Source organism: Streptomyces sp. NPDC051320, assembly GCF_040682175.1.
Classification (GTDB): domain Bacteria; phylum Actinomycetota; class Actinomycetes; order Streptomycetales; family Streptomycetaceae; genus Streptomyces.
The window spans coordinates 228,834-285,425 of sequence record NZ_JBFBAL010000010.1 but is presented as its reverse complement, the minus strand read 5'-3'; the positions used below and the strand labels follow the sequence as shown (position 1 = coordinate 285,425).

The 56,592-nt window shown below is 71.2% G+C and carries 52 protein-coding genes, 4 pseudogenes and 1 riboswitch (2 of these 57 running past the window's edge); of the genes and pseudogenes, 37 read left to right on the top strand and 19 right to left on the bottom strand.

Going from position 1 to position 56,592, the window contains the following annotated elements:
- A protein-coding gene (locus AB0M87_RS23295) for a sterol desaturase family protein (RefSeq protein ID WP_365855885.1) crosses the window boundary here: on the bottom strand, window positions 1-699 show its 5' portion. 189 nt of this gene lie to the left of the window's left edge; the window shows 699 of its 888 coding nt (coding positions 1-699); its start codon is at window positions 697-699; its stop codon lies beyond the left edge, outside the window.
- A 141-nt stretch (window positions 700-840) separates the two neighbouring features.
- The gene (locus AB0M87_RS23290; RefSeq protein WP_365855883.1) at window positions 841-1,566 is read right to left on the bottom strand and encodes a VIT family protein; all 726 of its coding nucleotides are present in this window, start codon (window positions 1,564-1,566) and stop codon (window positions 841-843) included.
- An 85-nt stretch (window positions 1,567-1,651) separates the two neighbouring features.
- Between AB0M87_RS23290 and AB0M87_RS23285 the strand changes: the two genes are divergently transcribed.
- The 5 genes from AB0M87_RS23285 to AB0M87_RS23265 all read left to right on the top strand — a co-directional run bounded on the left by AB0M87_RS23285 (window position 1,652) and on the right by AB0M87_RS23265 (window position 6,402).
- Window positions 1,652-2,635, top strand: coding sequence for a DEDDh family exonuclease (locus AB0M87_RS23285; protein ID WP_365855881.1), 984 nt, complete (start codon window positions 1,652-1,654; stop codon window positions 2,633-2,635).
- 64 nt (window positions 2,636-2,699) lie between these two features.
- The gene (locus AB0M87_RS23280; RefSeq protein WP_365855879.1) at window positions 2,700-2,936 is read left to right on the top strand and encodes a hypothetical protein; all 237 of its coding nucleotides are present in this window, start codon (window positions 2,700-2,702) and stop codon (window positions 2,934-2,936) included.
- A gap of 72 nt (window positions 2,937-3,008) precedes the next feature.
- On the top strand, window positions 3,009-3,797 hold the full coding sequence (locus tag AB0M87_RS23275) for an SURF1 family protein (protein WP_365855877.1): 789 nt from the start codon (window positions 3,009-3,011) through the stop codon (window positions 3,795-3,797).
- A 45-nt stretch (window positions 3,798-3,842) separates the two neighbouring features.
- Window positions 3,843-5,642, top strand: a complete 1,800-nt coding sequence (locus AB0M87_RS23270) for a glycoside hydrolase family 15 protein (protein WP_365855875.1) — start codon at window positions 3,843-3,845, stop codon at window positions 5,640-5,642.
- Between the two features lie 4 nt (window positions 5,643-5,646).
- Complete coding sequence (locus tag AB0M87_RS23265) at window positions 5,647-6,402, top strand: SDR family oxidoreductase (protein WP_365855873.1); 756 nt, start codon at window positions 5,647-5,649, stop codon at window positions 6,400-6,402.
- A 138-nt stretch (window positions 6,403-6,540) separates the two neighbouring features.
- Here the strand turns inward: AB0M87_RS23265 and AB0M87_RS23260 are convergent, their stop codons facing one another.
- Window positions 6,541-7,260 (bottom strand): hypothetical protein, encoded by a 720-nt coding sequence (locus tag AB0M87_RS23260; RefSeq protein WP_365855871.1) that lies wholly within the window; start codon window positions 7,258-7,260, stop codon window positions 6,541-6,543.
- Between the two features lie 95 nt (window positions 7,261-7,355).
- Between AB0M87_RS23260 and AB0M87_RS23255 the strand changes: the two genes are divergently transcribed.
- Genes AB0M87_RS23255 through amaP form a run of 5 tightly spaced genes read left to right on the top strand, consistent with a single transcriptional unit; the run spans window position 7,356 to window position 9,613 of the window.
- Window positions 7,356-7,802 (top strand): Asp23/Gls24 family envelope stress response protein, encoded by a 447-nt coding sequence (locus AB0M87_RS23255; protein WP_365855869.1) that lies wholly within the window; start codon window positions 7,356-7,358, stop codon window positions 7,800-7,802.
- Window positions 7,803-7,835: 33 nt separating this feature from the next.
- A complete protein-coding gene (locus tag AB0M87_RS23250; protein WP_365855867.1) occupies window positions 7,836-8,027 on the top strand; it encodes a hypothetical protein in 192 nt (63 codons plus the stop codon).
- The gene (locus AB0M87_RS23245) at window positions 8,024-8,368 is read left to right on the top strand and encodes a hypothetical protein (RefSeq protein WP_365855865.1); all 345 of its coding nucleotides are present in this window, start codon (window positions 8,024-8,026) and stop codon (window positions 8,366-8,368) included. Before AB0M87_RS23250 ends, AB0M87_RS23245 begins: the two co-directional genes overlap by 4 nt.
- Window positions 8,365-9,027 carry a DUF6286 domain-containing protein gene (locus AB0M87_RS23240; RefSeq protein WP_365855863.1) on the top strand — a complete coding sequence of 221 codons (663 nt, stop codon included), beginning with the start codon at window positions 8,365-8,367 and terminating at the stop codon, window positions 9,025-9,027. Before AB0M87_RS23245 ends, AB0M87_RS23240 begins: the two co-directional genes overlap by 4 nt.
- 7 nt (window positions 9,028-9,034) lie before the next feature.
- A complete protein-coding gene (amaP, locus tag AB0M87_RS23235) occupies window positions 9,035-9,613 on the top strand; it encodes an alkaline shock response membrane anchor protein AmaP (protein ID WP_365855861.1) in 579 nt (192 codons plus the stop codon).
- A gap of 73 nt (window positions 9,614-9,686) precedes the next feature.
- Here the strand turns inward: amaP and AB0M87_RS23230 are convergent, their stop codons facing one another.
- From AB0M87_RS23230 to AB0M87_RS23220, 3 genes are all read right to left on the bottom strand, one after another.
- The gene (locus tag AB0M87_RS23230; RefSeq protein ID WP_365855859.1) at window positions 9,687-10,478 is read right to left on the bottom strand and encodes an enoyl-CoA hydratase/isomerase family protein; all 792 of its coding nucleotides are present in this window, start codon (window positions 10,476-10,478) and stop codon (window positions 9,687-9,689) included.
- Window positions 10,479-10,608: 130 nt separating this feature from the next.
- Window positions 10,609-10,830 carry a helix-turn-helix domain-containing protein gene (locus AB0M87_RS23225; RefSeq protein ID WP_006123601.1) on the bottom strand — a complete coding sequence of 74 codons (222 nt, stop codon included), beginning with the start codon at window positions 10,828-10,830 and terminating at the stop codon, window positions 10,609-10,611.
- Between the two features lie 348 nt (window positions 10,831-11,178).
- Complete coding sequence (locus tag AB0M87_RS23220; protein ID WP_365855856.1) at window positions 11,179-12,777, bottom strand: ABC-F family ATP-binding cassette domain-containing protein; 1,599 nt, start codon at window positions 12,775-12,777, stop codon at window positions 11,179-11,181.
- A gap of 255 nt (window positions 12,778-13,032) precedes the next feature.
- Between AB0M87_RS23220 and AB0M87_RS23215 the strand changes: the two genes are divergently transcribed.
- Entirely contained in the window at window positions 13,033-13,434 is a 402-nt protein-coding gene (locus AB0M87_RS23215) for a VOC family protein (protein WP_365855854.1), read from the top strand.
- Window positions 13,435-13,491: 57 nt separating this feature from the next.
- Here the strand turns inward: AB0M87_RS23215 and AB0M87_RS23210 are convergent, their stop codons facing one another.
- The 3 genes from AB0M87_RS23210 to AB0M87_RS23200 all read right to left on the bottom strand — a co-directional run bounded on the left by AB0M87_RS23210 (window position 13,492) and on the right by AB0M87_RS23200 (window position 16,891).
- The gene (locus AB0M87_RS23210; RefSeq protein WP_365855852.1) at window positions 13,492-14,859 is read right to left on the bottom strand and encodes a hypothetical protein; all 1,368 of its coding nucleotides are present in this window, start codon (window positions 14,857-14,859) and stop codon (window positions 13,492-13,494) included.
- 151 nt (window positions 14,860-15,010) lie between these two features.
- Window positions 15,011-16,135, bottom strand: coding sequence for a hypothetical protein (locus AB0M87_RS23205; protein ID WP_365855850.1), 1,125 nt, complete (start codon window positions 16,133-16,135; stop codon window positions 15,011-15,013).
- A gap of 75 nt (window positions 16,136-16,210) precedes the next feature.
- On the bottom strand, window positions 16,211-16,891 hold the full coding sequence (locus AB0M87_RS23200; protein ID WP_365855848.1) for a class II aldolase/adducin family protein: 681 nt from the start codon (window positions 16,889-16,891) through the stop codon (window positions 16,211-16,213).
- 186 nt (window positions 16,892-17,077) lie between these two features.
- Here AB0M87_RS23200 and AB0M87_RS23195 point away from each other — a divergent pair, with 186 nt between their 5' ends.
- From AB0M87_RS23195 to AB0M87_RS23165, 7 genes are all read left to right on the top strand, one after another.
- Entirely contained in the window at window positions 17,078-18,319 is a 1,242-nt protein-coding gene (locus AB0M87_RS23195; protein ID WP_365855846.1) for an inorganic phosphate transporter, read from the top strand.
- Window positions 18,320-18,338: 19 nt separating this feature from the next.
- Window positions 18,339-18,566 (top strand): hypothetical protein, encoded by a 228-nt coding sequence (locus AB0M87_RS23190; protein WP_365855844.1) that lies wholly within the window; start codon window positions 18,339-18,341, stop codon window positions 18,564-18,566.
- 94 nt (window positions 18,567-18,660) lie between these two features.
- Window positions 18,661-18,734, top strand: a riboswitch (cobalamin riboswitch).
- A gap of 147 nt (window positions 18,735-18,881) precedes the next feature.
- Window positions 18,882-19,844 (top strand): cobalamin biosynthesis protein, encoded by a 963-nt coding sequence (locus AB0M87_RS23185; protein WP_365855842.1) that lies wholly within the window; start codon window positions 18,882-18,884, stop codon window positions 19,842-19,844.
- Window positions 19,841-21,385 carry a cobyric acid synthase gene (locus AB0M87_RS23180; RefSeq protein WP_365855840.1) on the top strand — a complete coding sequence of 515 codons (1,545 nt, stop codon included), beginning with the start codon at window positions 19,841-19,843 and terminating at the stop codon, window positions 21,383-21,385. The genes AB0M87_RS23185 and AB0M87_RS23180 overlap by 4 nt, the downstream gene beginning before the upstream one ends.
- A gap of 55 nt (window positions 21,386-21,440) precedes the next feature.
- Window positions 21,441-23,495: a putative cobaltochelatase gene (locus AB0M87_RS23175; RefSeq protein WP_365855838.1), complete on the top strand. Its 2,055-nt coding sequence runs from the start codon at window positions 21,441-21,443 to the stop codon at window positions 23,493-23,495.
- Entirely contained in the window at window positions 23,495-24,091 is a 597-nt protein-coding gene (gene cobO, locus AB0M87_RS23170) for a cob(I)yrinic acid a,c-diamide adenosyltransferase (protein WP_365855836.1), read from the top strand. The genes AB0M87_RS23175 and cobO overlap by 1 nt, the downstream gene beginning before the upstream one ends.
- On the top strand, window positions 24,085-25,455 hold the full coding sequence (locus AB0M87_RS23165) for a cobyrinate a,c-diamide synthase (RefSeq protein ID WP_365855835.1): 1,371 nt from the start codon (window positions 24,085-24,087) through the stop codon (window positions 25,453-25,455). Before cobO ends, AB0M87_RS23165 begins: the two co-directional genes overlap by 7 nt.
- Window positions 25,456-25,466: 11 nt before the next feature.
- On the opposite strand, the gene AB0M87_RS23160 is transcribed toward AB0M87_RS23165, so the two are convergent.
- Entirely contained in the window at window positions 25,467-26,258 is a 792-nt protein-coding gene (locus tag AB0M87_RS23160) for a ZIP family metal transporter (protein ID WP_365855834.1), read from the bottom strand.
- Window positions 26,259-26,405: 147 nt separating this feature from the next.
- Here AB0M87_RS23160 and AB0M87_RS23155 point away from each other — a divergent pair.
- Window positions 26,406-26,777: pseudogene (locus AB0M87_RS23155) on the top strand (cobalamin biosynthesis protein); the annotation flags it as partial.
- A gap of 103 nt (window positions 26,778-26,880) precedes the next feature.
- Window positions 26,881-27,945 (top strand): Rv2231c family pyridoxal phosphate-dependent protein CobC, encoded by a 1,065-nt coding sequence (gene cobC / locus AB0M87_RS23150; RefSeq protein WP_365855833.1) that lies wholly within the window; start codon window positions 26,881-26,883, stop codon window positions 27,943-27,945.
- A 74-nt stretch (window positions 27,946-28,019) separates the two neighbouring features.
- Here cobC and AB0M87_RS23145 read toward each other — a convergent pair whose 3' ends face one another.
- Complete coding sequence (locus AB0M87_RS23145; RefSeq protein WP_365855956.1) at window positions 28,020-28,976, bottom strand: SCO1860 family LAETG-anchored protein; 957 nt, start codon at window positions 28,974-28,976, stop codon at window positions 28,020-28,022.
- A 334-nt stretch (window positions 28,977-29,310) separates the two neighbouring features.
- Complete coding sequence (locus AB0M87_RS23140) at window positions 29,311-30,396, bottom strand: amidohydrolase family protein (RefSeq protein WP_365855832.1); 1,086 nt, start codon at window positions 30,394-30,396, stop codon at window positions 29,311-29,313.
- A gap of 80 nt (window positions 30,397-30,476) precedes the next feature.
- On the opposite strand from AB0M87_RS23140, the gene AB0M87_RS23135 reads away from it, so the two are divergent.
- The 5 genes from AB0M87_RS23135 (at window position 30,477) to thpD (ending at window position 35,192) form a co-directional block, all read left to right on the top strand.
- Window positions 30,477-31,583: an aminotransferase class V-fold PLP-dependent enzyme gene (locus tag AB0M87_RS23135; protein WP_365855830.1), complete on the top strand. Its 1,107-nt coding sequence runs from the start codon at window positions 30,477-30,479 to the stop codon at window positions 31,581-31,583.
- Window positions 31,584-32,016: 433 nt separating this feature from the next.
- Window positions 32,017-32,547, top strand: coding sequence for a diaminobutyrate acetyltransferase (gene ectA, locus AB0M87_RS23130; protein ID WP_365855828.1), 531 nt, complete (start codon window positions 32,017-32,019; stop codon window positions 32,545-32,547).
- Window positions 32,548-32,577: 30 nt separating this feature from the next.
- Window positions 32,578-33,846 carry a diaminobutyrate--2-oxoglutarate transaminase gene (gene ectB / locus AB0M87_RS23125; protein WP_365855826.1) on the top strand — a complete coding sequence of 423 codons (1,269 nt, stop codon included), beginning with the start codon at window positions 32,578-32,580 and terminating at the stop codon, window positions 33,844-33,846.
- Window positions 33,847-33,885: 39 nt separating this feature from the next.
- Window positions 33,886-34,284 (top strand): ectoine synthase, encoded by a 399-nt coding sequence (locus tag AB0M87_RS23120; protein WP_365855824.1) that lies wholly within the window; start codon window positions 33,886-33,888, stop codon window positions 34,282-34,284.
- A 5-nt stretch (window positions 34,285-34,289) separates the two neighbouring features.
- Window positions 34,290-35,192: an ectoine hydroxylase gene (gene thpD, locus AB0M87_RS23115; protein WP_365855822.1), complete on the top strand. Its 903-nt coding sequence runs from the start codon at window positions 34,290-34,292 to the stop codon at window positions 35,190-35,192.
- Window positions 35,193-35,277: 85 nt separating this feature from the next.
- Here thpD and AB0M87_RS23110 read toward each other — a convergent pair whose 3' ends face one another.
- From AB0M87_RS23110 to AB0M87_RS23095, 4 genes are all read right to left on the bottom strand, one after another.
- Window positions 35,278-36,342, bottom strand: a complete 1,065-nt coding sequence (locus tag AB0M87_RS23110) for an aminotransferase class V-fold PLP-dependent enzyme (RefSeq protein ID WP_365855820.1) — start codon at window positions 36,340-36,342, stop codon at window positions 35,278-35,280.
- A 69-nt stretch (window positions 36,343-36,411) separates the two neighbouring features.
- On the bottom strand, window positions 36,412-36,930 hold the full coding sequence (locus AB0M87_RS23105) for a GNAT family N-acetyltransferase (protein ID WP_365855818.1): 519 nt from the start codon (window positions 36,928-36,930) through the stop codon (window positions 36,412-36,414).
- 79 nt (window positions 36,931-37,009) lie between these two features.
- Window positions 37,010-37,621 carry a DUF1349 domain-containing protein gene (locus AB0M87_RS23100; protein WP_365855816.1) on the bottom strand — a complete coding sequence of 204 codons (612 nt, stop codon included), beginning with the start codon at window positions 37,619-37,621 and terminating at the stop codon, window positions 37,010-37,012.
- Window positions 37,618-39,144 (bottom strand): aldehyde dehydrogenase (NADP(+)), encoded by a 1,527-nt coding sequence (locus AB0M87_RS23095; RefSeq protein ID WP_365855814.1) that lies wholly within the window; start codon window positions 39,142-39,144, stop codon window positions 37,618-37,620. The genes AB0M87_RS23100 and AB0M87_RS23095 overlap by 4 nt, the downstream gene beginning before the upstream one ends.
- 130 nt (window positions 39,145-39,274) lie before the next feature.
- Between AB0M87_RS23095 and AB0M87_RS23090 the strand changes: the two genes are divergently transcribed.
- From AB0M87_RS23090 to AB0M87_RS23055, 8 genes are all read left to right on the top strand, one after another.
- A complete protein-coding gene (locus tag AB0M87_RS23090; RefSeq protein WP_365855812.1) occupies window positions 39,275-40,048 on the top strand; it encodes an IclR family transcriptional regulator in 774 nt (257 codons plus the stop codon).
- 3 nt (window positions 40,049-40,051) lie between these two features.
- On the top strand, window positions 40,052-40,522 hold the full coding sequence (locus tag AB0M87_RS23085) for a GNAT family N-acetyltransferase (RefSeq protein WP_365855954.1): 471 nt from the start codon (window positions 40,052-40,054) through the stop codon (window positions 40,520-40,522).
- 80 nt (window positions 40,523-40,602) lie between these two features.
- Window positions 40,603-41,586 (top strand): hypothetical protein, encoded by a 984-nt coding sequence (locus AB0M87_RS23080; protein WP_365855810.1) that lies wholly within the window; start codon window positions 40,603-40,605, stop codon window positions 41,584-41,586.
- Window positions 41,583-42,812, top strand: coding sequence for a histidine kinase (locus AB0M87_RS23075; RefSeq protein ID WP_365855808.1), 1,230 nt, complete (start codon window positions 41,583-41,585; stop codon window positions 42,810-42,812). Before AB0M87_RS23080 ends, AB0M87_RS23075 begins: the two co-directional genes overlap by 4 nt.
- On the top strand, window positions 42,812-43,459 hold the full coding sequence (locus tag AB0M87_RS23070) for a response regulator transcription factor (protein ID WP_365855952.1): 648 nt from the start codon (window positions 42,812-42,814) through the stop codon (window positions 43,457-43,459). Before AB0M87_RS23075 ends, AB0M87_RS23070 begins: the two co-directional genes overlap by 1 nt.
- Window positions 43,460-43,649: 190 nt before the next feature.
- The gene (locus AB0M87_RS23065) at window positions 43,650-45,098 is read left to right on the top strand and encodes a penicillin-binding transpeptidase domain-containing protein (RefSeq protein ID WP_365855806.1); all 1,449 of its coding nucleotides are present in this window, start codon (window positions 43,650-43,652) and stop codon (window positions 45,096-45,098) included.
- Between the two features lie 134 nt (window positions 45,099-45,232).
- Window positions 45,233-45,793 carry a SigE family RNA polymerase sigma factor gene (locus AB0M87_RS23060; protein WP_365855804.1) on the top strand — a complete coding sequence of 187 codons (561 nt, stop codon included), beginning with the start codon at window positions 45,233-45,235 and terminating at the stop codon, window positions 45,791-45,793.
- Window positions 45,793-46,506: a hypothetical protein gene (locus AB0M87_RS23055; protein WP_365855802.1), complete on the top strand. Its 714-nt coding sequence runs from the start codon at window positions 45,793-45,795 to the stop codon at window positions 46,504-46,506. Before AB0M87_RS23060 ends, AB0M87_RS23055 begins: the two co-directional genes overlap by 1 nt.
- A gap of 227 nt (window positions 46,507-46,733) precedes the next feature.
- On the opposite strand, the pseudogene AB0M87_RS23050 reads toward AB0M87_RS23055, so the two are convergent.
- Window positions 46,734-47,090: pseudogene (locus tag AB0M87_RS23050) on the bottom strand (IS200/IS605 family accessory protein TnpB-related protein); the annotation flags it as partial.
- A gap of 227 nt (window positions 47,091-47,317) precedes the next feature.
- Here AB0M87_RS23050 and AB0M87_RS23045 point away from each other — a divergent pair.
- The 4 genes and pseudogenes from AB0M87_RS23045 to AB0M87_RS23030 form a co-directional block, all read left to right on the top strand.
- Window positions 47,318-47,434 (top strand): annotated as a pseudogene (locus AB0M87_RS23045) (pectate lyase); the annotation flags it as partial.
- 189 nt (window positions 47,435-47,623) lie between these two features.
- Window positions 47,624-50,557, top strand: coding sequence for a beta-galactosidase (locus AB0M87_RS23040; protein WP_365855800.1), 2,934 nt, complete (start codon window positions 47,624-47,626; stop codon window positions 50,555-50,557).
- A 38-nt stretch (window positions 50,558-50,595) separates the two neighbouring features.
- Window positions 50,596-53,982, top strand: coding sequence for a family 43 glycosylhydrolase (locus tag AB0M87_RS23035; RefSeq protein WP_365855798.1), 3,387 nt, complete (start codon window positions 50,596-50,598; stop codon window positions 53,980-53,982).
- A gap of 46 nt (window positions 53,983-54,028) precedes the next feature.
- A complete protein-coding gene (locus AB0M87_RS23030; protein ID WP_365855796.1) occupies window positions 54,029-54,829 on the top strand; it encodes a GNAT family N-acetyltransferase in 801 nt (266 codons plus the stop codon).
- Here the strand turns inward: AB0M87_RS23030 and AB0M87_RS23025 are convergent.
- Complete coding sequence (locus AB0M87_RS23025; RefSeq protein WP_365855950.1) at window positions 54,822-55,520, bottom strand: rhamnogalacturonan acetylesterase; 699 nt, start codon at window positions 55,518-55,520, stop codon at window positions 54,822-54,824. The two genes, AB0M87_RS23030 and AB0M87_RS23025, sit on opposite strands and share 8 nt — an antisense overlap.
- Before the next feature lie 75 nt (window positions 55,521-55,595).
- A pseudogene (locus AB0M87_RS23020) lies at window positions 55,596-56,592 on the bottom strand (pectinesterase family protein) (its annotated part continues 68 nt past the right edge of the window); the annotation flags it as partial.

Here is a 56,592-nt window from a genome sequence, read left to right as displayed (position 1 = left end):
GTTCTTGGTCAGCCCGAAGACCGGCCGCTCCGTCTCGCCGGTGAAGGACCGGAAGATCCGGTCCCAGACGATCAGGATTCCGCCGAAGTTGCGGTCCAGGTAGCCGCCTTGGGACGCGTGGTGCACCCGGTGGTGGGAGGGCGTGTTGAGCAGGTACTCGAAGGGCCGGGGCAGCCTGTCGATCCGCTCGGTGTGCACCCAGAACTGGTAGACGAGGTTGGCCGACGAGCAGAAGGCGAGTGCGGCCGGATGCACGCCGAGGGCGATCAGCGGGAGGTAGAAGGGCCAGACCGTCAGTGTGGTCCACGGCTGGCGCAGCGCGGTCGTGAGGTTGAACTTGCGGCTGGAGTGGTGGACCACGTGGCAGGCCCAGAGGATCCGGATGACGTGGTGGCCCCGGTGCGACCAGTAGTAGAAGAAGTCCTGTCCCAGCAGCATCAGCGGCACCGTCCACCACAGCACCGGGATGCGCAGGGGGGTCAGTTCGTACACCGCGGTGTAGATCGCGACGATCGGGATCTTCCAGAAGAAGTCGAAGACCAGGCTGCCGAGGCCCATGCCGATGCTGGTCGCCGCGTCCTTCGTCTCGTAGCCGGCGGCGTCCTCGTCGGGATGGAACCGGTAGCTCACCATCTCCACGACGGTGAGCAGGACGAACGCCGGTATGGACCACAGCACTACATCGGGCAGGTTCGGCATGCCAGCACGGTAAGGGTCAGGGGTTGGCTACCGCTAGACGTTGTTACCCACAAGTATGCGAGACATCGTGTCAGCAGCCTTTGGCGGGTCCCCCAACGGCGGCGGCCCGAGTCGGCGCCGTGGGCGCCGGACTCGGACGCGTCAGGCACCCACGGCGCCGAGCAGCGCGCCGGCCGCATAGGTCACTGCCATCGCCAGGGCGCCGCCGATCACGTTCCGCCACACCGCGACGGCGGCCGGCGCGAAGCCGAGACGGGCGCTCCCCCAGCCGGTCAGTGCCAGGGCGACCAGGACCGAGACGACCGTGACGTACAGCCGGACCGAGGGCGGTGGCAGCACGATCGCCAGCAACGGCAGCAGCGCACCGACCGTGAAGGCGAAGAAGCTCGCGCCGGCCGCATGCCAGGGATCGGTGAGGTCGTCGGGGTCGATGCCCAGTTCCACCTCGGCATGCGCGCGCAGCGCGTCGCGCGCGGTGAGCTGCTCGGCGGCCTCGGCCGCCAGCTCCCTGGTGAGGCCCTTGCCCTCCAACAGCACGGTGAGTTCCTCGAGTTCGGCCTGCGGCTCCTCGCGCAGCTCGCGTCTCTCGGTGGCCAGGGCCGCCTTCTCCGAGTCCCGCTGGGTCGACACCGAGACGTACTCGCCCGCCGCCATCGACATGGATCCCGCCAGCAGTCCGGCGAGGCCGGCGGTGAGCAGTGCGGAGCGCGAGCCGGTGGCGCCCGCGACACCGACGACCAGGCCGGCGGTCGAGACGATGCCGTCATTGGCGCCGAGCACCGCGGCCCGCAGCCAGTTGAGGCGTGCCCCGAGGCCGCCCCGGTGGGGTTCGTGGTGCGTGTCGAGGTGCGCCGGCTCTTCAGTCACTACGGGAGGGTCTCACCTCGGGCACCGCGGACGGGCGTCCATCGCACCGCGGTTCATGTGCTGTCAGTCGCTGCCCGTATTCTCTGTGACCATGCTCGACGACCGCCAGACAGCAGCGACACCGTGGCCGGCCGCATACCCGCAGGGGTACGCGGTCGTCGATGTGGAGACGACCGGGCTCGCCCGTGACGACCGGATAATCTCCGCTGCCGTGTACCGGCTGGACATCCGGGGGAACGTCGAGGACCACTGGTACACGCTCGTCAATCCGGAACGGGACCCGGGGCCCGTCTGGATCCATGGCCTGACCAGCGATGTCCTGGAGGGCGCTCCGCTCTTCCCGGAGATCGCGGCCGAGTTCGCCCGCAGGCTCGACGGGCGGGTGCTGGTCGCGCACAACGCGATCTTCGACTGGCAGATGATCGCCAGGGAGTACGCCCGCGCCCGGAGCACCGCACCGGTCCGCCAGCGGTTGTGCACCATCGCGCTCTCCAAGGAGCTGGCGCTTCCGCTGCCGAACCACAAACTGGAGTCGCTCGCCGCGCACTTCGGTGTCGTACAGCAGCGCGCGCATCACGCCCTGGACGACGCGCGGGTGCTCGCGGAGGCGTTCCGGCCGAGTCTGCACGCCGCGGCGCGGGACGGGGTGCGGCTGCCGCTGCTGGAGTGTCTGCCGCTCACCGAGTGGTCGGACGCACCGGCGACGCCACGGGTCGGCTACCAGGCGTCGTACCGGCAGAGCGGCTGGCGTGCCTCCCGGAAGCGGCCGGCCTGTCCGTATCCGAACCCGGGGCGGTACGAGCCGGGCCGGCCGTTGCTGCGGGGCATGCGGGTGGCCTTCTCGGGCGACACCTCGGTGGACCGCGAACTGCTGGAGGACCGCGCGGTCGAGGCCGGGCTCCATGTGGCGACCAGCCTCTCCCGGCTGACCAGCCTGCTCGTCACCAACGACCCCGATTCGGCGACCTCCAAGACCCTCAAGGCCAAGTCCTTCGGCACGCCCGTCATCGACGAGGCCGCGTTCACCCAGCTGCTCCGCGATGTCGCGGCCGTCCCGGCAGACGGGTGATTGACCGGCGACGCGCCCGCCCCCCGCTCGCCCACCACCGTGTCATGCGTCCACTCTGTGACGCATGGCACGGTGCGAAGTATGCGGTAACGACTACGACCTGGCGTTCTACGTGGAGACGCAGGACGGCTCCCGGCACGTCTTCGATTCGTTTTCCTGTGCGATCCACCGGATGGCGCCGATCTGCGAACACTGCCGGGTGCAGATCATCGGCCCCGGCGTCGAGGCCGGCGGCCACTGGTACTGCGGCGCGCACTGCGCCCGCGCGGAAGGGCGGGTCGGCGTCGTCGACCGGGTGTGACCGGCCAGACGAACGCCGACACGGTGTGACCCCGCGTCCGACGGCCATTTCATGCCAGGTACCGTCAAAGGCGTGTACCGCTTCCTGCTGACCCGGCAATGGGTGATCCTCACCCTGATCTCACTCGTCCTGATGCCGACGATGGTCAAGCTGGGCTTCTGGCAGTTGCACCGCCATCAGCACAAGGTCGCGCAGAACGCGTTGATCGCCAGGAATCTCGAGGCCGAGCCGGTCCCGGTCGACACGCTCACCTCACCGGGACACACGGTCCCGCACGCGCAGTACTGGCGTCAGGTGACCGCCACCGGCACCTTCGACACCGCGGACCAGGTCGTCGTGCGGCGCAGGACCTCCGCCGACGGCACGGTCGGCTACCACGTCCTCACCCCCTTCGTCCTGGACAACGGCAAGGTGGTGCTGGTCAACCGCGGCTGGATCCCCGACAACGGCAGTCAGATCACGCTGCCCAGGATCCCGGCGGCGCCCAAGGGCCGGCTGACGGTGACCGGGCGGCTGATGGCCGATCAGACGACGGCGGACAGCGGGATCAAGGACGTACGCGGGCTGCCGGCGCACCAGGTGATGCTGATCAACAGCGCCCAGCAGGCGAAGTCGCTGGGCAAGCCGGTGCTCGGCGGCTACATCGAACAGACCGCGCCCAAGCCCAAGGGCGATACTCCGGAACTGATCCCGACGCCCGAGCACACCGACATCGGCCCCCACATGGCGTACGCGGTCCAGTGGTGGCTGTTCACCGCCGGGGTGCCCATCGGCTGGGTCGTTCTGGTGCGCCGGGAGAAGCGCGAACGCACCACGGGCGGGTCGAGGACGACGTCGGAGCCGACGACGGTGGCCGCTTAGCCGTTCGGTCTTTAACTCGTTCCACTCCCGGGAAGGCGCCACAGCGTGACTCAACGTATCGAGGACTACGCCCTCATCGGCGATCTGCAGAGCGCGGCGCTGGTCGCCAGGAACGGCTCCATCGACTGGCTGTGCCTGCCCCGCTTCGACTCTCCTGCCTGCTTCGCCGCGCTGCTCGGGGACGAGGAGAACGGCCACTGGCGCCTCGCGCCCGAAGGGGCCGGCAACTGCACCAGCCGGCGGTATGTGGGCGAGTCACTGGTGTTGGAATCGGTCTGGGAAACACCGACCGGCACGGTCAAAATCACCGACTTCATGCCGCAGCGCGACACCGCGCCCGACATCATGCGCATGGTGGAGGGTGTCTCCGGCGAGGTGGCCATGGCAGGCACCCTGCGGCTGCGCTTCGACTACGGCTCGGTGGTGCCGTGGATGCGCCGCACGGACGGTCACCGCATCGCCGTGGCCGGCCCCGACTCGGTATGGCTGCGCAGCGAACCGCAGGTGAAGACGTGGGGCCAGGAGTTCTCCACCCGCTCCTCCTTCACGGTAGCGGCGGGCGAGAAGGTGGCGTTCGTGCTCACCTGGCACCCGTCGCACGAACCGCGGCCCAAGCTGATAGATCCGCACGAGGCGCTGGAGAATTCGCTGGCCGACTGGCACGAGTGGTCGGTGCGCTGCCGGTACGACGGGCCGCACCGGGAGGCCGTGGTCCGCTCGCTGATCACCCTCAAGGCGCTCACCTTCGCCCCGACCGGCGGCATCGTCGCCGCCCCGACCACGTCCCTCCCGGAGGAGATCGGCGGCGTACGCAACTGGGACTACCGGTTCTGCTGGCTGCGCGACTCCACCCTCACCCTCGGAGCGCTCCTCGCCTGCGGCTATCTCGAGGAGGCGTCGGACTGGCGGGACTGGCTGCTGCGCGCGGTGGCCGGCAACCCCAGTGACCTGCAGATCATGTACGGGTTGTCGGGTGAACGCCGGTTGCCCGAGACCGAGCTGGACTGGCTGCGCGGCCACGAGGGCTCCGCCCCGGTGCGCACCGGCAACGGGGCCGTCGATCAACTGCAACTCGATGTGTACGGCGAGGTGATCGACTCGCTGCACCTGGCGCGCACCTCGGGCCTTTCGGGCAAGCCGCACGCCTGGAGCCTGCAGCTGAGCATGCTCGGCTTCCTGGAATCCCGCTGGCGGGAACCGGACGAGGGGCTCTGGGAGATCCGCGGCCCCCGCCGCCACTTCGTGCACTCCAAGGTGATGGCCTGGGTCGCCGCGGACCGGGCGGTGCGCACCCTGGAGAGCGAGCCGACGCTGCACGGGGACGTGGAGCGCTGGCGCCGGATGCGCGACGAGGTGCACCGGGAGGTGTGCGAGAAGGGGTACGACCCGGTGCGCAACACCTTCACCCAGTCGTACGGCTCCCAGGAGCTCGACGCCGCGACGCTGCTCATCCCCCAGGTCGGTTTTCTGCCGCCGGACGACCCGCGGGTCGTCGGAACGGTGGACGCGGTACGGAACGAGCTCAGCCACGACGGACTGGTGCGCCGGTACAGCACCGAGGGCGCCGCGATCGACGGGTTGCCCGGCGGCGAGGGCACCTTCCTGGTCTGCTCGTTCTGGCTGGCCGACTCGTTGCGGATGACCGGCCGGGTCGAGGAGGCCGAGGCTCTCTTCGGCAAGCTGCTGGACCTCCGTAACGACGTGGGGCTGCTCGCCGAGGAGTACGACCCGGTGGCCGGGCGGCAGCTCGGGAACTTCCCGCAGGCCTTCAGCCACATCGGTCTGGTGAACACCGCGCTGGCCCTGGCCCGGGCGACGGAGCCGCAGCCGGAGCAGGCAGGATAGAGCCATGGATCTTGGACTGAAGGACCGCGTCTACATCGTCACCGGAGCCACCAGGGGGCTCGGCCTCGCCGCCGCGCGGGAGCTGGCGTCCGACGGCGCGAAGGTCGTCGTCACCGGACGCGACACGAAGGGCGCGGAGGCTGCGGCCGCCGCCCTCGGCCCTAACGCGCTGGGTGTCGCCGCCGACAACGCGGACCCCGGGTCCGCCGCGCGGCTGACCGCCACCGCGCTCGAGCACTTCGGGCGTCTCGACGGCATCCTCATCAGCGTCGGCGGGCCGGCCGCGGGCTCGGCGGACACCACCACCGACGAACAGTGGCGGACCGCGTTCGAATCGGTCTTCCTCGGCGCGGTGCGGCTGGCCCGCACGGCGGCGGCAGAGCTCGCCGACGGCGGCGTCATCGGATTCGTGCTCTCCGGCTCGGTCCATGAACCGATCCCCGGCCTGACGATCTCGAACGGGCTGCGCCCCGGCCTGGCCGGCTTCGCGAAGTCGCTGGCCAACGAGCTGGCGCCGCGCGGTATCCGGGTGGTCGGCCTGCTCCCCGGCCGTATCGACACCGACCGGGTACGGGAGCTGGACGCGCTCGGCGGCGACCCGGAGGCGGCGCGGGCGCGGAGCGCGGCCCGGGTGCCACTGGGGCGTTACGGCGCGCCGGACGAGTTCGGCAGGGTCGCCGCGTTTCTGCTGTCCCCCGCGGCGTCGTATGTCACGGGCGTGATGCTGCCGGTCGACGGCGGGTTCCGGCACGGCTTCTGAGCTGCCCGGCACGGCTTCTGAGAGCTGCCGGTACGGCTCTGAGCTGCCCGGCACGGCTTCTGGGCTGCCGGTACGGCTCTGAGCTGCCCGGCACGCTCTGAGCTGTCCGCAACGGCTGCCGGGCCGAGCGGCGACGGGTCAGGGCAACTCGACCTCGGTGACCAGCACCCCCACCTTCGGCGCCCCCACCGTCGGTGCCCCCGCCGTCACCGCGGCGACGGCCCGTCGCACCGCCGACGCCACATCGACCGGCCGATACCCGGGGGCCACCGCCAGCTCGATCTGCACGTGGCCATCGGTGACCTGGACGGGTGATCCCAGTACTCCGGTCAGCCGGGCGACCCCGGGCACCGCGACCGCCGCATTCGCCGCGGGTCCCCGCGCCACCGTGTGCCCCCGCTGTGCGGCGGCCGGGCCGTCGGGCACGATCGGGACCCGGCGCGGCGGCGGTGCGTCGAGCAGCCCGGTCACCCGTACGTCCACCGCGGTGACCGCCAGACCCAGCCGTTCGACGCAGGCAGCGAGGAGCACGTCACGCCACCGGTCCACCAGAGCGGGCAGGGGTTCCGCGGCGGCGATGACATCGACCTCCGCGTCGATCCGCAGGGGTCCCGGCGGCAGCGCGCCCGGGGGGGCCGGAATGGCAGGCCCCGCCTCCGGCCCGGGCCCGGCGGCGGCGATCCTCAGCTGCCCGAAGCAGAGCCCGCCGACTTCGTCCGCCACCCGCAGCAGCACCGCGGCCGCCGCTCGCTCGGCGATCCACGCACCGTCCGCCACGCCGCCGAGCGGCAACAGGCGGCCGAGGCCGATGCGACTGCGTACCGTCTGTGTCCATCCGTCGTTCGCTTCACCCGTCACCTCACCCACCTTGCCGTATCCCCGGCGCGGAACGCGGCATGCGCACTTATCGTGGGCAACGGAATCCCCCAGCACTCGGGAAGGGACGTACGGCGATGAGCGACACCGCACCGCAGCACCAGCCGGATGTGATCAAGCGCGGCGGCGGCAATCCCGCGACCCGTGGACGCACCACCATCGCGGACGGCGTGGTGGAGAAGATCGCCGGCCTCGCGGCGCGCGACGTCCTCGGTGTCCATGCGATGGGCAGTGGCATCTCGCGGACCTTCGGCGCGGTCCGTGACCGGGTCCCCGGCGGCACCAAGTCCGTTTCGCGCGGCGTGAAGGCGGAGGTCGGCGAGGTCCAGACGGCGCTCGACCTGGAGATCGTCGTCGACTACGGGGTTTCCATCGCGGATGTCGCCCGCGATGTGCGGGAGAACGTCATCTCGGCGGTGGAGCGGATGACGGGGCTCGAGGTGGTCGAGGTCAACATCGCGGTCAGTGATGTGAAACTGCCCGAGGAGCAGGACGATGAAGTGCTGGAGTCCCGCCTGCAGTAGACCCGCACCTTCGCTTCGGACTGGGAGCTCACGATGAGTATGGCTGTGGTAGGCCTGATGGCCGGTATGGCGCTCGGTTTCGCCGGCTACTTCGGCGGTTTCGCAGCCTTTCTTCTGGTGGCCGCGCTCGGCGCGGTCGGCTTCATCGGTGGCAAGTTTCTCGACGGTGACCTGGAGGCCGGCGACTTCTTCCGCGGCCGCGACCACGGCGACCGGCGGCGATGACCACGCAGGTGGCGCCCGGTGAGCGCGGGTCGACCCGGATCGCCGACCGGGTGGTGTCCAAGATCGCCGCTCAGGCGGCCCGTGAGGCGATCGGCACGGTCCCCGAGGGCGGCTCGCCGCCGCATGCCGCGGCGACGGTGGACGAGGCGCGAGCGTGGGTACACATCAGTCTGGAACTCGGCTATCCGTCCGACATCGGCGGCCAGTGCGCCGCGGTACGCCGTCAGGTCACCCATCGGCTCCGGACGTTGGCGGACATGGAGGTGCCGGAGGTGGCCCTCCAGGTCGAGCGGCTGCACTCCGTGCACACCACCGGCACCGATCTGGGGAGGACCCGATGAGCGAACCCGAGGACCGTACGCAGCGCCTCCCGATCGTCGAGCAGTCGGCGTCGGCGGGGCCCGGCCGGTCCGCGACCGCCTACCGTCCGGTACCGGAACCCAAGGCCGTCCGGCCCCGCGCCGGGCGCTTCTGGTCGTCCCGCCGCACGCCGGCCGCACTGGTCGCCCTGGTGGTGCTCGGGGCGGCCGGCCTGCTGCTCTATGACGTCGCGTCGGTGCGCGCCGGACGGCCCGCGATGCACTGGCGGCACGTACTGGCCGACAATCTGGCGACGCGCCCGCTGGGCGACATCCGGTTCGAGGTCGGCGCGGCCGTCGCGATGGCCCTCGGCCTGTGGCTGATCCTTCTCGCGCTCACGCCCGGTCTGCGCTCGGTGCTGCCGATGACCACGGGCGGTCACCGGGTGCGGGCCGGTCTGGAGCGGGACGCCGCGGCCCTCGTCCTGCGTGACCGGGCGATGGAGGTGTCCGGCGTGCAGTCGGTGCGTATCCGGGTGAAGCGTTCCCGGGTGGTGGCCCGGGCCCGCTCGCACTTCCGGGAACTCGAGGACGTACGGACGGACCTGAACACAGCGCTGGGAGCGGGCATCGCGGAACTGGGACTGGCCTCGCCGCCCCGGCTCTCGGTGCATGTCGGCCGGCCGGCCGGGAAGGGGTGACGCCGCGATGCGGAGGTCGGTCAACCGGGTGCTGGTGTGCGTCGCCGGCCTGGCCCTGCTCGCGCTCGGAGGCGCGGTACTGGCAGCGGGGCTCGGTCTCTCCACTGCGTCATGGTGGCCCTTCAGCGGACCGCACGCCGTCCTGCTGAGCGCGCCGAACCGGCAGCGGTACCGCGACGAGAGCTGGTGGTGGCCGACGGTCATCGCGGGGCTCGCGGTCATCGTCCTGCTCGCTCTGTGGTGGCTGTTCGCCCAGCTGCGCGGCTCGCGCCTCTCGGAGGTCCTGGTGGACAGCGGAGACGGTGAGGGAGCGCGGCTCCGTGGACGTGCGCTGGAGGACGTGCTGTCGAGCGAGGCGGAGGCGCTGCACGGAGTCGATCGCGCCAAGGTCGCGCTGCGGGGGCGGCGGACGGCGCCCGAGGCCCGGGTGGTACTGGTCCTCGAGGCGCACGCCCAGCCGACCGCCGCGCTGTCCGGTCTCTCCACAGGAGCGCTGGCTCACGCCCGGGATTCGGCGGGGCTGGCGCAGTTCCCCGCCGAAATCCGGCTGCGCGCGGCGAAGCACCGGGCGCAGCGGGTGTCGTGACCGCAGCGGGTGTCGTGACCGCAGCGGGTGTCGTGACCGGAGGCCGGCGCCCGTGTCCGCCGCCGGGGACGGGTCAGTCCGAGAGCCCCGCCAGGTCCCGCAGCCTGCGGGCCTGTCCGGCCCGCTCCGCGGCCCGCTGGTCCTCGTAGGTACGCTCCGAGGCACCGCGAAGCAAGGCCTTGGTCTCGATCACCGCGTCCCGCGGGGCGGCGAGCAGCGCGCCGACCAGGTCCGTCACGGCGCTGTCCAGCTCCTCGACCGGCACGGCGAGGTTGGCCAGGCCGGTACGGACCGCCTCGTCGGCATGGATGTAACGGCCGGTGACGCAGATTTCCAGCGCGCGGGCATATCCGACGAGCCCGACCAGCGGATGGGTCCCGGTGAGATCGGGGACGAGTCCGAGACTGGTCTCGCGCATGGCGAACTGCACGTCCTCGGTGACGACCCGCAGGTCGCAGGCGAGGGCGAGCTGGAAACCGGCGCCGATCGCATGGCCCTGGACGGCGGCGACGGTGATCAGGTCGGGCCTGCGCCACCAGGTGAAGCCTTCCTGGTATTCGGCGATGACCGCGGCGAGTTCGGCGTCGCCACCGCGTGCCAGATCGAGGAAGGACGGCTCGCCGTCGAAACCCTCGGGCGTGAACGCCTGTCGGTCCAGGCCGGCGGAGAAGGACTTGCCCTCACCGCGGAGCACCACGACACGGACGTTGCCCGGCAGTGACCGCCCTGCTTCCGTCAACGCCCGCCACAGAGCGGGAGACTGAGCGTTGCGCTTCGCAGGATTGGCCAGCGTCACCGTGGCAACGGCGTCCTCGACGGTGAGCCGTACGCCGTCCTTGTCGAGCACATGGGCCATCGAGGTCATGGGAGCCTCCGGTTCGGATGCAGACAGATAAGTGACTGCACAGTAACCACCCTGCCGACCTCTCGGTCGACCGGGTGGTCACCGCCAAGAACCGGTGATCCCGGACCGCGGTTGCCGCACCGCGGACCCGTCAGGCCGATGCGGCCTTCTTACCTCGTGTCGCTCCGCCGCGTCCCCGCAGGGTCACGCCGGACTCGCTGAGCATCCGGTGGACGAATCCGTAGGAGCGGCCGGTCTCTTCGGCCAGCGCCCGGATGCTTGCACCGGAGTCGTACTTCTTCTTCAGGTCTGCCGCGAGCTTGTCGCGCGCGGCGCCGGTTACCCGGCTGCCCTTCTTCAGAGTCTCGGCCACCCGTGCCTCCTCAAGGAAGTGCGCTCTGGACTCTCATGATCACCCCTACCCGCCGTCCTGGCCACCCATTCGGCAAGGTCTGTTAGGACGGGGATGAGTGTGGCCCGCGTCACGAGCACAAACGGATTCTGATATTCCGCTTCCTCCAGCCTCCGACAGGGACCCTGTGCACACCGAAAAGTACAGGTCAGAGGCATCATGGCAACCCCGGCGCGGCGTCCGGCCGTCCGGTCGTCACGGGACGACGGAGCCGGTGCATGACACGCCGGGGTACGAGAGCGACTCACTCAGATGATGGATCACCCATGGGCCGAATGATCCATCCGGAGTGGATCAGGCCGAAGTGGATCAGGCAAGCGCGACGAGATCCGCGTAGTCCGGGCCCCAGAGGTCCTCGACTCCGTCCGGCAGCAGGATGATCCGCTCCGGCTCCAGCGCGTGGACCGCCCCCTCGTCGTGGGTGACCAGGATGACCGCCCCCTTGTAGGTGCGCAGCGCGCCGAGGATCTCCTCCCGGCTCGCCGGGTCGAGGTTGTTGGTGGGCTCGTCGAGGAGCAGCACATTGGCCGATGAGACCACCAGGGTGGCCAGCGCGAGGCGGGTCTTCTCACCGCCGGAGAGCACGCCCGCGGGCTTGTCGACGTCGTCGCCCGAGAAGAGGAACGAGCCGAGCGTCTTGCGCACCTGGACCAGATCGAGGTCGGGGGCCGAGGAGCGCATGTTCTCCAGCACCGTGCGCTCGGGATCGAGCGTCTCGTGCTCCTGGGCGTAGTAGCCCATCTTCAGCCCGTGCCCCTCGACGACCGAACCGGTGTCCGGCTTCTCGGCGCCGGCCAGCAGGCGCAGCAGGGTGGTCTTGCCCGCTCCGTTGAGGCCGAGAATGACGACGCGCGAGCCCTTGTCGATCGCGAGGTCCACGTCGGTGAAGATCTCGAGCGAGCCGTACGACTTGGACAGCCCCTCGGCCATCAGCGGGGTCTTGCCGCACGGCGCGGGGTCGGGGAAGCGCAGCTTGGCCACCTTGTCGGCGACCCGGACCGCTTCCAGGCCCGCGAGCAGCCGGTCGGCGCGCTTAGCCATGTTCTGGGCAGCGACGGTCTTCGTCGCCTTGGCGCGCATCTTGTCGGCCTGCGAGTTGAGGGACGCGGCCTTCTTCTCGGCGTTCTGCCGCTCACGCTTGCGACGCTTCTCATCGGCCTCGCGCTGCTGCTGGTAGAGCTTCCACCCCATGTTGTAGACGTCGATCTGCGTGCGGTTGGCGTCCAGGTAGAAGACCTTGTTGACGACCGTCTCGACCAGGTCGGCATCGTGGGAGATCACGAGGAACCCGCCACGGTAGGTCTTCAGGTAATCGCGCAGCCAGGCGATCGAGTCGGCGTCGAGGTGGTTGGTGGGCTCGTCGAGGAGCAGAGTGTCGGCGTCCGAGAAGAGGATCCTGGCGAGTTCGACCCGGCGCCGCTGACCGCCGGAGAGTGTGTGCAGCGGCTGGCCGAGCACCCGGTCGGGCAGTCCGAGAGCGGCGGCGATGGTGGCCGCCTCGGCCTCGGCCGCGTACCCCCCCTTGGTGAGGAACTCCGTCTCCAGGCGCTCGTACTTCTTCATCGCCTTCTCGCGGGTGGCGCCCTGCCCGTTGGCCATCCGCTCCTCGTTCTCCCGCATCTTGCGCAGCACGGAGTCGAGATCGCGGGCGGAGAGGATGCGGTCGCCGGCCAGCACGTCCAGGTCGCCGGTGCGTGGGTCCTGCGGGAGGTAACCGACCTCACCGGTACGGGTGATGGTGCCTCCGGCAGGGACGCCTTCACCTGCGAGGCACTTGGTGAGGGTGGTCTTGCCCGCGCCGTTGCGGCCGACCAGGCCGATGCGGTCGCCCTTGGCGATACGGAAGGAAGCGGACTCGATGAGGATGCGGGCGCCGGCGCGCAGCTCGATGCCGGAAGCGGTGATCACGGAAAGACTCCAGGGCGGTATGGACGGCGGAAGGGCAGGCGGAGGGGATGCTTCGACGCCGGCTAATGCACAAGGAGAAATGCCATGGGGCCCAGTCTAACGGTGTCGCGCAAGCGCTCTGCCGCCGCGGCGGCTCCGTCCGGGGTGGTCCATGTCACGCCGGGACGTTGTCGGTGCCCGGTGCCAGACTGGGTCCCGCAGGCGTACCGGTTCCGATCCAGTGCGATCAACAGTCGAGTGGGAAGGGTGAGCGGCATGGCCGTCACCATCAGTCCGACGATTCTGTACGACGACGCGAAGGCAGCGATCCGGCTGCTCAAAGAAGCCTTCGGCTTCAGCGAACAGGCCGTCTACGAGGACGAGCAGGGCCGGGTGCTGCACGCCGAGCTGGCATACGGCGACGGCTTGGTGATGCTGGGTTCCAAGGGCCGCGAAGGCGTGTTCGCCAAGGCCATGGCGGGCGGCGGCCCGGTCGGGGTCTACGTGGTGGTCCAGGACACCGACGCACACCACCGGCAGGCCGTCGAGCACGGGGTGGAGATCCTGATGCCACCGACCGACCAGGATTACGGCTCCCGCGACTACATGGCCCGTGACCCGGAGGGAAACGTCTGGAGCTTCGGGACCTACGTACCGGGGGCCCCGGCCCAGGACTGACCGAGGGGGCCGGCCGGTGCCCGGGGTGTGCCGGATCAGCTGCTCGCGCCGGACCGGTCAGACTCCCCCGGTGTGCACCTGGAAGGCCGCCCGGCGCACGGCCTTGGCCAGTGCCGGGTCCGGGTGCGCCGCGGCGAGGGCCACCAGCACCTGCACGGTGCGTGGATGACCCACCGCCTGTACCTCTTCGAGCAGCGCCGGGACGGTGCCCTGCACGGCCGATTCGAGGTGGCGGACCAGCAACGGGGTCTCGCCGTGATCGGCGACGGCCGCAGCTGTGTCCACCCAGAGCCAGGTCGCTTCCGCACGGGTCAGGGCGTCGTGGGCGTCGTCGGGGTCGGCCCCCTCGTATTCCGCCAGCCAGAGGAGCGCGTACGGGCGCAGCGAGATCTCGTCTGCGGCGGCCCGGACGGCGGCCTCCGCAGGGCCGCCGACGACCCGCAGAGCCTCGAAGGCGAGGCCGCGCAGCAGAGCGTCCTCGCCGCGGGCGACGCCGAGAAGTTCGGCGACGGCGCTGCCGACCGGCCGCGCGGCCAGCCAGGCACGGTACTCGGCGCGCGCGGGGCCGGGGGTCAGCCCGGCGCAGCCGCGCAGCATGTCGTCGGCCGGCTGCTCGATGTTCCCTGCCGGGCTCTGCGCAGCGACGCAGATCTGCTCCAGCTTGACCCAGACGGCCCAGTTGCCCAGCGGGGTCAGGGTCGCGAGGCCGGGCCCGAGGGTCAGCGCACCGACCGCGGCCAGCCCGCGCAGCGCCCAGTCCAGCAGCTCCGGGAGCGGCGCGGGGGCGGCGGGCTGCTGCCGGGGCCCGTAGGGCACCTCGCAGCGCTCCTCGTGCAGTTCGGCGACGCGCTGCTCGAGCAGATCGAGCAGGGCGGGCACGGTCACCGGGCCCGCGGAGAGCTGGAGCAGCGAAAGCACCTGCGGGACGGCCTCGACGACCTCGGCGACCGCGGAGGCCGCGACATCCTCGGAGGCCGGGTGGACGATCGACCATGCGTCGAAGAGCGCCACCCAGCCGCGCAGCACCGCGGAGTCGTCGCCGTCCCAGGCGCGCAGCCGCCAGCCGGGCCGTGCGGTGCCGCCGTGCAGCTCGACCAGCCCGGCGAGCCGGGCGCGGTCCCAGCCCGCGCGCACCTCATCCGGCGTCAAGTCGAGTTCCCGCACGGCCCGTTCCGCCGGCTGCGCGAGAAGCTCGCCGGCCTGCCCCACCGGAGTCCGTGCCGCGCGTTCGGAGCGGGAATCCGCGGCGCGGCGAACTGCGGAGCGGGAACCTGCGGAGCCGGGAGCCGCGGGGAGCGTCTCCGCGGCCCAGCGGGCGACCCGGACGGCGTCGGCGAGGACCGCTCGCGCCTGACGGGCCAGCTCCGCGGCGGGCGGGGTGCCCTCCGGTGGCCGCGGGGTGGGGCGGGCTGGCCGGCTGGTCACGACACGGCGAGCCGTGAGGAGAGGTCGAGGACGGACGAGTCTGAGCCTGGAGTCGCGCGGAGTACGGGACGTCACGGGGAGCAGTCTCGCCTCTGACGGGCCGAAAGCCCAAACGGAACCCCGCCTTTCAGGTTGACGGAGCCGGTCGGCTTCACATCAACGGCGTGAGGAAGCGTCGCAGGGTCTCCTCGTAGTGAGCCGGGTCCGCGTTCCACATGGCCGCGTGCGGGGCGTTGTCGACGGCCTCCAGGATGACCAACTCGGGCCGTCTCCGGGCAAGTTCGCGCGACCGGCGCCAGGACGACAACCGGTCGCCGGGGCCGTGGAAGATCAGGGTGGGGACGCACATCGCGTCGGGCGCCGACACGACGCGCAGCCGGTCGCCGTCCAGGCCGGTACGCCCCTGGGCCGCCCTGACCGCGAGGGGCAGCAGCGCAGCCGGCGTGCGGCGTGCCGAGGCCAGAGCGCGCACGGTGGCCTCCCAGTCGAGAACCGGGGAGTCCAGCACCAGTCCGCTGATGCGGTCGCTCAGCGCGGACCCGGCGGCCGCGTGCAGGGCCATGGAGGCGCCGGTGGACCAGCCGTGCAGGACGACGCGCTCCGCGCCGTGGTCGACCGCGTAACGGATGGCGGCGTCCAGATCCTGCCACTCCTCCGCGCCGAAACGTCCGAGGCCGTCGGGGGAGGCGGGTGCGCCGGGATCCCCGCGATAGGCGATGTCGAGCACCGGGAACTGCAGCTGGTGCAGCAGGCTCATCACGTTCATCGGGTGTTCCCTGGTGGTGCCGATGCCGTGCACCGTGATGACCCAGATGGAGCGGGGTCCGGGCACGAACCAGGCCGGGCAGGAGCCGAGCTCACCGGGAATGTCGACATCGGTGAAATCGAGGCCCAGCGCGGACCGGGGATCGCCGACGTACACCTGCGGGGTGAGCCGCACCTTGTCGCCGGGGGCGAGCACGCCGTGCGAGACCCGTTCGAGACGCCGTACGACGGTGTCGGCCGTACGCGGCACCAGGTCGAGCACGGGTCCGGCGACGGCGTGCGATCCGGTGCCCGTCAGGCCGTACGTACCGGGGCGCAGCGACGCCAGGCAGCGGGTCAGGGTGATACGGCCGGGGTCCGTGGCGTGCACGGAGATCCGGGGTTCGGTGGGCAGCGGGCGTCGCGACGCCTTGAGAGCGGCGTTGCCGGTGTACCGGCCGGCGGCGACCGAGGCCACGCCGACGCCTATCAGGGAGGTGACGGCCAATGCCGTCGCTGTAGCCGGGCGCATCTCTCCAGTGTCCGTACGCACCCGCCGGACGGCCAGTGGGCCGCAGCAAACGGCGTCGGGCCCAGGGTCCGGCGTTTATCGGCCCGGCTGGCCGTATCCCCGGAGCTTCTCGCCCACCTCGGCCAGTTCGGCGGGGGAGAGCAGCGAGGGTGTCCGGCCCGGAAGCGCACTGGCGGTGAGCCAGAGCCTGCACATCCATTCCAGCTGCGCGGTGCGGTCGTAGGCCAGCTCGAGGGAGCTGCCATGGGTGACCGTGCCGTGGTTCTGCAGCAGACAGCCGGTGCGGTGCTCCAGGGCGCGGAGCATGTGCTCGGCCAGCTCGTCCGTGCCGTAGAGCGCGTACGGGGCGACCCGCACCGGGCCGCCGAGTGCCGCGGTCATGTAGTGGATGACGGGCAGTTCGGGCACGAGGGTGGAGACGGCGGTCGCGTGCACCGCGTGGGTGTGGACGACGGCGGACGCCTCGGTGTTCCGGTACACCGCGAGATGTAGCGGCAGCTCACTGGTCGGCTTGAGCCGGCCGATGACCTGGCGGCCCGTCGGGTCCACCGCGACGGTGTCCTCCGGGCCGAGCCTGTCGTAGGGGACGCCGCTGGGCGTCACCAGGATCAGGTCGCCGGTCCGTACCGAGACATTGCCCGATGTGCCCACGACCAGACCTTCGGCCGCCGATCTGCGGGCGGTGGCCACCAGGTCGCGCCAGGCCTCTGCGACTGCGTTCGGTTCTGTATACGGGTCTGTATGCGGGGCGGTCATCCGGCGATGATGTCAGGCGGGCGGGATCACGTCCCGTGCCCCCTCGCGTTCGCGCGATCACGCAGGGACAAAGCGGAAACTCCCCGACCGGACAGAGTCACCACAGCGCCCGTCCCAGTTCATCTTCCGTTCATTCAGGTTGCCTACGTTCGTCGCGTCAATGACCTCAAGCGATTGCCCAGGTAAATGGAACACTTGACCCTGCTCCTTGGGATCGTGATCATTACCGCTCTCGTGTTCGATTTCACGAACGGTTTCCACGACACCGCCAACGCGATGGCGACGACCATCTCGACCGGCGCTCTCAAACCCAGGACCGCGGTGGCCATGTCCGCCGCGCTCAACCTTGTCGGGGCTTTCCTGTCCGTCGAGGTCGCCAAGACGATCTCCGGCGGGATCATCAATGAACAGGGCATCACCACAGAGGTGATCTTCGCGGCGCTCGTCGGCGCCATCCTCTGGAACCTGCTGACCTGGCTCCTCGGCCTGCCGTCCAGTTCCTCCCACGCACTCTTCGGCGGTCTCATCGGCGCCACCCTGATGTCGGTCGGCTCCTCCGGGGTCAACGGCGACGTGGTCGTCACCAAGGTGCTGCTGCCCGCGGTCGCGGCGCCGGTCGTCGCCGGACTCGCCGCGCTGCTCGCCACCCGGCTGACGTACCGGATCGGCCGCCACGCGGACGAGAAGTCCACCGCCAAGGGGTACCGGGCCGGGCAGATCGCGTCCGCCGGCCTGGTCTCGCTCGCGCACGGCACCAACGACGCGCAGAAGACCATGGGCGTCATCACCCTGGCCCTGGTCACCGGCAACGTGATCGCCCCCGGATCGAACCCACCGCTGTGGGTCATCGTCTCCGCGGGCACCGCCATCGCGCTGGGCACCTACCTGGGCGGCTGGCGCATCATCCGCACCATGGGCAAGGGGCTCACCGAGCTCCGGCCGCAGCAGGGCTTCGCGGCCCAGACCGGCGCGGCGACCGTGATCCTCGCGTCCTCGCACCTCGGCTTCTCGCTCTCCACCACGCAGGTCTGCTCCGGCTCCGTGATGGGCGCCGGCGTCGGACGCAAGGGCGGCGTGGTCCGCTGGTCCACCGCGAGCCGCATGTGCATCGCCTGGGTTCTGACCCTGCCCGCCGCCGCCCTGGTCGGCGCCGGTGCGGAGTATCTGACCGGCCACGGCCCCTGGGGCGTCGGCGCCGTGGCGGTCCTGCTGGTCGCCGGTTCCGGCGTCATCTGGTCGCTGTCCCGCCGCAAGCCCGTCGACCGGCACAGCGTCACCCCCGACGAGCCCGTCGAGCCCGTGGACGTCGTCACCGCCGCCATCGCGGCGGTCAGCCCGCCACCGGCCGGGCTGACGGCCGAGGCTCTCCGGGCCACCATCCCCGCCCCGGACAGCGCACCGGAACCCACCCGACCGGCCGCGGTCTGAAGAAGAGGACACCGCAATCATGAACATCGACTGGGCAGCTCTCGGCACCGTTTTCGGCGTCAGTCTGGTGGCCACCGTCGGGCTGGTGGGCCTGTTCACCCTCGGCATCGTGAGCCTGGCCCGGAGGTCGGCACCGGACGGGGCCGGCAGTACCGCGCCGGCGCCCGCCGCACGCGCCGGCGCGTACGCCTGCTTCGCTCTCTGCGCGGCCGCCGTCGCGTACGGGATCCACCTCATCGTCGGCTGACCGCCGTTCGACCACGTCGCCTCCTCGCAGGTCAAGGCGAGTTGACGGGTGTTCGCGGCACGTGGTGGACTGCCGGGGCCAGTACGGCGGCAGGAGAGGAAGCCCGGTGTGAATCCGGCGCGGTCCCGCCACTGTCACCGGGGGTCACCCCCCGGGAGCCAGGAACTCTCACCGCCGGACCCGTCGAACCAGGGCGCGGACACCCTGAGTGAGGACCTATCGCCATGCGCGGCTGCCTGCTGCCCGATGCTGTGACCCGTACGAGAAGTACCCCCCGCACGAGAGCCCGTCGAGGCGCAACGGCCTGCTGACCCGATGCGTGCCGAGCAGGTATTCGTATACGGCGCCACCACCGGCATCGCCGCGGACCTGGTCCTCGGAGATCCCCGGCGCGGACATCCGGTGGCCGCTTTCGGACGGGCCGCGGCCGCCGTCGAGCGGCGCCTGTGGCGTGACCACCGGGCCTGGGGCGCCCTGCACACCGCTGTCTGCGTCGGCAGCGCGGTGGGCACCGCGGCGCTGGCCCGGCGTGCCGTGCGCGGCCGCCCGGGGGCCGGGATCGCGCTGACCGCCGTCGCCACCTGGGCGGTCGTCGGCGGTACTTCGCTGGGCCGGGAGGCGCGTACGGTCGGTGCCGCGCTGGCGGCGAACGACATCGAAGCGGCCAGGGAACGGCTACCGCACCTGTGCGGCCGGGACCCGCACACACTGGACTCTCAGCAACTGGCACGCGCCGTGGTGGAATCCGTCGCCGAGAACACGTCGGACGCCGTGGTGGGCGCGCTGATCTGGGGCGCCCTGTGCGGAGTGCCCGGCCTGGTGGGTTTCCGCGCGGTGAACACCCTCGACGCGATGGTCGGCCACCGCTCGCCCCGGTATCTGCGGTACGGCTGGGCAGCGGCCCGGCTCGACGATCTGGCCGGCTGGCCGGGCGCCCGGCTGACTGCCGTACTGGCGGTGCTGGCCGGCGGGAACCCGCGCGGCGCTGCCCGCGCCTGGCGCGAGGACGCGGGCGGTCATCCCAGCCCGAACGCCGGTCCGGTGGAGGCGGCGTTCGCCGGAGCGCTGGGCGTGCGGCTCGGCGGGACTCTCGCGTACGGCGGCCGGGTCGAGCACCGGGCCGTACTCAACGGTGGCGGCAGGCCGGCCGGGGTGGGAGACATCGAGCGCGCGGTGCGCCTGTCTCGCCGGGTGGGTCTGCTCGCACTCGCGACAGCCCTGGTGGTTCGGAAGTCCCTCGTGCGGAAGACCCGTGCGGTGAGAAAGGTGCGCGGATGAGTGGCGGACTGTTGATCGCCGGAACCACCTCGGACGCCGGGAAGAGCGTGGTGACGGCCGGCATCTGCCGGTGGCTGGTGCGCCGTGGCGTCAAGGTCGCGCCCTTCAAGGCACAGAACATGTCGCTGAATTCCTTTGTCACCCGCGAAGGTGCGGAGATCGGCCGCGCGCAGGCGATGCAGGCCCAGGCGGCCAGGGTGGAGCCATCGGCGCTGATGAACCCGGTGCTGCTGAAGCCGGGCAGCGACCGGTCGAGCCAGGTGGTCCTGATGGGCAAGCCGGTCGGCGAGATGAGCGCCCGCGGGTTCTTCGGGGACGCCGGAGCTCCGACCAACGGCGACAGCGCCCAAGTGGGACACAGGGAAGCTCTGTTGGGGACGGTCACGGACTGTCTGGACCAACTTCGGGGCACGTATGACGCTGTGATCTGTGAGGGGGCCGGCAGCCCGGCCGAGATCAATCTGCGGCGGACGGACATCGTCAACATGGGCATCGCCCGGGCCGCCCGCTTCCCGGTGGTGGTGGTGGGCGACATCGACCGCGGTGGTGTCTTCGCCTCGTTCTTCGGTACGACCGCGCTGCTCAGCGCCGAGGACCAGGCGCTGGTCGCCGGTTACCTGGTCAACAAGTTCCGCGGCGACGTGTCGTTGCTGGAGCCCGGCCTCGACATGCTGCACGGGCTGACGGGGCGCCGCACCTACGGCGTCCTGCCGTTCGCGCACGGCCTCGGCATCGACGAGGAGGACGGGCTGCGGATCTCGATGCGGGGCACCGTGCGTGAGTCGTCCGTCGCCCCGCCGCACGGTGCGGAGGTGCTGCGGGTCGCCGTCTGCGCTGTGCCGCTGATGTCCAACTTCACCGACGTGGACGCACTGGCGGCCGAACCCGGCGTGCTGGTGCGGTTCGTGGACCGGGCGGACGAGCTCGCCGACGCGGACCTGGTGATCGTGCCGGGCACCCGGGGCACCGTCCGCGCTCTGGAGTGGCTGCGTCGGCGTGGACTCGCCGACGCGCTGGCCCGCCGGGCCGCGGAGGGCCGCCCGGTGCTGGGCATCTGCGGCGGCTTCCAGCTGCTGGGCGAGCACATCGACGACGAGATCGAGTCGCGGGCCGGCGCCGTGGACGGCCTGGGGCTGCTGCCCGTACGAGTCACGTTCGCCGCCGCGAAGACGCTGGGCCGGCCGACCGGTGAGGCGCTGGGTGAACGCGTCGAGGGGTACGAGATCCACCACGGGGTGGCCGAAGTGCTGGGCGGCGAGGCCTTCCTTGACGGCTGCCGCTCCGGTGCCGTCTGGGGCACCCACTGGCACGGCTCGCTGGAGAGCGACGGCTTCCGGCGCGCCTTCCTCCGGGAGGTCGCGCGGGCGGCGGGGCGGCGTTTCGTACCGGCTCCCGACACCGGCTTCGGCACGCTCCGCGAGGAACAGCTCGACCGGCTCGGTGACCTCATCGAGGAGCACGCGGACACCGACCGGCTGCTCGCGCTCATCGAATCGGGCGCTCCGGCCGGACTGCCCTTCATCCCGCCCGGGGCCCCGTGAACACCGCGCTGCCTTGTCCCGTCCGTACCCGTGTACCCGAAGGAGTGATCCCCTCATGACCACCCCCTATCCGTTCACCGCGATAGTCGGGATGGACGACCTGCGGCTCGGGCTGCTGCTCAACGCGGTCTCCCCCGCCGTGGGCGGTGTACTGGTCCGGGGGGAGAAGGGAACCGCCAAGTCGACGGCGGTGCGCGCGCTTTCGGCGTTGCTGCCGGAGGTTCCGGTGGTTGCCGGGTGCCGCTTCTCCTGCGACCCCGCGGCCCCCGACCCGGCGTGTCCCGACGGGCCGCACCGCCCGGCCGGCGCGTCGGGAGGGGCAGCGGCCGGCGCGTCGCGGCCTGCGCGCATGGTCGAACTGCCGGTCGGGGCCTCCGAGGACCGGCTGGTCGGCGCCCTGGACATCGAGCGGGCGCTGGCCGAGGGCGTGAAGGCCTTCGAGCCCGGACTGCTCGCCGACGCGCACCGCGGGATCCTCTACGTCGACGAGGTCAACCTGCTCCACGATCACCTGGTCGACCTGCTGCTGGACGCCGCCGCGATGGGCGCCTCGTACGTCGAGCGCGAGGGCGTGTCGGTACGGCACGCCGCCCGCTTCCTGCTCGTCGGGACGATGAACCCCGAGGAGGGCGAACTGCGGCCGCAGTTGCTGGACCGCTTCGGGCTGACCGTCGAGGTCGCCGCATCGCGCGAACCGGAGCAGCGGGTCGAGGTGGTGCGGCGCCGGCTGGCCTACGACGACGATCCGGCCGCCTTCGCAGCCAAGTGGGCCGACGAGGAACGGACGTTGCGCGAGCGGGTGGTCGCTGCCCGTAACCTGCTGCCCGACGTCCGTCTCGGCGACCCCGCGCTGCTGCAGATCGCGGCGACCTGTGCGGCCTTCGAGGTGGACGGGATGCGCGCGGACATCGTGATGGCCCGCACCGCGAGCGCGCTGGCCGCCTGGGCCGGTCGCACCGAGGTGACCGCGGACGACGTACGTCAGGCGGCCCTGCTCGCGCTGCCGCACCGCCGCCGGCGCAATCCGTTCGACGCGCCGGGACTCGACGAGGAGAAACTGGACGACACGCTCAAGGAGTTCGGCGGCGACGAGGACGACGACCCCGGCCCCGACGGGCCCGGCGGCGGAGGCCGGCCGCCCGGCGACGACCCCGGCACACCGCCGCAGGACGACGCGAGCCGCAGCGACATGCCGACGCCGTCCGACGCCGGGGAGCCCGGCGGCGACCGCGAGGGCGCCGCGGCGGGTGCCGCACCGTCCGGCGGCGGCGAGCAGCCGGCCGCCCGGGCCGCCGAACCGTTCCGTACCAAGATGCTGAGCGTGCCCGGACTCGGGGAAGGCGCGGCAGGCCGTCGCTCCAGGGCCCGCACCGAGCACGGCAGGACCACCGGGGCCCAGCGGCCCCGAGGAGCGCTCACCAAGCTGCACTTGGCGGCGACCGTGCAGGCCGCGGCGCCGCATCAGCGGGCCCGCGGCCGGTCGGGCCCCGGCCTGGTGGTGCGCAGGGACGACCTGCGGCAGGCCACCAGGGAGGGGCGCGAGGGCAATCTGGTGCTGTTCGTGGTGGACGCGTCCGGGTCGATGGCCGCCCGGCAGCGGATGAGCGCCGTCAAGGGCGCGGTCCTCTCGCTCCTGCTCGACGCCTACCAACGCCGGGACAAGGTCGGCCTGGTGACGTTCCGCGGGAAGGACGCTGACGTGGCGCTGCCGCCCACCTCGTCCGTCGACGCGGCGGCCGCCCGGCTGGAGCAGCTGCCCACCGGGGGCCGGACGCCGGTGGCCGCAGGGCTGTTGAAGGCCCATGACGTGCTGCGGATCGAGCGGCTGCGGGATCCCTCGCGCCGCCCGCTGCTGGTGGTCGTCACCGACGGCCGTGCGACCGGCGGCCCCGAGCCGGTGGCGCTGGCCGCCCGTGCGGCCCGGCTGCACGAGGCCGACGGCACCGCGTCGGTCGTCGTGGACTGCGAGTCGGGCCCGGTGCGGCTCGGACTCGCCGGGGAACTCGCAGCCCAACTGGGCGGCACCGCAGTGACGTTGGACGAGCTGCGGGCGGAGAGCATCGCCGGACTTGTGAAGGACGTACAGACCACTTCGAGGAGGGCCGCCTGATGCCGCAGGGACAACCGACCACCGTGCCCGATGACGGGCTCACCACCCGCCAGCGCCGCAACCGGCCACTGACCCTGGTGCACACCGGCCCGGGGAAGGGCAAGTCGACGGCAGCCTTCGGGCTCGCGCTGCGCGGCTGGAACCAGGGGTGGCCCATCGGGGTGTTCCAGTTCGTCAAGTCCGCGAAGTGGAAGGTCGGCGAGGAACGGGCGCTGCGGGTGCTCGGCGAGAGCGGTGAGGGCGGGACCGTCGCCTGGCACAAGATGGGCGAGGGCTGGTCCTGGGTCCAGCGGGACATCGAGTCCAGCGAGGAGGCCGCGAAGGAGGGCTGGGAGCAGGTCAAGCGCGACCTCGCCACCGAGGCCTACCGGCTCTACGTACTGGACGAGTTCGCCTACCCGATGCACTGGGGCTGGGTGGACACCGACGAGGTGATCTCCGTCCTGCGGGAGCGCCCCGGCAGCCAGCACGTCGTGATCACCGGCCGCAACGCGCCGGAGAAACTGCTCGGCTTCGCGGATCTGGTGACCGAGATGACCAAGGTCAAGCATCCGATGGACGTGGGTCAGAAGGGCCAGAGGGGAATCGAGTGGTAGCTCGGCTCGTCGTCGCCGCGCCGGCTTCGGGGAGCGGCAAGACCACCGTGGTCACCGGGCTGATGGCCGCCTTCGCCGAGCGCGGGCTCGCGGTGTCGCCGCACAAGGTGGGGCCGGACTACATCGACCCGGGCTACCACGCCCTCGCCACCGGGCGCCGCGGCCGCAACCTCGACGCGTACCTGTGCGGGACGGAGCTCATCGCGCCGCTTTTCGAGCATGGCGCCGCGGGCTGCGATCTGGCCGTGGTCGAGGGTGTCATGGGATTGTTCGACGGGGCGGCCGGTCAGGGGGAGCTGGCCTCCACCGCGCAGATCGCGAAACTCCTGCGGGCGCCGGTGGTGCTGGTCGTCGACGCCTCGTCCCAGTCGCGCTCGGTGGCCGCGCTGGTGCACGGCTTCGCGTCCTGGGATCCGGAGGTACGGATCGGCGGGGTGATCCTCAACAAGGTGGCGTCGGACCGGCACGAGACCATGCTGCGGGAGGCGCTGGACGAATCCGGGGTGCCGGTCCTCGGCGTGCTGCGACGGGTTCCGCAGGCGCGGACACCCTCCCGGCATCTGGGCCTGGTGCCGGTGGCCGAACGGCAACCCGAGGCGGTGGATTCCGTACGGGCACTGGCCGCGCAGGTGCGGGCCGGATGTGATCTGGAAGGGCTGCTGGCCCTGGCGCGGAGTGCGCCCGGGCCGGCCGCGGAGGCCTGGGACCCGGGTGTCGCCTGCGGTTCGGCGGGGCAGGCGCATCCGCCGTACGCCGGGCACCGGCGCCCCCGGATAGCCGTGGCCGGCGGCCCCGCGTTCACCTTCTCGTACGCCGAGCACGCCGAACTGCTCACCGCCGCCGGCGCCGAGGTCGTCGCCTTCGACCCACTGCGCGACGAGGAGCTGCCCGAGGGCACCCGCGGACTCGTCATCGGCGGCGGCTTCCCGGAGGTGTACGCCCCGGAGCTGTCCGCCAACGAGCCGCTCCGCAAAGCCGTCGCCGAACTCGCCTTCTCCGGCGCGCCGATCGCCGCCGAATGCGCCGGGCTGCTGTATCTGTCCCGCTCGCTCGACGGGCAGCCGATGTGCGGCGTGCTGGCTGCCGAAGGCCGGATGTCCGAGCGGCTGACGCTCGGCTACCGGGACGCGGTGGCCGTCTGCGACAGTTCGTTCGCACAGGCCGGGACCCGGATGCGCGGACACGAGTTCCACCGCACGGTGCTGGAGCCGGGCGCGGGGCCATCGGCCGCCTGGGGCATGCGTCAGCCGGCCCGCCGGCTCGAGGGTTTCGTGCAGCAGGGCGTGCACGCGAGCTATCTGCACACCCACTGGGCGGGCCGCCCGGACGTCGCCCGGCGCTTCGTGGACGGGTGCGCGCGGTGACCCGGTCCGGCTCAGCCGGCCACGCCCACCACCAGCCAGATGAAGGCCACTCCCCCGATGGTGAACAGCAGCGTGGAGCGCGCCGGGTGCTCGTGATGCGCCTCGGGGAGGATCTCGGCGGCGGCAAGATAGAGCAGTACGCCGCCGAAGAAACCGAGATAGGCGCCGAGCGGTTGCTCCGGGAGGGTGAACAGCAGCGTCGACGCGGCGCCCACCACCGGGGCCAGCGCGTCGGCCACCAGCATGGCCACCGCCCTGCGGCGTGCGTTGCCGTAGAGGCTGGTCAGCGTGTACGTGTTGAAGCCGTCCGCGAAGTCATGGGTGATCACGGCGATCGCCACGGCCGCCCCCATGCCGCCGCCCACCTGGAAGGCCGCGCCGATCGCGACGCCGTCCATCAGACTGTGTCCCACCATCGCGGCGGCGGCGGTCAGCCCCACCTGGGGTATCCGCCCGCCCGCCACCGCGCCGCCCTCGTGGAATTCGCCGTGCGGTTCGCCGTGCGCGGGGCCGGGTCCTGGCGGCTCGTGCGCCCCGTGTGCCGTCCGGCGTACCGCGAGCAGGCGCTCGACGAGGTGGGCCACCAGGAACCCCGCGACGAACAGCAGCAGCGCGGCCGGTACTCCGAAGACCTCGCCGCCCGCCGCCGACAGTGCCTCGGGCAGCAGGTCGAGTCCCACCACGCCGAGCATCAGACCCCCGGCCAGCCCGAGCACCAGATGACGCCGGTCGGTGACGTGCTGCGCCGTCCAGCCGCCGACCAGTGTCATCAGAAACGCGCCGAGCGCAACAAAGACCGCCATGCGCCCCTGCATAGCCCATGGCACCCCCTTCACGCACATCCACGCATGATCCAGGTGCCGGTCCGCCGCGCGGATCACCGCCCCGACCGGAGAGGAACTCCGTCCATGCCGGATGCGGATACCGGACATACCCCGCGCGCCGCGCCGCTCGTCGTGGGGGTGGGGGCCTCCCGGGGTGTCGCCACCGGTGAGGTGCTCGGGCTGATCGTGGACACGCTGCGCGTCGCCGGACTCTCACCGCTCGACGTGGTCGCGCTGGCGACCGTGGACGCCCGGGGCGCCGAGCCGGGGCTCTTGGGGGCGGCAGCGGCACTGGGCGTGGCGTTGCGGACGTACTCGGCCACCGAACTCGCCGGTATCCCGGTGCCGAACCCGTCCGGCGCGGCGCTCGAAGCGGTCGCCACTGCGTCCGTCGCCGAGGCCGCCGCGCTGGCGTCCGGGGGCGAGCTGATCGTGGCGAAGCGGAAGTCGTGCCCCGGGGACCGGGCCCCGATGGCCACCTGCGCCGTGGCACGGCGCAGACGGGACGCAGAGCAACCGGTCCCGTACAAAGTCGAACTTCCTGAGCGGCCCCACTTCCCTGCTGCGGACGTCGGGTACCACCATCACCACCATGGCAGTCATGCGCACACACTCTGACGCACACGATCTGCGCCACCACGGGGACTCCGAGGTCCGGGACCACGGTTCCGGCAATCTCGTGGACCTCGCAGTCAACGTCCGGACGGGAACCCCGCCGGACTGGCTGAAGGCACACATCGCCGATTCGCTCTCCTCGCTGGCCGCGTACCCCGACGGCCGGGCGGCCAGGGCAGCGGTGGCCGCCCGGCACGGCCTTCCCGAGGAACGGGTGCTACTGACCGCGGGAGCCGCCGAGGCGTTCGTGCTGATCGCGCGCGCACTGCCGGTGCGCAGACCGGTGGTCGTCCACCCGCAGTTCACCGAACCCGAGGCAGCGCTGCGCGACGCGGGGCACACCGTCCAACGGGTGGTGCTGTGCGAGGAAGACGGCTTCCGGCTCGATCCCGCCGCCGTGCCGGACACCGCGGACCTGGTGATGGTGGGCAATCCGACCAACCCCACGTCGATACTGCATCCGACCGGGACCCTCCAGGCGCTCGCCGCGCCCGGACGCACGCTGGTGGTGGACGAGGCGTTCATGGACGCGGTGCCGGACGAACGGGAGTCGCTGGCGGACCGTACGGACATCCCCGGTCTGATCGTGCTGCGCAGCCTCACCAAGACCTGGGGGCTCGCCGGGCTGCGGATCGGCTACGTGCTCGCCGGTCCGGAGACCATCGGACTGCTCGAGCGGGCGCAGCCGCTCTGGCCGGTCTCCACCCCGGCCCTCGCAGCCGCCGAGGCCTGCTCGGCGGCGGCGGCGCTCACCGAAGCCGCCCGAGCGGCCCACCGGATCGCCGCCGACCGAGCCCATCTGCTGGCCGGCCTGGCCGAGTTCGACGAAATACGGGTGGTGGAGGCGGCCGAGGGCCCCTTCGTGCTGGTGCGGACGGAGCGGGCCGACGAGGTCCGCGCCCGGTTGCGCCGCCTCGGCTTCGCGGCCCGGCGCGGTGACACCTTCCCCGGTCTCGGCACCGACTGGCTACGGCTCGCGGTGCGCGACCGGGCGACCACCAACCGCTTTCTGCAGGCTCTCGACCAGGCGCTGACCGCCGTCGGCGACTGACCGGTCCGGTCGGGCGGGGGCCCAGCACGCCCCCGTCCGCCGTCAGACCCGGTTGCCGTCGGGACCGACCGCCGTCAGGCCCGGTTGCGGCTGCGGCTTCGCGCGACGGCGAGTGCGCCCCCGCCGGCCAGCACCAGCACCACGGCACCGCCCGCGATGTACGGCGTCATGGAACTGCCGCCGGTCTCCGCGAGGTTCTCCTTCGCGCCGGCCGCGGCGTCCGCCTTCACCGGCTCGGCGGCGCCCTGCGGCTGGGTGTCCTGGGCGCCGGCGGTCGGGGATCCGGGCGCGGGGCTCGCCGTGTCACCGCCGTGGTGACGCGGCGGTGCCTTCGGCGACTCGCAGGTGGCCCGGGCGAGGGTGATCTCGCCCCGCACATCGGCGACGTTCAGCTTGAGCGGGTTCACCGACACCTTCAGCCGGAGCGCGGTGGCCGCGGCGGTACGCGATGAGGTGCTGGTCTTCGAGAGGTCGAGCGTCACCGTGCCCACGCCCGGCACCGAAACCCGGGTCGTGCCACCGGCGGAGAGGGTGACGCGCTTGCCGAGCACCGTCACGTGGCCGAGCACATTCGATTCCGCGCGGGGATGTTCGCCCGCCTCGCACTCCGCCTTCGACGTGACCTTCTCGACCTCGATCAGGGACAGCAGCGGCAGCCCGGGTACATGGACCCTGGCCCGGGCGATGTTGACGTACCCCTCCGCCCGGTGGGAGCCGACCGTGGCCTTCGCGGTGGCGACGTCGGCGCGCAGCAGGCTGAACGGATGCCCCCGGTCGACTCCGTCCAGCTTCGCGGTCAGTGCGGTCTTCGCGGCCGTCGCCGGGGCCTGCACCTCGTTGAGTGTGGTGTCGAGCGGTACGTCGACCGTCCTGTTGAGCAGCGAGACGTCGAGCCCGGTACGGAGCACGACGGCGCTCGCCTTCCCGCTACCGCCGGTGGTCGCCTGCGCCGGGGCCGCGGCGAGCAGCGCCACCGGCCCTGCGGTCAGCGCGGCCGCCACGAAGGTGGCGGCCGTACGGCGTACGGGCATGCGGAAGGTGTTGCTGTTCAAGGTGGTGGAACCCCCACAAGAGACGTGACGTCGCCGGAGGCGCACCCGCTTGGGACCTCGCGGGTACGCCGGCGACCGAGACACGGGAATCTTTACGCACGGAGGGTGAACGGGCAGCAACCTGACGTGAGTTCACTCGAAAGTGGCGTTTCCGCCCCTTCTTTCGAATCCGGACGCACAGGCGTTCCCGTGGCGCTCCGTCGTCACCCTTGCGAGGTGGTGCGCCGGTGACAGCACCGGGCGCGCACATGAAGCCGCTCAACGAGGCGGGACGGTGCCGGGTTACGCCGGGTCAACCCGGCGCCTTCCCCCGTCAGCCCACCACGCGCCCGTCGAGCACCACCTGACGGGGAGCCGCCAGCACCCCCACATCGGCCCGGGGGTCCGCCTCGTACACCACCAGGTCCGCTACCGCGCCCTCGGCGAGCGCGTCCCTTCCCAGCCACCGGCGCGCCCCCCAGGTGGCCGCCGACAGGGCCTCCACGGCCGGGATCCCCGCCTTCACCAGTTCGGCGACCTCCGCCGCCACCAGGCCGTGCGGCAGCGAGCCGCCGGCGTCGGTACCGGTAAAGACCGGGATGCCGGCCTCATGGGCGGAGGCCACGGTCTCGTAACGCCGTTCGTGCAACCGCCGCATATGCGCCGACCAGCGGGGATACCGGGCCTCGCCACCCGCGGCGAGCGCCGGGAAGGTCGCGATGTTGACCAGCGTCGGGACGATCGCGACGCCGCGCTCGGCGAAGAGCGGGATCGTCTCCGCGGTGAGCCCGGTGGCGTGCTCGATGCAGTCGATCCCGGCCTCCACCAGGTCCTGCAGCGAGTCCTCGGCGAAGCAGTGCGCGGTGACCCGGGCGCCGAGCCGGTGCGCCTCGGCGATGGCCGCGGTCACCTCGCCACGCGGCCAGCAGGCCGCCAGATCGCCGGTGTCGCGGTCGATCCAGTCGCCGACCAGCTTGACCCAGCCGTCCCCCCTGCGCGCCTCCTGGGCGACGTAGGCGACCAGGTCGCCCGGTTCGATCTCGTGGGCGAAGTTACGGATGTAGCGGCGGGTGCGCGCGATGTGCCGACCCGCACGGATGACCTTCGGGAGGTCGGCGCGGTCGTCCATCCAGCGCGTGTCGGACGGCGAGCCCGCGTCCCGCAGCAGCAGCGCACCGGCCTCACGCTCGGTGATCGCCTGCTTCTCAGCGGTCGCCGCGTCGACGGCACCCTGCGTGCCGAGCCCCACATGGCAGTGCGCGTCCACCAGCCCCGGCAGCACCCAGCCCCGCACCGAGACGGCTTCCCCGGCCGGACGCCGGTACGCGATCCGTCCACCGACCACCCAGAGCTCGTCCCGGACCTCCTCGGGCCCGACCAGCACCCGCCCTTTCACATGCAGCACCGCGTGATCACTCATGCATCGAGCCTAGAACGCGACTCAGTACCATCGAACCGCCGGCCCGGATGAATCGAACAAATCGCGAGGAGAGCACCGCCGTGACGCACGCATTCCTGGATCTGCCCCCGCTCACCGCGGCGCACTTCGCGTCGATCGAACGGCAGGTGGCCGCGCTGCTCCGCACCGAGCAGGACGTCGTGATCATGCAGGGCGAGGCGCTGCTCCCGCTGGAGGCCTGCATCCGCTCCGCCGCCGAGCCGGGATCGACCGCGCTCAATGTGATCACCGGCCCCTACGGCCAGACCTTCGGCAACTGGCTGCGCGACTGCGGGGTCACCGTGGTCGACCTCTCCGTGCCCTTCCACACAGCGGTCGGCCCCGACCAGGTGCGCGAGGCGCTCGCGGCGCACCCGGAGATCTCCTTCGTCTCGCTGGTGCACGCGGAGGCCGCGACCGGGAACACCAACCCGGTGGCGGAGATCGGTGAGATCGTACGGGCCCACGGCGCCCTCTTCATGCTGGATGCCGTCGCCTCGGTGGGCGCTGAGCCGCTGCTGCCCGACGCCTGGAGCGTCGACCTCTGCGTGATCGGCGGGCAGAAGGCGATGGGAGGCCCGGCAGGCGTCTCGGCGGTGTCGGTGAGCGAGCGGGCCTGGCAGCGGTTCGCGGAGAACCCGCAGGCGCCACGGGGCTCGTACCTCTCACTGCTCGACTGGAAGCAGCGCTGGATCGACGGCGGCCGCAAGGCGCTCCCGCACGCGCCCGCGCAACTGGAGATGCTGGCGCTCCAGGCGTGTCTGGAACGGATCGAGGCGGACGGCCTGGACACGGTGATGGACCGGCACGCGCGGGCGGCTGCCGCCACCAGGGCGGGCGCGCTCGCGCTGGGCGGCGGCCTGGCACCGTACGTCCGCCGGGCTCAGGACTCGGCCCCCGTCGCCACCACCCTGCGCGTCCCGGTCGGCTCCGACGCCTCCGAACTGGTCGCGAAGGCACTGGCCACCGACCCGGCGCTGCCGCTGATCGCGGGCGGAGGAGCACTGGCGAAGGAGATGATCCGGATCAACCACTACGGTCCGCAGGCCACCGCGGACGCGGTGTACTCCGCGCTGGCAGCACTGGGTGCCGCACTGGACGGCATGGGCACGTCCGTCGATCTCCGAGGGGCCCGCGACGCGGTTGCGACGGCCTGGCGGAACGGCTGAGACGCCCTTTTCCGGGGCCTCACGAAAGCCGTATCCGAGGCGGTACCGATGCGATATCCGAGGCCGCATCCCGGTCGGCCACCAAAACCGTATACAGCTCTCCGCTCCACACATAATAAAAGACAATCAAAGAACGCCTATTACTGGCTTTTCCCCTTACGCCTTCCCCATCCTCCTGCCCTCTTTTTCGGACCCTAAACGCATCAATCTTCAACCGGTTCGATCAGCGGTTTTCGGACATGGCTCCGAAGGGTTACCTACATGTGACCGACCCCACAGGTCGCGCCCTTTGTCCCCCTATTTGCTGGACAAACCAGCCATATTCGCAACCACGGCGCCCTCGACCCGCGCCCACGCGATAACACGATCGTGGCGTTCCGCCAACCCCACCCCGCCGTGCATTTTTCGAATTTGCTGGGTAAATTTCATCGACATGACCGCCGCGCAAGAAGACCTTGTACGTGCCCGCAGTGAATTCATCGAGATAGACACACCACGAGTGGAGGACGGAGCCGCGATCTGGCGTATCGCCCGCGACTCCGAGGTACTGGACCTCAACTCCTCGTACAGCTATCTGTTGTGGTGTCGCGATTTCGCAGAAACCTCCGTGGTGGCCCGCGGCTCGGACGGCGACCCCATCGGGTTCGTCACCGGGTACGTGCGCCCCAGCCGCCCGGAGGCCCTGGTCGTCTGGCAGGTCGCCGTCGCCGGGGCCCATCGGGGCCGTGGCCTGGCCGGCGAACTGCTGGACAGCCTGACCGCGAAAGTCGTGGCCCGCGGCGAGGTCCGCGAGATCGAAACCACCATCACCCCGGACAACACCGCGTCCGACCGGCTCTTCAGCTCATACGCCGAGCGTCACGGAGCCTCGCTGCAGCGTGAGGTGCTCTTCGACGGCGGACTGTTCCCGGAGGGGACACACCAGCCCGAAGTGCTGTACCGCATCAGCCCCGTTTCGGCCTGACTGACTCCCCCACCCCCCAGGAGACCTGCCATGACCATCACCCCTCCCGCCCTGAGCGTCTTCGAGGCCCTGGAGTCCGAGGTACGCAGCTACTGCCGCAGCTGGCCCGCCGTCTTCGACCGGGCGCAGGGCAGCTACCTGCACGACGAGGACGGCCACACCTACCTCGACTTCTTCGCCGGTGCCGGTTCGCTCAACTACGGGCACAACAACCCGGTGCTGAAACGCGCCCTGATCGACTACATCGAGCGCGACGGCATCACGCACGGCCTGGACATGGCCACCAGCGCCAAACGGGCCTTCCTGGAGTCCTTCCAGAACGTGATCCTGCGCCCGCGTGACCTGCCGTACAAGGTGATGTTCCCCGGCCCGACCGGCACCAACGCCGTCGAGTCGGCGCTCAAGCTGGCCCGCAAGGTGAAGGGCCGCGAGTCCGTGGTGTCCTTCACCAACGCCTTCCACGGCATGTCGCTGGGCTCGCTCGCCGTCACCGGAAACGCCTTCAAGCGGGCCGGCGCCGGTATCCCGCTGGTGCACGGAACGCCGATGCCGTTCGACAACTACTTCGACGGCCAGGTGGAGGACTTCCTCTGGTTCGAGCGGCTCCTCGAGGACCAGGGCTCCGGCCTCAACAAGCCCGCCGCCGTGATCGTCGAGACCGTGCAGGGCGAGGGCGGCATCAACGTCGCCCGCGCCGAGTGGCTCCGGGCGCTGCAGGACCTCTGCCACCGCCAGGACATGCTGCTCATCGTCGACGACATCCAGATGGGCTGCGGCCGTACCGGCGGCTTCTTCTCCTTCGAGGAGGCCGGCATCACCCCGGACATCGTCACCCTGTCGAAGTCCATCAGCGGCTACGGGCTGCCCATGGCGCTCGTGCTGTTCAAGGCGGAACTCGACGTCTGGGAGCCGGGCGAGCACAACGGCACCTTCCGCGGCAACAACCCGGCGTTCGTCACCGCCGCCGCCGCCCTCGACACGTACTGGGCCGACGGCCAGATGGAGAAGCAGACCCTCGCCCGCGGCGAGCAGGTCGAGCGTGCGCTGCTCGCCATCGTCGACGAGAACGAAGGAACCGGCGTGAGCTTCCGCGGCCGCGGCCTGGTCTGGGGCGTCGAGTTCGACGACAAGGCGCGTGCCACGGCGGTCTGCCGGCGCGCCTTCGAGCTCGGCATGCTCCTGGAGACCTCAGGCCCGGAGAGCGAGGTGGTGAAGCTGCTTCCGCCGCTGACCGTCTCCCCCGATGAACTGGACGAGGGCCTGCGCACGCTGGCCCGCGCCGTCCGAGAGACCGCCTGACGCAGTCAGTACCCGTACCACAGAAAGGCTCAACTCACCGTGATTGTCCGATCGTTCAAGGACCTCGAGGGAACCGACCGCCACATCAAGTCCAAGTCGGGCACCTGGGAGAGCAAGCGCATCGTGCTCGCCAAGGAGAAGGTCGGTTTCTCGTTGCACGAGACCATCCTGTACGCCGGGACCGAGACGTCGATGTGGTACGCGAACCACATCGAGGCCGTTCTCTGCACGAAGGGCGAGGCGGAGCTCACCAACGACGACACCGGCGAGGTCCACTGGATCGAGCCGGGCACGATGTATCTGCTCAACGGGCACGAGAAGCACACCCTGCGCCCGAAAACCGACTTCCACTGCGTATGCGTCTTCAACCCGCCGGTCACCGGACGGGAGGACCATGATGAGAACGGCGTGTATCCGCTGCTGACCGAGGAGGCCTGACCGCCATGACCGACGTACTGAGCAACATACGGGCGGATCTCTATCCCACCCGTGGCGCGAGCGAGGTGACCACCCCCCGCCAGGATCCGGTGATCTGGTCGCAGCCCGGAGCCGAGGGACCGATCTCGCAGCCCGACCTCCAGGGTTTCGAGCGCGACGGCTTCCTCAGCGTCGAGCAGCTGCTCTCGGACGACGAGGTGCCGCGCTACCGTGCGGAGCTCGACCGGCTCGTCACCGACCCGGCGGTCCGCGCGGACGAGCGGTCCATCATCGAACCGCAGTCTCAGGACGTCCGGTCGGTCTTCGAGGTGCACAAGCTCAGCGAGGTCTTCGCCCAACTGGTGCGGGACGAGCGGCTGGTGGGCCGGGCACGGCAGATCCTGGGATCGGACGTCTACGTCCATCAGTCCCGTATCAACGTCAAGCCGGGGTTCGGTGCGAGTGGCTTCTACTGGCACTCGGACTTCGAGACCTGGCACGCCGAGGACGGTCTGCCGAACATGCGGACCGTGTCGGTCTCGATCGCGCTGACCGAGAACCTCGACACCAACGGCGGCCTGATGATCATGCCGGGGTCGCACCGGCACTTCCTGGGGTGCGCGGGCGCGACGCCGAAGGACAACTACAAGAAGTCCCTGCAGATGCAGGACGCGGGCACCCCGTCGGACGAGGCGCTGACCCGGATGGCGGACGCGCACGGTATCAAGCTCTTCACGGGCCGGGCGGGTTCGGCGACCTGGTTCGACTGCAACTGCATGCACGGCTCGGGTGACAACATCACGCCGTACGCCCGCAGCAACGTCTTCATCGTGTTCAACAGCGTGGACAACGCGGCGGTGGAGCCCTTCGCGGCTCCGGTCCGGCGGCCGGACTTCATCGGAGCCCGGGACTTCACCCCGGTGAAGTGAGCACGGCCCGCCGGTCCTGACGGGTCCGGCGTACGCGGGAGGGGGACGGCAGCCGGTGCCGTCCCCCTCCCGCGTAGGCGCGCGTTCAGCCGGCGAGCACGTCCAGCAGCTTGTCGACCTCCGTGGTCGAGTTGTACAGGTGGAAGGCGGCCCGCAGGTTGCCGGCGCGGTCGGAGAGTTCGATGCCGGCCCGGCCGAGCTCACCCTGCCGGTGACCCAGCCCGGGCACCGAGACGATCGCAGACCCGGGGGCAGGCATGGCCTGCTGCCCGATCCGTTCGAGTCCGGCGCGGAAACGGTCGGCCAGCGCGACATTGTGACGCTGGATGTTTCCGGGGCCGATGTCCTCGATCAGAGCCAGTGAATGCCGGGCTCCGGCGTACGAGAACAGGCTCGGGCTCTCGTCGAACCGCCGCGCCGAATGGGCGAGTTCGGCCACCGGGCCGTAGCAGCTGTCCCAGGGTTTCTCGCCCGCGACCCAGCCGGCGAAAACCGGGGTCAGGCCGCCCAGGTCCTCCGGGACCACCAGGAAGGCGACGCCGCGCGGACAGGTGAGCCACTTGAAGGCGACGGCCACCGTGAAGTCGTCCTGACTCGCGGTGAGCGGCAGCCAGCCTGCCGACTGCGAGGCGTCCACCAGCGTGCGGGCGCCGTGGGCGCGGGCGGCGGCCCGGATCGCGGCGAGGTCGGCCGGCCGGCCGTCGGCCGACTGCACGGCGCTGACCGCGACGAGCGCGGTGTCCGGACGGATCGCGTCCGCCAGGGCCTCCAGCGGCACGGACCGCACATCGAGGTCGCCGCGCACCACGAAGGGGTTCACCACCGAGCTGAAATCGCCGTCGGCGACCAGGACTTCGGCCCCGGCGGGCAGCGAGGTGGCGATCAGCCCGGTGTACACGGCGACCGACGCCCCGGCCGCCACCCGGGAGGCCGGAACGCCGGCGAGCCGGGCGAACGAGGCCCTGGACGCCTCCACATCGGCGAACATGTCGGTGGGCCTGCCGACCGAAGCGGCGGTGATCGCCTGCTGCATCGCCGTCACGGTGCGGGCCGGGAGCAGACCGGTGCTCGCGGTGTTCAGATAGGTCGTTCCCGGCGCGTATTCGGTGCCGCCCAGGGCCTCCGCCAAGATCTCCACGTTGCTCTCCATGGTGACCACTCTGCCGCCCGGCGATCCCCTCGTCCATCGGGCGAAACGGTCCGGACGCGGACATCGCCGTCAGTCGGGCCGACCGGGTGATTCCCCTGCGGGCGGCACCTCCCGCCACATCGGCAGATGGGCGCTGTCCGGTGCGCGCACCACATCCCGGGCCGGCTGCCAGCCGTGGGCGGCGTAGAACCGCTGGGCCCGCAGATTGTGCTCGTACACCTCGAGACGCGCGCGGCGGACGCCGGACCGCCGCCAGGCTTCGACGACCGCGGTGTGCAGGGCGCTGCCGATGCCACGGCTCCAGCGGGCCGGATCGACGTGGAACTGGGTGAGGGTCATGTCGCCGGTGACGTCGCCCTCGATGACTCGGAACGCCGCCACCCCCGCCACGTCGCCCTCGTGTTCCGCGCAGAGCACCCCGCCGTCGTCCCGGGCGATCGACCGGACCCAGCCCGCCCGCACGTGCGCGAGCACCTCGGCGCTCGCGTATTCCGCCACCGGGATCCGCCCCTCGTAGTACGTGGCGCGGGCGGCGGTATGGAGCGTGGCGATGGTGGTGATGTCGCTGGGCACTGCTGCACGGACCATGACTCCACTGATCATGGTTACCGAGACGCGACGGACAGGGGCTCCGGTTGCAGGGCGCCCGCGCACCGCTCACGGCCGTTCAGCTGCCGTCCCGCATCCCCTTCGGCGCGTACCCCCGGAACACCACCGAGTCGAAGGACACCGCGCACCCGTCCGCCTCCGGACACTGCGCCAGGAATCCGATCTGCGCCCCGGCCGCCCCCGCCGCGTCGCCCAGGGCGAACACCCGGACGAACGTCCAGCGTTCGCCGTCCGGGGACGCGTGGAAGGCGAAGGCCTTGCCCGTACGGCTGATGCGCAGCCAGACGCTGTCGCCCTCGACCACCGAGGAGTTGACGTCGTCGGAGTGGTCGCGCGTGACGACCGAGCAGATCGTGGGCGTGTCCGGGGAGAGCTCCAGGCAGAGCTTGGCCCACTCGTGGTCGCCGACGTGCAGATAGAGCGCGCCGGCATCCCCCGCGCCGACGAAACCCACCGACACCCGGGCAATCAGCTGGAAGTCCCCTGCGGGTGGTGCGCCGACCAGCCGCGGCGCGTCCGACGCAGGTTCCCGCGCGTCGCCCGCCGGGGGGACGAACCGGTCCTGGCGCGGGCCGGTACGGACCGAGAGCACCCCCGCGTCGTACGACCAGGGGGCCGGCGGTCCGTACGGGCGCAGCGGGAACGGCAGCTCGGGAAGGAGGTGGGTCACTCGGGCAGGCCGTTGATACGGCGCGGCACACCCAGCGGGTTGGCCTCGCGCAGCTCCGGCGGGAGCAGCGCGTCGGGGGTCGTCTGGTAGGCGACCGGGCGCAGCCAGCGCTCGATCGCGGTGCCGCCGACCGAGGTCGAGGTCGACGTGGTGGCCGGGTAGGGGCCGCCGTGCTGCTGGGCGGGGGCGACGGCGACGCCGGTCGGCCAGCCGTTGACCAGGACGCGGCCTGCGAGCGGGGTGAGCTCGGCGATGAGTGCGGCGGCCTCGCCCTCGCCGGCGGCCTCGGCGCTGGACACGTGCAGTGTCGCGGTCAGGTTGCCCGGCAGCCGTCCGAGGACGGCGGCGATCTCGTCGGCCGATTCATAGCGGGCCACCACGGTCACCGGGCCGAAGCACTCCTCGAGGAGCAGGTCGTGCTCACCGTCCGCGGCCAGGAGCGCCGCGGAAACGGTGAGGAAGCCCGCGCTCACGGTGTGCTCACCGCCGGCGCCCGGGGTGACCGGGGCGTCGACTCCGGGGAGGGCGGCCCGGTCGCGGACGCCGGCCAGGAAGTTGTCGCGCATCCGGTGGTCCAGCAGGACCCCGGCCTCGCTGTCGCTGACGGCGGCGGTGAGTGACTTGACGAGGGTGTCGCCCGCCGCGCCCGCCGGGGCCAGTACGAAGCCGGGCTTGGTGCAGAACTGCCCGACGCCCATGGTCATGGAGCCGCCGAGACCGGCGCCGATCTGCTCGCCGCGTTCTGCGGCGGCGGCCTCGGTCACCACGACCGGGTTGAGCGAACCGAGTTCACCGTGGAAGGGGATCGGCGTCGGCCTGGCGGCTGCGGCGTCGAAGAGGGCGCGTCCGCCGCGCACCGACCCGGTGAAGCCCGCGGCGGCGATCAACGGGTGCTTGACCAGGGCGACGCCCGCCTCGAAGCCGTGCACCACGGAGATCACATCGGCCGGCAGCCCGACCTGCTCGGCGGCCCGGCGCAGCACCGAGGCGCACAGTTCTGAGGTGGCGGGATGGTCGGGGTGCGCCTTGACCACGACCGGGCAGCCGGCCGCGAGCGCGCTCGCGGTGTCGCCGCCCGGGACGGAGAAGGCCAGCGGGAAGTTGCTCGCCGCGTAGACCGCGACGACGCCCAGCGGCACCTTGTAGCGGCGCAGATCGGGACGGGGCGGGATGGCCGCGGCGTCCGGGTGGTCGATGCGGACGTCCAGGAAGGAGCCCTCCTCGACGACATCGGCGAAGGCCCGGAACTGCGCGGTGGTGCGGGCGAGTTCACCGGTGAGCCGACCGGGGCCGAGCGCCGTTTCGGCGTCTGCGGCCTCGATGACGTGCGGGCCGGCCTCGTCGAGCAGGTCGGCGGCGGCCCGCAGCAGGGCCGCGCGTACCGTTCGGCCGGCCAGCGTGTCACGCACGGCGTGGGCGGCGCGGACCGTCTGGTCCACCTCCGCGGCTGTGGCTTCCACCGCAACCTCTTCGCGCTGCTTCCCGGTTCGGGGGTCGACACTCCAGACTGGTGCTGCTGCCACCACGAACGTCCTTCCAGATCTACTGCCGCACATCAGGGTTGTTCGGTATTCTGAACGCAGTTCCTGATGATGAATTTCCTCTGGAACTCTAATAACGCGCGTTCAGCATTGACAAGAGGGGCAGGGTCGAATGTCGACTGCCGAGACAGCAGGTGGGGCGCAGGTCAAGTCCGCGGTCCGGACGGTGGAGCTGCTGGAGTACTTCGCCGGGCGGCCCGGGATGCACTCGCTGGCAGCGGTCCAGGAGGCGGTCGGTTACCCGAAGTCCAGCCTCTACATGCTGCTGCGCACCCTGGTGGAGCTGGGCTGGGTGGAGACCGATGCCACCGGCACCCGGTACGGCATCGGGGTCCGCGCCCTGCTGGTCGGCACGTCGTACATCGACGGCGACGAGGTGGTGGCCGCCGCCCGCGCCACGCTGGACCGGCTCTCCGACGACACCACGGAGACCATCCACCTGGCCCGTCTCGACGGCACCAACGTGGTCTACCTCGCCACCCGGCAGTCGCAGCACTATCTGCGCCCCTTCACCCGGGTGGGCCGCCGGCTGCCCGCCCACTCCACGTCGCTGGGCAAGGCGCTGCTCGCCACCCACAGCGACGAGCAGGTGCGCAAGATGCTGCCGGAGACCATGGCGCAGCTGACCGAGCACACCATCACGGACCGCGAGAGGCTCATCGAGGAGCTGCACCAGATCCGCGAGCAGGGATACGCGGTCGACCGCGAGGAGAACACCCTGGGCCTGCGCTGCTTCGGCGTCGCGATCCCGTACCGCACGCCGGCCCGCGACGCGATCAGCTGCTCGGTGCCGGTGGCCAGGCTCACCCCGGGCCATGAGCAGATGGTCAAGGACGCCCTCTTCGACGCGCGGGACCGGCTCACCCTCGCCACCCGGCGGCTCTGAATGATGCACATCAGCCTGCGGGAGGTCGAGGACGCGGATCTGCCGGTCTTCTTCGGGCACATGAGCGACCCCGAGTCGAACCGGATCGCCGCCTTCACCTGTGCGGACCCCACCGACCGGGATTACTTCGACGCGCACTGGCGACGGATCCGCGCCTCCGACGCGGTGATCAGGACCGTGCTCGCGGACGGCGCCGTGGCAGGCCACGCGTCGGTCTACGGGCCGCCCGACGAGCGTGAGGTGACCTACTTCATCGACCGCGCGCTGTGGGGCAGGGGCGTGGCGACCGCCGCCCTGCGTGCGCTGCTCGACACGGTGCCGACCCGGCCGCTGTACGCCAGGGCGGCCGCCGACAACAAGGGATCGATCCGCGTCCTGGAGAAGTGCGGCTTCACGATCACCGGTCACGACCGGGGCTTCGCACACGCCCGCGGCGCGGAGATCGACGAGGTCATGCTCCTGCTGGCAGGCTGAGACCGTCTCCGCCGTACGGGGGAGACGGATCGTCGTCGCGCATGAGGCGCCCGTCGGGGCGGTCCTGGAGCGTGGGTGTCATGACATCGACGCTGCTCACCCCTCCCCCCGTTTCTGCGGCGAGCTCCCGGTCCCGTGCCGTGCTGCGGACTGTCGCCATGGTGTCCTGCCTGCCGTATCTGGCCATCAAGACCGCATGGATCGCGGGCAGCCATGTCGGTATGCCCGAGGACAGCACACTGCTCGACCACCGGGGTGCGATGATCGCGGCCAACAGTGCGTCCCTGCTGCTGGACAGTTGCGTCATCGTCCTCGCGTTGTTGCTGACCCAGGACTGGGGGCGCCGGGTCCCGGCCTGGCTGCTCGCTCTGCCGATGTGGGTCGCGACCGGGCTGCTCGCCCCCGTCATGACCGGCTATCCGCTCCAGTTGCTGGTCCATGCCGTCAACGGGCCGGCCGCCCCTGCCGCGTCACCTGAGCCGTTCCTCGACGAGTGGGTCTTCGGCGTCGTCTACACCGGCTTCATCCTCCAGGGTCTCGCTCTGGGTTCCCTCTTCGTCCTGTACGCCGGTGACCGTTGGGGGCAACTGTGGCGCGGCCGGATGCGTGAGCTGCCGGTCAGGACGGTCACCGGTTCCGTGCAGCGAGTAGCTGCCACGGCCGCCGCGCTGTTCGCTCTGCTTCCGGGGGTCATGCATCTGCTGTGGGCATGCGGTGTGCGGGCCGGGCTCAGCTCCGCCCGGGTCGCGGACCGTTCGGCCGACTACTACGCACTCGAAGCGGTGTACGCCTTCTTCGCCGCGGTCACCGTCGCCGGAGTGCTGATGCTCGCCTTCCGCCGTGGCAGCCGAGTGCCGGTGAAGGTACCGCTGGCGCTGGCCTGGGTGGGCTCCGGCGCGATGGCCTGCTGGGGCGGCTGGATACTGGCCGCATCGCTGCCCGGCTCCAGTGATCCCGGCAAGCTGCCCACCCAGCTGATGTCGCTCACCTACGCTGTGCAGATGATCGTCGGGATGTTGGTCGTCGTGGTCGGTGCCTGCTTCCTGGCGGAACGCGACACGTGAACCCACTGTTCGGCAGCCGGGCGCGGCTGCGCTGGACCCACCTCATCCTGGGCGGCGCGCTGCTGATGCCCTATTTCATGCTCGGCACCGTGGCCGTCGGCGTTTTCGCGCAGCATCAGGACGTCTTCGCCTCTCTCCCCCTGCAACTCGTCACCTTCGCCTGCGCACTGCCGATCGGGGCCTTGAGCGCCCTTTTCGTACCGGCCAGGCCGCTCTCGGTGTTCGCGGTACACGCCCTGTGCGGGGTGGACTCCGCGCTGCTGGCCGACAGACCGGCCCGGTCGTGGGCCGCCCGGGTCCGGACATCGGGCTGGTTCACTCTGCACATCGGGCTCGGGGGCGTCGTCAGCGCGCTGACCCTGGCGACGCCGCCGCTGGCCGGCGTACTGCTGGTGCTGCCGTTCTGCCCTCCACTCCGCAATTCCCGGTTCGCGTTGCCGGAGGTGTTCGGCGGCTGGGCCGTGCTGCTCGCCCCGTTCGCGGGGGTCGCGCTGCTGCTCGTCCTGGCCTGCTGCGCGGCGGGCGCGGCGGAACTGCTGGCCCGCGCGGCACCCGCCCTGCTGGGGCCGACACCGGCGGACCGGCTGGCCGCCGCCGAACGGCGGGCGGCGGATCTGGCGGTGCGCAACCGGGTTGCCAGGGAGCTGCACGATTCGGTGGGCCATGCGCTCAGCGCCGTCACCCTCCAGGCGAGCGCCGCGCGCCGGGTGCTGGACTCGGACCTGGAATTCGTACGGGAGGCGCTGACCGCGATCGAGGAGACGACGCGCCGTACGGTGGGCGAACTGGATTCGGTGCTCGGCCTGTTGCGGCAGGGCGAGGAAGGCGCGAGCACACCGACGGGTCCGGGCCTGGAAGCGCTCGCCGGTCTGCTGGCGCACTGTGGCGTACGGGTCGCCTGCACCACGGCGGGCGACCCGGAGCAGGCACCCGCACCGGTCTCCCGCGAGGCCTACCGCATCGTGCAGGAGGGACTGAGCAACGCCTTGCGGTATGGCGGGGCCGCCCCCGTCGCACTGCGGGTCGTGCGCAGCCGGGAAGACCTGGAGATCACTATGGAGAATCCGTTGCCGGGCCCTCGGCCGCCGGTCCCGCCGGGAGGCGGCCGTGGGCTGCGCGGCATGGCCGAGCGGGCCGCGCTGCTCGGCGGTCACGCGTCGGCCGGGCCGGCGGGCGGGGTGTGGCGGCTCACCGCCCTGCTGCCGCTGCAGGGGGACGGTCGGTGATCCGGGTGGTTCTCGCCGACGACGAGCGGATGGTCCGGACGGCCCTGCGCGTGATCATCGAGGCGGAGGCCGACCTGACTGTGGTGGGCGAGGCGACGACCGGCGCCGAGGCGGTCTCGGTGGTCCGGGAGCTGTGTCCCGACGTCGTACTCATGGATGTCCGGATGCCGGAGATCGACGGTATCCGGGCCACCGAGCGCATTCTCGCCACCCTGCCGGTACCCCCGCGCATCGTGGTCGTCACGACCTTCGAGAACGACTCCTACGTCTACGAAGCGCTGCGCGCGGGCGCCTCCGGTTTTCTGCTCAAACGCGCGGCGGCCGACGAATTGATCCAGGCGGTGCGACTGGTGGCACGCAGTGACTCCCTGCTGTTTCCGGCGGCCGTACGTGCACTGGCCGCCCAACACGGGCGCCGGGAGGCAGTGGTCTCCCCACCCTGGGCGGCACGGCTGACCGACCGCGAGTCCGCCGTGCTGCGGCTGATGGCGACCGGGCTCACCAACGCGGAGATCGCGGCACGTCTCGGGGTCGGCCCCGCGACGGTCAAGACGCACGTGGCCGCCGTACTCGCGAAGACCGCCACGCGGGACCGGACCCAGGCAGTGATCGCGGCGTACGAGTCCGGCTTCGTCAGTCCCGCGTAGTGCGAGGCCGGCACGAGAATCCGGCACGCGAGGCCCGGCACGAGAATCCGGGCACGCGAGGCCCGGCACGCGAGGCCCGGCACGCGAGGCCCGGCACGAGAGACCGGGCACGCGAGGTCCGGCATGAGAGATTGCTGAGAAAACCGGCAATCCGGAACACCGCCGGTGGCCCGCTCGTCGTCAGTACGGGATGAACAAGACAATCAGGCGCGCCTCGGCCTTCTGCCTGCTGCTGGTTCTCGCCCTGCTGGGCCGGGCGACCTACGTGCAGTTCTACGACGGCCGTGCGCTCGCGGACAACGAGCACAACCGGCGGACCACCATCGCTCAGTACGCGCATCCGCTCGGGAACATCATCGTGGCCGGTTCGGCGGTCACCGGATCGGAGAGGACGGACAGCGGCGATCTCGCCTACAAGCGCACCTACACCAACGGTGATCTCTACTCGGCCGTCACCGGTTACAGCTCCCAGGTGTACGGCGCCACCCAGCTCGAAGGCATCTACAGCGACATCCTGGACGGGACGAACCCGGAGCTGAAGAACCCGATCGACGCCGTCACCGGCAAGCAGACCTCTCCCGGCAACGTTCTGACGACCATCGACCCGGATGTCCAGAAGGCCGCATACCAGGCTCTCGGGGACAAGAAGGGCGCGGCCGTCGCGATCGATCCGGCCAGCGGGAAGATCCTCGGCGTGGTCTCGACGCCGTCCTACGACCCTTCGAAGATCAGCGGGACGACGGACGGGGCTGCCTGGAAGCAGCTGACCGAGGACAAGGACCAGCCGATGGTGAACCGTGCGCTGCGGCAGGCCCTGCCGCCCGGTTCGACGTTCAAGCTGGTGGTCGCGTCGGCTGCGCTGGAGGACGGTCTCTACTCGTCGGTCGACACCCCCACGGACAGCCCCAATCCGTACCCGCTGCCCGGCAGCAGCACGGTCCTCAGGAACGAGAACGCCTCGGCGCCCTGCAAGAACGCGAACATCCGCACGGCGCTGGAGTACTCCTGCAACAACGTCTTCGGGAAGATGGCCGTCGATCTCGGTCAGGACAAGGTCAAGGCGATGGCCGAGAAGTTCGGCTTCAACGCCTCGAAGCTGGATGTGCCGGTGCGGGCCGCGGAGAGCGTGTATCCCTCCACCGACTACACGTCGCAGACGGCACTGACCGGTATCGGCCAGTTCGACGTGACCGCCACCCCGCTGCAGATGGCCATGGTGTCGGCCGCCCTGGCCAACGACGGCGTCCTGGTCGGTCCGCATATGGTTTCCAAGGTCACGGACGCGGACGGCGACACCCTCAAGTCGTTCGCGAACCCGTCATCGACCCGGGTGGTCTCCTCCTCCACGGCGCGGCAGATCCGCAGCGCCATGCGGACGGTGGTCGATCAGGGCACCGGCACGAACGCCAGGATCAGCGGCGTCGAGGTCGGCGGAAAGACGGGTACGGCGCAGCACGGCGAGAACAACAGCAAGACGCCGTATGCCTGGTTCACGTCGTACGGGAAGGACTCCGCCACCGGCAAGCAGGTGGCCGTCGCCGTGATGGTCGAGGACTCCGGAGCCGAGCGCTCGGAGGTGAGCGGCAACGGCCTGGCGGCGCCGATCGCACGGAAGATGATGGCGGCGGCCCTGAAATAGCGGACACCGGAGCGGTACGCGCGGGGTCCCGGCAGCGGTGCGCGCTGGTACGCTCTCGCCCCGCGCTCCAGCCGGGCCCCGCCCGGCGGGGAGCCCATACGCCGGCACAGCATCCGTACACAGGGGGAGCGCCCGTGGTCCCGGTCGACGACGACGCCGCTGCCGAGTTCCATGGCTTCTTCGAGGCGCATTACGCCGAACTCGCCCGCCTCGCCCATGTGCTGACGGGTGAGGCGGACGCCGCCGACGACCTCGCCGCTGACGCTCTGCTGGCGCTCTGGCACCACTGGGGCCGGGTGCGGGCGGCCGAGCATCCAGCCGCGTACGCCCGTGGGGTCGTCGCGAACCTGGCGCGGTCCCGGATCCGCAGCGCCGTTCGTGAACGACGGCGTATCGCGCTCTTCTGGTCGTACCGGGGCGAACCGGCCGAAGATCCGGACATACCCGCGGTCGTCGACGTGCAGGACGCGTTGCGCCGGCTGCCCTTCCGTAAGCGGGCCTGCGTCGTGCTGCGGCATGCCTTCGATCTGTCCGAGCGGGACACCGCCCGGGCGCTCGGCATCTCGGTCGGTACGGTGAAGAGCCAGACGTCGAAGGGGATCGCGGAGCTGAGCCGGCTCCTCGGTGACGCGGAGGACACGCCCGCCCGGGTCCACGCGACGGTGGCCGCCGGACGTACCGGAGGAAGGAACTGATGGGCGACGCGGACGTACGGGACCAGCTGCGGGAGGCGGCTCGGGCCCACCGGCCGGACCGGGAGCGGATCATGGCCCGGGTCGAGCGGGGCATGGCCGCCCCCGGTGACGTACGGCGCGGGCGCCACCCGGTGGTAGCGCCCTGGATGCGGATCGCCGGGGCGACGGCCGCGGTCGCCGGCGTCTTCGTGCTCGCCGGGTACGCCGTCGCCTCCGCCGTCCAGGACGACCGGGCGGAGCAGACCGTGGCGACGCGCTCGACGCCCCCTGCCGCGTCCTCGAGCGGGGCGTCTTCCAGCGGGGCGTCTTCGAGCGGGGCCCCGCAGCCGTCGTCCGCCGGGCTCCGGGCCAGGGGGACGATCGACGCCGGCTCCAACGCCTACTGGGCGCAGAGCGATGTCGCGTTCGCCAACGACCGTGCGCTGTCCGTGCTCACCGTGGAGCTGCGTGTCGCCCGGACCGGCGGTGTCACCGACACCGGCAACTGGCGTGACCTGCCTGCTGAGGACTTCGCCGTCTCGGTGCGCGCGGAGGGCCGCTTCCTCGTCTATCGCTGGACCCTGAAGGCCGGGCGCACGGCGCGGGCCGGCCGGCATGTCTTCGCCGCCCAGTACAACCACGCGGAAGGCGCCCGGGACCCGAAGGGCGACTCGTACACGGTCCGGGGCGTGGCATCGGGGCGGCAGATCGAGGCGCACGGAGGCTTCGCCTGACCGACCTGCGGCGGAGAATCCGGCAGGAGGCGGCAACCCATTCCGCCGCGTTGGCGACTTCGGGGCGCAAGCTCTCGACCTCACCCCCCAAGGAGCCCACGGAATGGGACACATGAGCCAACGAGCCGAACTCCGCACGGGCCGCAGGCGCCGCCCGATGCGGCGGCGCGCCGTCGCCGACTGACGGCAGCGGTCGGGATGACCGCAGTCGCGATCGTCACCAGTTCCAGCGTCCGCACCCCCGCCTCAAGACACTGGATGTGCGCGAGCTGGCAGCGACGGGACAACGCCCACTGATCATGAGTCGCTTTCGTGATACTGCCCGCCCACCGCGACGACGACACAGCCGTCAACCCCTGCTTACGAACCGCCCACCGCTTCGCGTCATGACCGGTGCCGTCCGCGCACCGCACCGCCAGATCACCCGATGCCAGACGCCCCAGGTGCGCGCCGACCAGCCGCAACACCTCCTCATCCACCGGCGTGAGGCCCTTGAGCCGATCACGTATCGCCACCCCGGACGGCCCGGAGGCAACGAACGGCGCATCGATCACCCGCAGTTGCCGTTCCGTATCCCGCCCCACCGCTCGCCTCCCTCCCGATCAACACTCCGGACCAACACGCCGAACCTACCGGCCACCACTGACACTGACCCGGCCCTCCCGCCTACGCACTCCCCCACCACGACCAAGGAAGCACTCCTACGCCCTCACACACACTCCTGACCACTCAACCGGCAACAGTTCCCAACCCCCGCCAGCGCGGCCCCCTCTCCGTGGCCGACGAACCACGGCTCCAAGCCCGTCACGGCATCAAGCCGTGCGGCCGGTGGACGGGCAACAGTTCGGGCGACGAGCCGGTGGAGACCGGTTCGGGACCGGACGGCACGTACTGCCGTTACTCGGCCTCGGACCTGACGTACCAGTAGGCCCCCCTCGCTCCCGCGTGACGCGGCGGCGCCGGCTCTTCCGGGCGGCGCCGCACTCGCACGTCCGGAGAGCCGTGCCCGAACCGTTGACCGGGGTGCGGTACGGGGTTAGCGTGTCGCGGAATTCCGAACAGCGTTCGATATATCGCACGGCTGATTTCTCATCACTCTCCTAGCGAGGAGGCTCCCTTGGAGCTGACCAGACGCTCCTTCACCGCGATGACCGGCGGCGCCGCGCTGACGCTCGCGCTGGCCCCCGGAGCCGCTCAGGCCGCAGCCGCGGCGGAGCCCGCCGCCGCCGACGGTGCGCCGCACACGGTCGCCTTCGACAAGTACTCCATGGTGATCGACGGCCGCCGGGTGGTCCTCTGGTCCGGCGAGATCCATCCGTACCGCCTGCCCAGTCCGTCGCTCTGGCGCGATGTGCTGCAGAAGCTGCGGGCCAACGGGTACAACGCCATCAGCATCTACGTGGCCTGGAACTACCACTCGTCCGCGCCCGGTACCTACGACTTCACCGGCGTCCGCGATCTCGGCCTCTTCCTGCGCATGGCCGCCGAAGCCGGCCTGTACGTCATCCTGCGCCCCGGCCCGTACATCAACGCCGAGGTCGACGGCGGTGGCTTCCCCGGCTGGCTCACCACCACGGCCGGCACGGCACGGACCGCCGACCCCACCTACCTCGGCCACGTCGACGAGTGGCTGACCGCAGTCGACGCGATAGCGCGGGGGCATCTCTACACCAACGGGCAGGGCACGGTCGTCCTCTACCAACTGGAGAACGAGTACGCCGCGCACATCTCGGACGCCTCCGGCCGCGACTACCTGGCGCACCTGTACGCCAAGGTGCGCGCCGACGGCATCGACGTGCCGCTCTTCCACAACGACAAGGGCCGCAACGGCTACTGGGTTCCCGGTTCCTTCCCCACCGGCGACGAGAGCGGCCGCTACCTCTACGCCTTCGACGGCTACCCCTCGCCTTCGGGCAACCCGCCGGACTGGGGCTACTTCGGTTCGGGCGGCGCGAAGGGCGGCTCCACGGCCAGCCCGCAGACCCCGGGGTTCGTGGCCGAGTTCGGTGGCGGCTGGTTCGACCCGTGGGGCGGCGCCGAGTTCGGCGGGAAGGGGTACGAGGAGTCGCGGCGCACCCGGGACGCCGCCTACGAACGGCGCTTCTACCTCACCAATCTGGCCAATGGCATCAAGATCCACAACGTCTACATGACCTTCGGCGGGACGTCCTGGGGCTGGCTGCCCGCGCCGGTCGTCTACACCTCGTACGACTACGGCGCGGCCATCGACGAAGCGCGCAACGCCACCTCCAAGCTGACGCCGATGCACCAGCTGGGCGAACTGGTGCAGTCCGTGCCGGACTTCGCCATGCTGGACCGGGCTCAGGACGTCGCGGCGAGCGACCCACGGGTGAGGGTCTACCACCTGGCCAACCCGGAGACGGGGGCCCATTTCTACGTCCTGCGCAACGACACAACGGCCGCGGTGGACTGCACGCTCCCACTGGCCACCCCGGCCGGTGAGTTCACCGCCCCGGTGACAGTGGGGGCCCGTGACGCCACCCTGCTGGCGACCGGCATCCGGCTGGGCCGGCGCACGCTGCTGCACACCACGGCGCAGCCGATGCTGCAGCTGACCGTCGGCCGCCAGGACATCGCGGTCCTGACCGGGCGCACCGGGTATCCGGTCGAAGCGGCGATCGCCTGCGCGGAGAAGCCACGCGTCACGGTGCTCGACGGCGACGCGACGACGGCGTACGAGAACGGCGCCCTGACCGTGCGGGCCGGACTGTCCGGTCTGACGCGGGTGTTGATCGAGGGAGGCGGGAGCCAGACGCCGCTGCTGTTGCTGCTCGCCGACGACGAGGCCTCGTCCCGGCTGTGGCGGCACTCCACGCCGTCGGGGCCGGTGCTCGTGCGAGGCCCCGCGCTGTCGCGCACCGCCTCGCTGCACGGCGCCACCATCCGGCTGACCGGCGACACCATCGAGGACTGCGAGGTCGAGATCTGGGCGCCGCGCGGCATCCGCCAGGCGGCCTGGAACGACCGCCACCTCCCCCTGCGGTCGACCCGTTCGGGCAGTCTGATCTCCCGGACGGATCTCCCCGGCGTCCCGCAGGTCCCGCTGCCCGAGCTGACCGGCTGGCGGCACGCCCCGGAGAATCCCGAATCGGCGGCGGACTTCGACGACTCGGACTGGACGCAGGCCACCCGGACCACCTCGCACAGCACCACTCCGGTCCCCGCGGGACAGCCGGTCCTCTTCGCCGACGACTACGGCTTCCACTACGGCGACGTCTGGTACCGCGGCCGTTTCGACGACGCGACGGCGGCCAACACCGTCTCGCTCTCCTACTCGGCGGGCACCCAGGGTCTGCTGATGGCCTGGCTGGACGGTGAACCGCTGGGCACCCACCGGCTTCCGGTACCCGCCAAGGCCCAGGACACCCAGGGCACCTGGACGGCGACGGCCGCCTTCGCCGTACCGGAAGCCCTGCGCACCGCGGCCCCGCACACCCTCTCGGTGCTGGTCCGGCGGATGGCACACGAGGAGGACGGCGGCGCCCGCGACAGCCACAAGGCGGCGCGCGGCCTGACCGCCGCCGTCGTGCCGGGGGCGCCGGTCACCTGGCGCATCAAGGGCGCGACGGGCACCGAGGACCGGGTGCGCGGCCCGCTCAACGCCGGTGGCCTGTACGGCGAGCGCACCGGCTGGCATCTGCCGGGCTTCGACGACCACGCCTGGGCATCCGGCTCGGCGCCGGGCCGGCGGCAGGGCGTGAGCTGGCAGCGGACCACCTTCGCGCTGCGCGTCGACGAGCAGGTGGACGCTTCGATCGGGCTCCACCTGGACGACGACGCCTCGCGCGCCTACCGGGTGCAGATCTTCCTGAACGGCTGGAATCTCGGCCAGTACATCAACGATGTGGGGCCGCAGCACACCTTCGTACTGCCGAACGGCCTGCTGCGCACCCGGGGCCGCAACACGCTGGCACTCGCGGTGCTGTCCGACGGCACCACCGAGGCGGGACCGGCCGAGGTCTCGCTGAAACTGCTGGGCAGCGCCGCCGGCGGGGTCCGCGTGGATCCGGTCAGCTCCCCCGGCCTCTGACCGCTCCCGATTCCCACCTCCGGAAGGACGCCCACCCGATGCACGTCCGCACCCCCAGACGAGCCCTGCCACCCCTTCTCTTCCTGCTCGCCCTGATCGTCGGCCTGCTCGCAGCCCCCGCACAGGCGGCCCCGGCGGCCGCCGATGTCACCAGCGGGCTGCTGCTGAGGTACGCCCTCGACGAGCCGTCGGGCACGGTCGCCACCGACTCCTCCGGCCACGGCCACGACGGCGCCGTGCACGGCACAGCCGGCTGGAGCGCCGACCAGGGCCTCGCCTTCAACGGCAGCGACACCTACGTACAGATGCCGGACAACCTGCTGTCCGGCCTCGACGCGGTGACCGTGTCGCTCGACGTGAAGATCGCCACCGGCCAGGCCACCCCGTACTTCCTCTACGGTCTCGGCAACACCACCGGAGGAAACGGCGACGGCTACCTCTTCACCACCGGTGACCAGTACCGCACGTCCATCGCGTCCGGGAACTGGTCCACCGAGCAGACGGTGCGCCGGTCGTCCTCGTACAACCTGCCGCGAGAGGTCTGGAAGCACCTGGACTACACGCTGAGCGGCGGCACCGGCGTGCTCTACGAGGACGGGGTCGAGGTCGCCCGCAACACCGCCGTCACCCTCACCCCCGGCTCGCTGGGCGGCGGCGCCACCACCGCCGACTACCTCGGCCGGTCGCTCTACTCGTCCGACAAGTACTTCGAGGGCAACATGCGGGACTTCCGTATCTACGACCGGGCGCTCAGCGCCGACGAGACCGCGGTCCTCGCGTCCCCGGTCAACACGGAGGCCGTCACCGCGGACCGTGCGGCGCTGTCGCTCGGTGACACCTCCGCCGTGACCGGGAACATCGACCTGCCCGGCAGCGGCGGCAACGGTTCGTCCGTCAGCTGGCAGAGCAGCGACCCCGGTGTGGTCTCCGCCGCCGGCCAGGTCACCCGCCCCGCGCTCGGCCAACCGGACGGGCGCGTCACCCTCACCGCCACGCTCTCCCGAGGGGCGGTGTCACAGACGAAGAGCTTCACCGTGACCGTGCCCGCCCAGTACGACGACGCCCGCGCCACCACGCTGGCTGCCGCCGCGCTCACCCTGTCGGGCATCAACGATGTGCGCGGGAACATCACGCTGCCCGACACGGCGGCCAACTCGACGTCCGTCAGCTGGCGTTCCGACGATTCCAGGACCATCGACCCGACCGGAGTGGTCCACCGCCCCCGGCACGGCGCCGGCGCCCGTAAGGTGCAGCTGACCGCGACCGTCACCCGCGGCGGCGCGAGCGCCACCCGGGCCTTCACCGCCACCGTGACCGAGCTGCCGAAGAAGCAGAAGTACACCGGCTACGCCTTCAGTTACTTCACCGGTGAGGGCACGGCGGACGGCGAGCAGATCCGCACCGCCCTCAGCCGCGGCAACGACGCCCTGCACTGGCGGGAACTCAACGGCGGCAAGCCGACGCTCACTTCGGACCTCGGCACCAAGGGGCTGCGCGACCCGTTCATCATCCGCTCCCCCGAGGGTGACAAGTTCTACCAGATAGCCACCGACCTGCGGATGTACGGCAACGGGGACTGGGACGCCGCCCAGCGCACCGGCAGCAGGTCGATCATGGTGTGGGAGTCCACCGACCTGGTCCACTGGACCGACCAGCGCCTGGTGAAGGTCGCACCCGACACGGCGGGCAACACCTGGGCACCGGAGGCGTACTACGACTCGTCCCTGGGTTCCTATGTCGTCTTCTGGGCGTCCAAGGTGTACGCCGACGACGATCCGCAGCACACCGGCTCCACGTACAACAAGATGCTGTATGCGACCACCAGGGACTTCCGCACCTTCTCCGCGCCCAAGGTGTGGTCGGACCCCGGCCATTCGGTGATCGACTCGACGGTGATCCAGCACAACGGGACGTACTACCGCTACACCAAGGACGAGCGGGACTCGGCCTCGTCGTCCCCCTGCGGCAAGTTCATCACGGCCGAGAAGTCGAAGGAGCTGCGCTCCACCTCCTACTCGTTCGTCGCCGACTGCATCGGCAAGGGCACGATCAACCAGGGTGAGGGCCCCACCATCTTCAAGTCGAACACCGAGAAGAAGTGGTACCTGTTCATCGACGAGTTCGGCGGACGCGGTTACGTGCCGTTCGAAACCACCGACCTGGACTCCGGCAAGTGGACACCGTCGGAGAACTACGAGCTGCCGGCCAGCCCCCGGCACGGCACCGTGCTGCCGGTGACCGGGGCCGAATACCAGCGGCTGCTGAGCGCCTACGCCCCGAAAGCGTCCATTTCCGACGCCACCGCGCCCGCTCTGAAGGCGTACGCGATGGTCGACGACACGGCGGGCAAGGTGGTGCTGCCGCTCAAGCCGAACGCCCCGCTGTCCGCTCTGGCCCCCGAGTTCAGCCTCGCCGAAGGCGCCCGGATCAGCCCGGCCTCCGGCACCCGGCGCGACTTCCGGACACCGCAGACGTACACCGTCACCGCTGCCGACGGGACCCGGCGGACCTGGACGGTGGAAGCGCTGCACATGCGCAGCCCACTGCTGCCGGGGCTGAACGCCGACCCGGACATCGCCTACCTCGACGGGAAGTACTGGATCTATCCCACCAGTGACGGCTACGCGGGCTGGAGCGGCACCCGGTTCAAGGCGTACTCGTCGACGGATCTGGTGCACTGGAAGGATCACGGGGTGGTGCTCGATCTGGGCCCCGATGTGAGCTGGGCGGACAGCAGGGCCTGGGCTCCCACCATCGCGGAACGCGACGGAAAGTACTACTTCTACTTCTGCGCGGACGCTCAGATCGGTGTCGCGGTCGCCGACAGTCCGGCCGGCCCTTTCAAGGACGCACTGGGCAAGCCGCTGATCGCCAACGGCCAGTACAGCGGACAGATGATCGACCCCGCGGTCTTCACCGACGACGACGGGCAGTCGTATCTCTACTGGGGCAACGGCCATGCGTACGGGGTGCCGCTGGCCGACGACATGACGTCCTTCGACCCCGCGAAGGTGAAGACCTTCACGCCGAGCGGATTCAACGAGGGCTCGTTCGTCATCAAGCGGGGAAGCACCTACTACTTCTCCTGGTCCGAGGACGACACCCGCAGCGAGAACTACCACGTGGCGTACGCCACCGGCCCCTCGCCGCTCGGCCCGTGGACCAAGAAGGGGACGATTCTCGCCAAGCGCCCGGCGTACGGGATCCTGGGCACCGGCCACCACTCGACCATCCAGGTGCCGGGTACGGACGACTGGTACATCGCCTATCACCGCTTCGCGATCTCCGGTCCCGGCAAGGCGGGTGGTGACGGAACGCACCGGGAAACGACGCTGGACCGCCTGGAGTTCGCCGCGGACGGCACGATCAAGCCGGTGGTGCCGACGCTCGAATCCATCGAGCCGCTCCGGGGTCGCGCCGGCTGACCAAATCCGGTGGCGCGACGCTTTGCCGTTCTGTTGGAGTGGCCGGATGGATCATCAAGCGGTACTTGCCGTCTTCGACCAACAGATGCGGCGGGACGCGCCACCGGACGGGCCCGGGGCCCGGGTCGAGCGCAGTGGCGATGTCGTGCGGCAGACCGGGGCGGACGGCGCCGCCTGGAACGGCGTCGTCTGGTCGGACCTGGGCCCGGGCACCGCGGACGCGGCGATCGCCGAGCAGGTACGTCACTTCTCTGCCCTGCGCCGCGAGTTCGAATGGAAGCTGTACGCGCACGACCGCCCCGCCGACCTCGCCGGCCGGCTCCGGGCAGCCGGCTTCACACCCGAACCGCCGGAGACCCTGATGGTCGCCGAGGTCGCGGATCTGCCGACCGAGGTCGAGCTGCCCGAGGGCGTCCGGTTGCTCCCGGTGACCGATGTGGCCGGAGTGGATCTGATGACGAGCGCCCATGAGGAGGCGTTCGGCACCGACGGCTCGAGGATCCGGCACCAGGTCCTGGCCCGGCTGACGCAGGACCCCGATTCGATGGCCGCGGTCGTCGCGATGGCCGGCGAGGTGCCGGTGTGCGCGGCCCGGACGGAATTCCACCCCGCATCGGACTTCGCCAGTCTGTGGGGTGGCGGGACAGCCCCGGCCTGGCGTGGCCGGGGCATCTATCGCGCGCTGGTCGCTCATCGGGCCCGTATCGCGGCCGAACGCGGCTGCCGCTGGCTGCAGGTCGACGCCTCCGACGACAGCCGCCCGGTCCTGCAGCGCCTCGGCTTCACCGCCCTCACCACCACGACACCTCATGTGTACGGCCCGCCGCACACTCCGCTGATCAGGTGAGGACCGGCAGCTCCGGCGGCCAGACGATCGCCGAGTCGGGAATCCCGCGGTTCAGTTCCCGCCATGCCCCCGACGGCAGCATCCGCCCGGCGTGCAGCGCCTCGGCCACCAGCCGGGCGACCTCGATGGCACCGTGGGCCTGGAAGTGGGTGTTGTCGGCCACCCCGTCCGGGTAGTGGGGGCTTTCGCCGGGAGCGAGGTGCAGGAAACAGCCGGTGGTGCCGTCCGGACCGAGCCGGTCCCACAGCGCGAGGCTCAGGGATTGCAGGTCCACGGACGGAATCCCCTCCCGCTCGGCCAGATCGAGCATGGCCGCCGGATAGACGCCGTGGGAGGGCTTGGCATGGCCCGCGGCGTCGAACCTGCGCCGCTCCACCGGGGTGACCAGCACCGGGTGGGCGCCGCGCTGCCGGGCGCCGTCCAGGAACGTACGGAGATACGCCTGGTAGGTGGTGTACGGATCGGTGCCCCGGGCGGGATCGTCGGTCTTCTCGTCGTTGTGGCCGAAGGAGATCAGCAGCCAGTCGCCGGGGCGGATGTCGCGGAGCACGGCGTCCAGCAGGCCGGCGTCCGCGTAGCTCCTGGTGCTCGCGCCGGACAGCGCCCGGTCGACGACCGTGGTCCGCCGGCCGGCGAAGACCGGCAGCGCCTGCGCCCAGCCGGTGCGGGGCGCGGTGTCGGCCGCGTACACGGACGCCGTGGAGTCGCCGGTGACGAAGACCCGGAGCGTACGTCTCGCCACCGGGCCGGAGGTACGGGGCACGGTGTACGGGGCCCAGCTGCCGAGGTATGTCGCGGGGGTGTGCGCCTCGGCACCGGAGTCCGTCAACTGGGGGCGGTTCGCCGGGACGGTGATCTCGGCGCCCGGCCCGAAGTTGGCGTACTCGGTGAACCGCTGGTCCTGCCAGGGGTACTGGTCCTTCATATTGGTGTACGGCTCGGCCGCCCGGATGCCCGGCCCCATCCAGGTGTCCCGGACCGTGAGCATCGGGTACGCCGTGGGGTCGGACGACGGCACCCAGGGGCGGGCCAGGCAGTACTCCGCCGGGCCGGCCGCCGAGGTGATCCGGCAGCGGGTGGCGAGAAACCCGCGGGGGTTGGACCGGACCGTGGAGGGTGCGAACACCCTGCCCTTGGGGGTGAAGGTGACGTCCCGGTCCAGGGTGTGGAACTCGGTCGATTCGAAGACCGCCGTGGCCCGCCCGAAGACGAAGTCGACGTCGCCCTCCACGTAGCAGTCGCGGTAGTACTGCCGGGCGAAGGTTCCCACGTTCACGGTGTCCGCCAGCAGGGTGTCCTGGTGGCCGAGGAACCGGCAGTGGTCGAAGAACGTCCGGTCACCGCAGGCGCGGACGGCGACGGCCTGGGTACCGGTGGTGCCGGGGTGGTCGGCGCGCAGCCAGTCGTTGGCGAGGGTGAGGTCGCGTACGGTCAGGCCGGGCGCCATGGAGGTGAAGGTGGCCGAGCCCGAAGTGCCGTGGGTTTCCGCCGCGTTGTCGTACACGATGACCACATCGCCCGGGATGCCGGTAGCGCCGCGCAGGGTGAGGTCGACGGCGGTGGCCGGAACGGTCACCGTCTCCCGATAGGTGCCGGCGGCGACCACGATCGTCCAGCCGGGACCCGGGACGGCGTCGACCGCGTCCTGGACCGTGCTGTGGACGGTGGGGTGGGCGCCCGCGTGATGGCCGCTGCCCTGCGGGGCGACGTACAGGGTTTTCGTGGGTGCGCCGGTGGCGGCGGAGGCGCGCGGGGCGAGGCCC

Excerpts from the sequence above, each read along its gene's own strand:
- AB0M87_RS23255 (WP_365855869.1), top strand. The coding sequence starts at position 7,356 with ATGAGCGACACCGCACCGCAGCACCAGCCGGATGTGATCAAGCGCGGC.
- AB0M87_RS23140 (WP_365855832.1), bottom strand. The coding sequence starts at position 30,396 with ATGAGTGATCACGCGGTGCTGCATGTGAAAGGGCGGGTGCTGGTCGGG.
- AB0M87_RS23175 (WP_365855838.1), top strand. The coding sequence starts at position 21,441 with ATGACCACCCCCTATCCGTTCACCGCGATAGTCGGGATGGACGACCTG.
- AB0M87_RS23195 (WP_365855846.1), top strand. The coding sequence starts at position 17,078 with ATGGAACACTTGACCCTGCTCCTTGGGATCGTGATCATTACCGCTCTC.
- ectA (WP_365855828.1), top strand. The coding sequence starts at position 32,017 with ATGACCGCCGCGCAAGAAGACCTTGTACGTGCCCGCAGTGAATTCATC.
- AB0M87_RS23185 (WP_365855842.1), top strand. The coding sequence starts at position 18,882 with ATGCGTGCCGAGCAGGTATTCGTATACGGCGCCACCACCGGCATCGCC.
- AB0M87_RS23205 (WP_365855850.1), bottom strand. The coding sequence starts at position 16,135 with ATGCGCCCGGCTACAGCGACGGCATTGGCCGTCACCTCCCTGATAGGC.
- AB0M87_RS23280 (WP_365855879.1), top strand. The coding sequence starts at position 2,700 with ATGGCACGGTGCGAAGTATGCGGTAACGACTACGACCTGGCGTTCTAC.
- AB0M87_RS23035 (WP_365855798.1), top strand. The coding sequence starts at position 50,596 with ATGCACGTCCGCACCCCCAGACGAGCCCTGCCACCCCTTCTCTTCCTG.
- AB0M87_RS23030 (WP_365855796.1), top strand. The coding sequence starts at position 54,029 with ATGGATCATCAAGCGGTACTTGCCGTCTTCGACCAACAGATGCGGCGG.
- AB0M87_RS23090 (WP_365855812.1), top strand. The coding sequence starts at position 39,275 with ATGTCGACTGCCGAGACAGCAGGTGGGGCGCAGGTCAAGTCCGCGGTC.
- AB0M87_RS23250 (WP_365855867.1), top strand. The coding sequence starts at position 7,836 with ATGAGTATGGCTGTGGTAGGCCTGATGGCCGGTATGGCGCTCGGTTTC.
- AB0M87_RS23230 (WP_365855859.1), bottom strand. The coding sequence starts at position 10,478 with ATGACCTCGATGGCCCATGTGCTCGACAAGGACGGCGTACGGCTCACC.
- cobO (WP_365855836.1), top strand. The coding sequence starts at position 23,495 with ATGCCGCAGGGACAACCGACCACCGTGCCCGATGACGGGCTCACCACC.
- AB0M87_RS23265 (WP_365855873.1), top strand. The coding sequence starts at position 5,647 with ATGGATCTTGGACTGAAGGACCGCGTCTACATCGTCACCGGAGCCACC.
- AB0M87_RS23145 (WP_365855956.1), bottom strand. The coding sequence starts at position 28,976 with ATGCCCGTACGCCGTACGGCCGCCACCTTCGTGGCGGCCGCGCTGACC.
- cobC (WP_365855833.1), top strand. The coding sequence starts at position 26,881 with ATGCGCACACACTCTGACGCACACGATCTGCGCCACCACGGGGACTCC.
- AB0M87_RS23200 (WP_365855848.1), bottom strand. The coding sequence starts at position 16,891 with ATGACCGCCCCGCATACAGACCCGTATACAGAACCGAACGCAGTCGCA.
- AB0M87_RS23245 (WP_365855865.1), top strand. The coding sequence starts at position 8,024 with ATGACCACGCAGGTGGCGCCCGGTGAGCGCGGGTCGACCCGGATCGCC.
- AB0M87_RS23240 (WP_365855863.1), top strand. The coding sequence starts at position 8,365 with ATGAGCGAACCCGAGGACCGTACGCAGCGCCTCCCGATCGTCGAGCAG.
- AB0M87_RS23065 (WP_365855806.1), top strand. The coding sequence starts at position 43,650 with ATGAACAAGACAATCAGGCGCGCCTCGGCCTTCTGCCTGCTGCTGGTT.
- AB0M87_RS23160 (WP_365855834.1), bottom strand. The coding sequence starts at position 26,258 with ATGGCGGTCTTTGTTGCGCTCGGCGCGTTTCTGATGACACTGGTCGGC.
- AB0M87_RS23085 (WP_365855954.1), top strand. The coding sequence starts at position 40,052 with ATGCACATCAGCCTGCGGGAGGTCGAGGACGCGGATCTGCCGGTCTTC.
- AB0M87_RS23105 (WP_365855818.1), bottom strand. The coding sequence starts at position 36,930 with ATGGTCCGTGCAGCAGTGCCCAGCGACATCACCACCATCGCCACGCTC.
- AB0M87_RS23110 (WP_365855820.1), bottom strand. The coding sequence starts at position 36,342 with ATGGAGAGCAACGTGGAGATCTTGGCGGAGGCCCTGGGCGGCACCGAA.
- ectB (WP_365855826.1), top strand. The coding sequence starts at position 32,578 with ATGACCATCACCCCTCCCGCCCTGAGCGTCTTCGAGGCCCTGGAGTCC.
- AB0M87_RS23215 (WP_365855854.1), top strand. The coding sequence starts at position 13,033 with ATGGCCGTCACCATCAGTCCGACGATTCTGTACGACGACGCGAAGGCA.
- AB0M87_RS23180 (WP_365855840.1), top strand. The coding sequence starts at position 19,841 with ATGAGTGGCGGACTGTTGATCGCCGGAACCACCTCGGACGCCGGGAAG.
- AB0M87_RS23190 (WP_365855844.1), top strand. The coding sequence starts at position 18,339 with ATGAACATCGACTGGGCAGCTCTCGGCACCGTTTTCGGCGTCAGTCTG.
- thpD (WP_365855822.1), top strand. The coding sequence starts at position 34,290 with ATGACCGACGTACTGAGCAACATACGGGCGGATCTCTATCCCACCCGT.
- amaP (WP_365855861.1), top strand. The coding sequence starts at position 9,035 with ATGCGGAGGTCGGTCAACCGGGTGCTGGTGTGCGTCGCCGGCCTGGCC.
- AB0M87_RS23055 (WP_365855802.1), top strand. The coding sequence starts at position 45,793 with ATGGGCGACGCGGACGTACGGGACCAGCTGCGGGAGGCGGCTCGGGCC.
- AB0M87_RS23080 (WP_365855810.1), top strand. The coding sequence starts at position 40,603 with ATGACATCGACGCTGCTCACCCCTCCCCCCGTTTCTGCGGCGAGCTCC.